The 56,733-nt window shown below is 66.9% G+C and carries 54 protein-coding genes and 2 pseudogenes (1 of these 56 only partly in view); 42 read left to right on the plus strand and 14 right to left on the minus strand.

Annotation, left to right across the window (positions count from 1 at the left end):
- The 6 genes from DIE13_RS32935 to DIE13_RS17055 all read left to right on the plus strand — a co-directional run.
- The coding region (locus tag DIE13_RS32935; RefSeq protein ID WP_185731206.1) for a DUF551 domain-containing protein at positions 1-683 on the plus strand (683 nt) is incomplete at its 5' end.
- Positions 676-1,077, plus strand: coding sequence for a hypothetical protein (locus tag DIE13_RS17035; RefSeq protein WP_124828256.1), 402 nt, complete (start codon positions 676-678; stop codon positions 1,075-1,077). The genes DIE13_RS32935 and DIE13_RS17035, both read left to right, overlap by 8 nt.
- Entirely contained in the window at positions 1,074-1,397 is a 324-nt protein-coding gene (locus tag DIE13_RS17040; RefSeq protein WP_124828257.1) for a hypothetical protein, read from the plus strand. The genes DIE13_RS17035 and DIE13_RS17040 overlap by 4 nt, the downstream gene beginning before the upstream one ends.
- Entirely contained in the window at positions 1,394-1,726 is a 333-nt protein-coding gene (locus DIE13_RS17045; protein WP_124828258.1) for a DNA-binding protein, read from the plus strand. The genes DIE13_RS17040 and DIE13_RS17045 overlap by 4 nt, the downstream gene beginning before the upstream one ends.
- A complete protein-coding gene (locus DIE13_RS17050; RefSeq protein WP_124828259.1) occupies positions 1,723-1,950 on the plus strand; it encodes an excisionase in 228 nt (75 codons plus the stop codon). The genes DIE13_RS17045 and DIE13_RS17050 overlap by 4 nt, the downstream gene beginning before the upstream one ends.
- The gene (locus DIE13_RS17055; RefSeq protein WP_124828260.1) at positions 1,922-3,049 is read left to right on the plus strand and encodes a tyrosine-type recombinase/integrase; all 1,128 of its coding nucleotides are present in this window, start codon (positions 1,922-1,924) and stop codon (positions 3,047-3,049) included. Before DIE13_RS17050 ends, DIE13_RS17055 begins: the two co-directional genes overlap by 29 nt.
- Before the next feature lie 78 nt (positions 3,050-3,127).
- On the opposite strand, the pseudogene DIE13_RS17060 reads toward DIE13_RS17055, so the two are convergent.
- Positions 3,128-3,517: pseudogene (locus tag DIE13_RS17060) on the minus strand (transporter substrate-binding domain-containing protein); the annotation flags it as partial.
- A 435-nt stretch (positions 3,518-3,952) separates the two neighbouring features.
- On the opposite strand from DIE13_RS17060, the gene DIE13_RS17065 reads away from it, so the two are divergent.
- From DIE13_RS17065 to DIE13_RS17080, 4 genes are all read left to right on the plus strand, one after another.
- On the plus strand, positions 3,953-5,605 hold the full coding sequence (locus DIE13_RS17065; RefSeq protein WP_124828261.1) for a S8 family peptidase: 1,653 nt from the start codon (positions 3,953-3,955) through the stop codon (positions 5,603-5,605).
- Positions 5,606-6,109: 504 nt separating this feature from the next.
- Entirely contained in the window at positions 6,110-6,268 is a 159-nt protein-coding gene (locus DIE13_RS32940) for a hypothetical protein (protein ID WP_175750429.1), read from the plus strand.
- A 47-nt stretch (positions 6,269-6,315) separates the two neighbouring features.
- Entirely contained in the window at positions 6,316-9,078 is a 2,763-nt protein-coding gene (gene mgtA / locus DIE13_RS17075; RefSeq protein ID WP_124828263.1) for a magnesium-translocating P-type ATPase, read from the plus strand.
- Positions 9,079-9,145: 67 nt separating this feature from the next.
- Entirely contained in the window at positions 9,146-9,889 is a 744-nt protein-coding gene (locus tag DIE13_RS17080) for a transporter (RefSeq protein WP_124828264.1), read from the plus strand.
- 77 nt (positions 9,890-9,966) lie between these two features.
- On the opposite strand, the gene DIE13_RS17085 is transcribed toward DIE13_RS17080, so the two are convergent.
- From DIE13_RS17085 to DIE13_RS32945, 3 genes are all read right to left on the minus strand, one after another.
- Positions 9,967-10,251 (minus strand): transcriptional regulator, encoded by a 285-nt coding sequence (locus DIE13_RS17085; RefSeq protein WP_124828265.1) that lies wholly within the window; start codon positions 10,249-10,251, stop codon positions 9,967-9,969.
- Between the two features lie 71 nt (positions 10,252-10,322).
- Positions 10,323-11,198, minus strand: coding sequence for a LysR family transcriptional regulator (locus DIE13_RS17090; protein WP_124828266.1), 876 nt, complete (start codon positions 11,196-11,198; stop codon positions 10,323-10,325).
- Between the two features lie 35 nt (positions 11,199-11,233).
- A complete protein-coding gene (locus tag DIE13_RS32945; protein ID WP_175750427.1) occupies positions 11,234-11,638 on the minus strand; it encodes a hypothetical protein in 405 nt (134 codons plus the stop codon).
- 96 nt (positions 11,639-11,734) lie between these two features.
- On the opposite strand from DIE13_RS32945, the gene DIE13_RS17100 reads away from it, so the two are divergent.
- From DIE13_RS17100 to DIE13_RS17120, 5 genes are all read left to right on the plus strand, one after another.
- The gene (locus tag DIE13_RS17100; protein WP_124828268.1) at positions 11,735-12,814 is read left to right on the plus strand and encodes a serine hydrolase; all 1,080 of its coding nucleotides are present in this window, start codon (positions 11,735-11,737) and stop codon (positions 12,812-12,814) included.
- An 80-nt stretch (positions 12,815-12,894) separates the two neighbouring features.
- On the plus strand, positions 12,895-13,161 hold the full coding sequence (locus DIE13_RS17105; protein WP_233410112.1) for a hypothetical protein: 267 nt from the start codon (positions 12,895-12,897) through the stop codon (positions 13,159-13,161).
- A 26-nt stretch (positions 13,162-13,187) separates the two neighbouring features.
- Positions 13,188-13,643, plus strand: a complete 456-nt coding sequence (locus tag DIE13_RS17110) for a MarR family winged helix-turn-helix transcriptional regulator (protein WP_124828269.1) — start codon at positions 13,188-13,190, stop codon at positions 13,641-13,643.
- Between the two features lie 70 nt (positions 13,644-13,713).
- Positions 13,714-14,277 carry a cysteine hydrolase family protein gene (locus DIE13_RS17115; protein ID WP_124828270.1) on the plus strand — a complete coding sequence of 188 codons (564 nt, stop codon included), beginning with the start codon at positions 13,714-13,716 and terminating at the stop codon, positions 14,275-14,277.
- Entirely contained in the window at positions 14,274-15,728 is a 1,455-nt protein-coding gene (locus DIE13_RS17120; protein ID WP_124828271.1) for a DHA2 family efflux MFS transporter permease subunit, read from the plus strand. Before DIE13_RS17115 ends, DIE13_RS17120 begins: the two co-directional genes overlap by 4 nt.
- A gap of 30 nt (positions 15,729-15,758) precedes the next feature.
- On the opposite strand, the gene DIE13_RS17125 is transcribed toward DIE13_RS17120, so the two are convergent.
- Positions 15,759-16,358, minus strand: coding sequence for a LysE family translocator (locus tag DIE13_RS17125; RefSeq protein ID WP_124828272.1), 600 nt, complete (start codon positions 16,356-16,358; stop codon positions 15,759-15,761).
- 96 nt (positions 16,359-16,454) lie between these two features.
- Between DIE13_RS17125 and DIE13_RS17130 the strand changes: the two genes are divergently transcribed.
- A complete protein-coding gene (locus DIE13_RS17130; RefSeq protein WP_124828273.1) occupies positions 16,455-17,330 on the plus strand; it encodes a LysR substrate-binding domain-containing protein in 876 nt (291 codons plus the stop codon).
- 27 nt (positions 17,331-17,357) lie between these two features.
- Here DIE13_RS17130 and DIE13_RS17135 read toward each other — a convergent pair whose 3' ends face one another.
- Entirely contained in the window at positions 17,358-19,076 is a 1,719-nt protein-coding gene (locus tag DIE13_RS17135) for a SulP family inorganic anion transporter (RefSeq protein ID WP_124828274.1), read from the minus strand.
- A 313-nt stretch (positions 19,077-19,389) separates the two neighbouring features.
- Here DIE13_RS17135 and DIE13_RS17140 point away from each other — a divergent pair, with 313 nt between their 5' ends.
- Positions 19,390-20,625 carry a mechanosensitive ion channel family protein gene (locus tag DIE13_RS17140; protein ID WP_124828275.1) on the plus strand — a complete coding sequence of 412 codons (1,236 nt, stop codon included), beginning with the start codon at positions 19,390-19,392 and terminating at the stop codon, positions 20,623-20,625.
- Positions 20,626-20,677: 52 nt separating this feature from the next.
- Here DIE13_RS17140 and DIE13_RS17145 read toward each other — a convergent pair whose 3' ends face one another.
- The gene (locus tag DIE13_RS17145; protein WP_124828276.1) at positions 20,678-22,099 is read right to left on the minus strand and encodes a PLP-dependent aminotransferase family protein; all 1,422 of its coding nucleotides are present in this window, start codon (positions 22,097-22,099) and stop codon (positions 20,678-20,680) included.
- A gap of 152 nt (positions 22,100-22,251) precedes the next feature.
- On the opposite strand from DIE13_RS17145, the gene DIE13_RS17155 reads away from it, so the two are divergent.
- Together DIE13_RS17155 and DIE13_RS17160 are read left to right on the plus strand one after the other, a co-directional pair.
- The gene (locus tag DIE13_RS17155; RefSeq protein ID WP_124828278.1) at positions 22,252-24,576 is read left to right on the plus strand and encodes an FdhF/YdeP family oxidoreductase; all 2,325 of its coding nucleotides are present in this window, start codon (positions 22,252-22,254) and stop codon (positions 24,574-24,576) included.
- Positions 24,577-24,588: 12 nt separating this feature from the next.
- Positions 24,589-25,509, plus strand: coding sequence for a bestrophin family protein (locus DIE13_RS17160; RefSeq protein ID WP_124828279.1), 921 nt, complete (start codon positions 24,589-24,591; stop codon positions 25,507-25,509).
- A gap of 14 nt (positions 25,510-25,523) precedes the next feature.
- Here the strand turns inward: DIE13_RS17160 and DIE13_RS17165 are convergent, their stop codons facing one another.
- Complete coding sequence (locus DIE13_RS17165; protein ID WP_124828280.1) at positions 25,524-27,554, minus strand: FUSC family protein; 2,031 nt, start codon at positions 27,552-27,554, stop codon at positions 25,524-25,526.
- A 147-nt stretch (positions 27,555-27,701) separates the two neighbouring features.
- Here DIE13_RS17165 and DIE13_RS17170 point away from each other — a divergent pair, with 147 nt between their 5' ends.
- The 7 genes from DIE13_RS17170 to DIE13_RS17200 all read left to right on the plus strand — a co-directional run bounded on the left by DIE13_RS17170 (position 27,702) and on the right by DIE13_RS17200 (position 35,237).
- Positions 27,702-28,604 (plus strand): LysR family transcriptional regulator, encoded by a 903-nt coding sequence (locus DIE13_RS17170; RefSeq protein WP_124828281.1) that lies wholly within the window; start codon positions 27,702-27,704, stop codon positions 28,602-28,604.
- Between the two features lie 386 nt (positions 28,605-28,990).
- On the plus strand, positions 28,991-30,550 hold the full coding sequence (locus DIE13_RS17175; protein WP_124828282.1) for a DHA2 family efflux MFS transporter permease subunit: 1,560 nt from the start codon (positions 28,991-28,993) through the stop codon (positions 30,548-30,550).
- A 160-nt stretch (positions 30,551-30,710) separates the two neighbouring features.
- Positions 30,711-31,040 carry a hypothetical protein gene (locus DIE13_RS17180; protein WP_124828283.1) on the plus strand — a complete coding sequence of 110 codons (330 nt, stop codon included), beginning with the start codon at positions 30,711-30,713 and terminating at the stop codon, positions 31,038-31,040.
- Positions 31,041-31,275: 235 nt separating this feature from the next.
- Positions 31,276-31,608, plus strand: a complete 333-nt coding sequence (locus DIE13_RS17185) for a sugar ABC transporter ATPase (protein WP_124828284.1) — start codon at positions 31,276-31,278, stop codon at positions 31,606-31,608.
- A 136-nt stretch (positions 31,609-31,744) separates the two neighbouring features.
- Positions 31,745-33,334 carry an ABC transporter substrate-binding protein gene (locus tag DIE13_RS17190; protein WP_124828285.1) on the plus strand — a complete coding sequence of 530 codons (1,590 nt, stop codon included), beginning with the start codon at positions 31,745-31,747 and terminating at the stop codon, positions 33,332-33,334.
- An 80-nt stretch (positions 33,335-33,414) separates the two neighbouring features.
- Complete coding sequence (locus DIE13_RS17195; RefSeq protein ID WP_124828286.1) at positions 33,415-33,957, plus strand: class I SAM-dependent methyltransferase; 543 nt, start codon at positions 33,415-33,417, stop codon at positions 33,955-33,957.
- Positions 33,958-33,983: 26 nt separating this feature from the next.
- Complete coding sequence (locus DIE13_RS17200) at positions 33,984-35,237, plus strand: hypothetical protein (RefSeq protein ID WP_124828287.1); 1,254 nt, start codon at positions 33,984-33,986, stop codon at positions 35,235-35,237.
- Between the two features lie 37 nt (positions 35,238-35,274).
- On the opposite strand, the pseudogene DIE13_RS17205 reads toward DIE13_RS17200, so the two are convergent.
- Positions 35,275-35,715: pseudogene (locus tag DIE13_RS17205) on the minus strand (HipA domain-containing protein); the annotation flags it as partial.
- A gap of 400 nt (positions 35,716-36,115) precedes the next feature.
- Between DIE13_RS17205 and sapR the strand changes: the two are divergent.
- The 13 genes from sapR to DIE13_RS17275 all read left to right on the plus strand — a co-directional run bounded on the left by sapR (position 36,116) and on the right by DIE13_RS17275 (position 49,718).
- Positions 36,116-36,997 carry a sap1 transcriptional regulator SapR gene (gene sapR / locus DIE13_RS17215; RefSeq protein ID WP_124828288.1) on the plus strand — a complete coding sequence of 294 codons (882 nt, stop codon included), beginning with the start codon at positions 36,116-36,118 and terminating at the stop codon, positions 36,995-36,997.
- 16 nt (positions 36,998-37,013) lie between these two features.
- Positions 37,014-37,577, plus strand: a complete 564-nt coding sequence (gene ddpX, locus DIE13_RS17220) for a D-alanyl-D-alanine dipeptidase (RefSeq protein WP_124828289.1) — start codon at positions 37,014-37,016, stop codon at positions 37,575-37,577.
- A 64-nt stretch (positions 37,578-37,641) separates the two neighbouring features.
- The gene (locus tag DIE13_RS17225) at positions 37,642-39,243 is read left to right on the plus strand and encodes an ABC transporter substrate-binding protein (protein ID WP_124828290.1); all 1,602 of its coding nucleotides are present in this window, start codon (positions 37,642-37,644) and stop codon (positions 39,241-39,243) included.
- A gap of 10 nt (positions 39,244-39,253) precedes the next feature.
- Positions 39,254-40,324, plus strand: a complete 1,071-nt coding sequence (locus DIE13_RS17230; RefSeq protein WP_124828291.1) for an ABC transporter permease — start codon at positions 39,254-39,256, stop codon at positions 40,322-40,324.
- Positions 40,325-40,390: 66 nt separating this feature from the next.
- Positions 40,391-41,305 (plus strand): nickel transporter permease, encoded by a 915-nt coding sequence (nikC, locus tag DIE13_RS17235; RefSeq protein ID WP_124828292.1) that lies wholly within the window; start codon positions 40,391-40,393, stop codon positions 41,303-41,305.
- A gap of 1 nt (position 41,306) precedes the next feature.
- The gene (locus DIE13_RS17240; protein ID WP_124828293.1) at positions 41,307-42,221 is read left to right on the plus strand and encodes an ABC transporter ATP-binding protein; all 915 of its coding nucleotides are present in this window, start codon (positions 41,307-41,309) and stop codon (positions 42,219-42,221) included.
- On the plus strand, positions 42,218-42,994 hold the full coding sequence (locus DIE13_RS17245; RefSeq protein WP_124828294.1) for an ABC transporter ATP-binding protein: 777 nt from the start codon (positions 42,218-42,220) through the stop codon (positions 42,992-42,994). Before DIE13_RS17240 ends, DIE13_RS17245 begins: the two co-directional genes overlap by 4 nt.
- Before the next feature lie 420 nt (positions 42,995-43,414).
- Positions 43,415-43,966, plus strand: a complete 552-nt coding sequence (locus tag DIE13_RS17250) for a fimbrial protein (protein ID WP_124828295.1) — start codon at positions 43,415-43,417, stop codon at positions 43,964-43,966.
- Between the two features lie 112 nt (positions 43,967-44,078).
- Positions 44,079-44,819, plus strand: coding sequence for a molecular chaperone (locus DIE13_RS17255; protein ID WP_124828296.1), 741 nt, complete (start codon positions 44,079-44,081; stop codon positions 44,817-44,819).
- A 193-nt stretch (positions 44,820-45,012) separates the two neighbouring features.
- Positions 45,013-47,610 carry a fimbria/pilus outer membrane usher protein gene (locus DIE13_RS17260; RefSeq protein ID WP_124828297.1) on the plus strand — a complete coding sequence of 866 codons (2,598 nt, stop codon included), beginning with the start codon at positions 45,013-45,015 and terminating at the stop codon, positions 47,608-47,610.
- A 387-nt stretch (positions 47,611-47,997) separates the two neighbouring features.
- Positions 47,998-48,624, plus strand: a complete 627-nt coding sequence (locus tag DIE13_RS33420) for a fimbrial protein (protein ID WP_233410016.1) — start codon at positions 47,998-48,000, stop codon at positions 48,622-48,624.
- 142 nt (positions 48,625-48,766) lie between these two features.
- Positions 48,767-49,021, plus strand: a complete 255-nt coding sequence (locus DIE13_RS17270) for a GlsB/YeaQ/YmgE family stress response membrane protein (RefSeq protein ID WP_124828299.1) — start codon at positions 48,767-48,769, stop codon at positions 49,019-49,021.
- A 361-nt stretch (positions 49,022-49,382) separates the two neighbouring features.
- On the plus strand, positions 49,383-49,718 hold the full coding sequence (locus DIE13_RS17275) for a type 1 fimbrial protein (protein ID WP_124828300.1): 336 nt from the start codon (positions 49,383-49,385) through the stop codon (positions 49,716-49,718).
- Between the two features lie 22 nt (positions 49,719-49,740).
- Here DIE13_RS17275 and DIE13_RS17280 read toward each other — a convergent pair whose 3' ends face one another.
- The 3 genes from DIE13_RS17280 to DIE13_RS17290 form a co-directional block, all read right to left on the minus strand.
- Complete coding sequence (locus DIE13_RS17280) at positions 49,741-50,613, minus strand: LysR substrate-binding domain-containing protein (RefSeq protein ID WP_124828301.1); 873 nt, start codon at positions 50,611-50,613, stop codon at positions 49,741-49,743.
- 97 nt (positions 50,614-50,710) lie between these two features.
- Entirely contained in the window at positions 50,711-51,610 is a 900-nt protein-coding gene (bla, locus tag DIE13_RS17285) for a class A beta-lactamase (RefSeq protein WP_124828302.1), read from the minus strand.
- A 217-nt stretch (positions 51,611-51,827) separates the two neighbouring features.
- The gene (locus tag DIE13_RS17290) at positions 51,828-52,667 is read right to left on the minus strand and encodes a peptidoglycan DD-metalloendopeptidase family protein (RefSeq protein WP_124828303.1); all 840 of its coding nucleotides are present in this window, start codon (positions 52,665-52,667) and stop codon (positions 51,828-51,830) included.
- A 537-nt stretch (positions 52,668-53,204) separates the two neighbouring features.
- Between DIE13_RS17290 and DIE13_RS17295 the strand changes: the two genes are divergently transcribed.
- The gene (locus DIE13_RS17295) at positions 53,205-54,101 is read left to right on the plus strand and encodes a LysR substrate-binding domain-containing protein (RefSeq protein WP_124828304.1); all 897 of its coding nucleotides are present in this window, start codon (positions 53,205-53,207) and stop codon (positions 54,099-54,101) included.
- Positions 54,102-54,149: 48 nt separating this feature from the next.
- Entirely contained in the window at positions 54,150-54,536 is a 387-nt protein-coding gene (locus DIE13_RS17300; protein ID WP_124828305.1) for an ester cyclase, read from the plus strand.
- A 21-nt stretch (positions 54,537-54,557) separates the two neighbouring features.
- Here DIE13_RS17300 and DIE13_RS17305 read toward each other — a convergent pair whose 3' ends face one another.
- Entirely contained in the window at positions 54,558-55,298 is a 741-nt protein-coding gene (locus tag DIE13_RS17305; protein ID WP_175750415.1) for a sulfite exporter TauE/SafE family protein, read from the minus strand.
- 128 nt (positions 55,299-55,426) lie between these two features.
- A complete protein-coding gene (locus DIE13_RS17310; protein WP_124828307.1) occupies positions 55,427-56,443 on the minus strand; it encodes an aldo/keto reductase in 1,017 nt (338 codons plus the stop codon).
- A gap of 140 nt (positions 56,444-56,583) precedes the next feature.
- Here DIE13_RS17310 and DIE13_RS17315 point away from each other — a divergent pair, with 140 nt between their 5' ends.
- On the plus strand, positions 56,584-56,733 hold the 5' end (the start) of the coding sequence (locus DIE13_RS17315) for a LysR family transcriptional regulator (RefSeq protein ID WP_124828308.1). It continues 762 nt past the right edge of the window; only the first 150 of its 912 coding nucleotides appear in the window; the start codon lies at positions 56,584-56,586; its stop codon lies off the right edge, out of view.

Below are 56,733 nucleotides of genomic sequence, written 5' to 3' on the forward strand. Positions count from 1 at the left end.
GAGAATGCGCATGGGAAGGGTTCCAGCGTGGCTGCACCTATGCCCGCGCCCCTCGCACTGAGGTGGCGGGAGCGGTGGAAGATGCGGCCGCATGGGTGAACGCCAACATTGATGTCCCGGGCGACGAGCGAGAAGTCCTCGTATTTCTCAATGGGGACTGCGCCTTGTGTGATTGGGACGGCCGCAAGGGCGGAGGCTGGGGCATACGCCTCGCCTACTTCGACCACGATAAAAACTACTGGCGCGTACACGGGAGCCGAGAGAATTTCGTCACGCACTGGCAGGATCTTCCTGACGCCCCCGTCATCACATCGGACACCGAGTCTCCCTCCGCAGATGCAGCGGCAGCGCCGGCAGACGAGCGGCCCAAACCGGGCCTTATCGCCAGTACCAAGACAATCAACGCGGTTTCCGCTGCGCTCGATGCAGTCCGAGAGTATGCGAACGGTCGCGTCGCAGACCAGATGAATAGCGCGGTCAACATGTTGCTCGACGAGCTTGGGCAAGCCCACGCGGCAGCATCGCAGCCAGCGCTGAGTGATGCGGCGATTACTGCGTGCGCCTTGATGATCAAAGGCATCTGCATAACTCAACCGAACGAGGAATGGGTGAGCAAGATCGAAGCGCGCATCCGTTTCATGCTCGACCAAGCGCAAACCGAAAAGGGAAATCACGATGAATGATCGACTGAAGAAAAACATCGACATAGCGCCCGAAATGCGCGCGGCGTTTGAGGGGCGCTATGAAATGCACTGGGAGGACGCGGCCATTCACACCCAGATGTTGTGGCGTGATGCGTGGCAGGACGCGCGGGAGGCAGCGGGGCAAGAGGCGGCGATCGTGCGCGACAACCCGGATGACATCGGCACGATCATCGAGGCAACGCGCCCGCTCGAAATCGGCACGAAGCTCTACACCGCCCCGCCCGCGCAGGTCGCCACTCGGCAGGGGCTGACGGAGGCACTTCGCCAGGCGCGCGAGGAGTTGTCCAACGTCGAGTGGGAAAACGACCCGCCGGCGCGCGTCACCGACCTGTTCTCGAAGATCGATGCCCTTCTCGAAGGAGCCAAGCGATGAAGGTCACGATCGACGACAACGTGACAGTGCTGCCGGTCAAGCCGCGCCCGAACCTCGGCGACGAGCGCGTGTTCACGACCGTTCCGACGCATACCTGCTGGCACAAGCGCTACATCATCGACGACGAACTCGCCGAGGTGACGTGCGCGGACTGCAAGGAAAAGCTCAACCCGATGTGGGTGCTCAAACAGCTGAGCCACGCTGAGCACCGCTACCACGAACTGCATGCGCGATACCACGACGAGCTAAAGCGCCTGGCCGAACGCTCGCGAACAAAGTGCCAGCATTGCGGCGAAATGACGAGGATTAGCAAATCATGACCAGCCGCCGCATCAACAGCACAGCCGTGGTCGGCGTTCTCGCAAGCGGCACGCACACCGCTCGGCAGATCGCAGCCGAACTCCAGACGTCGACAGCGTTCGTGCAGAGCTTCCTCGACACGCTGTTCTACGCCGGCCGCATCCGGATCGATCGGCGCGTCACGACGGATACCGCGTACCAGCTGACGACAGCCGCTGCACCGCGCGCTCCGCTCGACACGCCGTGCGCCGGGCCGCGTCTCGCACCCAACCTGCAATCCACGCTCGCCGGCTACGATCGCGAGATCAGCCGCCGCGTCGAGCTCGCTATGGCTACGAGGGGAAGATGAGACCAGAACTCATACCGGTACGTGAATGGGCGCAGCAGATCTTCGGAAGTCACGCCCCCCATCCCAATACACTTCTCAACTGGATTCATGCGGGAAAGATACTGCCGCGCCCAATGAAAGTCGGCAGAGGATATTTTTGCCGACCGGATGCCGAGTACGTGGATGAAACCGCAGAACGAATCAACAGGATGATCCATGGCCGCCAGACCTCGAAACGTGCGTAACCGCTCGCTGCCTCCCAATCTGTACCAGAAGAATAACGGTTATTACTGGTTCCGAAACCCGATCACGAAAGAGACATTCGGCCTCGGTCACAACAAAGAGGCGGCCATATCACAGGCCAAGACTGCTAACGCAGATATTGAGCGTCGCCGCGGAGATACTTCCTTGCTCGCTCGGATGGACGGTGGCGTGAACCTCCTTGCCAACTGGTGCGACACCTACGAAGGAGGGCTGTCAGGTCTTAAGCCCAATTCCATGAAGTCGATCCGCTCGCAGCTAGCAGCGATACGAGGAGATGAGATAGGAAAGATAGCCCTCCTCCATATCTCACCTCGAGATGTGGTCGAGTTCATCATGCGTTGCGAGCATGAGCGGGGCGCACCGATGGCTGCCAAGATACGATCGCGCCTACGCGATGTGCTTAGATTTGCCATGGAACGCGGGGCTATAGAGGTAGGTAAGAATCCAGTGGAAGTGACATACAAGCCGAAGGCGGCCGTGAAGCGAAGCCGTCTTACGCTTGATTCCTACCGCGCAATTCTTGCCGAGGCCCGAAGCCATAAGCAGCGGCAATGGATCGCGAATGCAATTGAGCTCGCCTTGGTGACGGGACAACGTTTGGAGGATGTCTGCAGAATGACGTTCGATAACGTACACGACGGCTTCCTGTGGGTGGAGCAAACGAAGGGGCGCGGGCCGAATAGGCCCAAGCTGTGCATTCCGCTTTCTCTATCCTTGCCTGCTGCTGGGCTCGTGTTGGATGACGTCGTGAAACGGTGCCGCGACCGAGTGGTTTCGAAGCATCTGATCCACTTTTCGCACGCTATCTCTAAGGGGAAGCCGGGTTCCGCTGTCGCCTCAGGAACATTGAGCCAGGCATTCAAGGCTGCAAGAAATGCAGCCAATATTGTGGGCGACAAAGATCGGACGCCGCCGACGTTCCATGAACTCCGGTCGCTTGCTGCGCGCCTTTACTCAGAGCAGTACGGCAAGGACTTCGCACAGTCACTGTTAGGGCACAAATCTGCCGCCATGACGGCCGTCTACCGAGATTCCAGGGGACAGGATTGGACCGAAATCAAGACCTCGAACGGAGTTTAGTTTTGGACGAGTTTTTGACTAATTTTGGACGATCGCCTGAGATGCCCGTCATATAAGGGAATCTCTAGAATGCCATGTTCCGTACAGAAAGATGCTGTCCGAGAACGCGGCCTGCTTCTGTCGCTCGAGCGTGTTGGTCGTCGACCCGCACTCGAAATCGATCGTGCCGTTCTGCACCAGCGGAATCCGGTTCTGCGACGTGATCGGGATTTCCTTCACCGTGAGGTTCGGCAGTTTCAGATCCGTCCTGATCTGGTCGATAATGCGCGCCGCGATGTCCCGCGAATAGCCGATGTTCTTCTGCTGGTTGTCCGAATACGAGAACGGCACCGACGATTCGCGGATACCCAGCGACACGATGCCCGTGTCCTTGATCTTCTTCAGCGTGCCGGTGAGTGCCTGCGCATGCGCGGTGCCTGCCAGCGCGCAGGTCAATGCGACGGCCAGCCAACGGAAGCGACGATCCATGCTTTTCTCCTGACGAAACGTTGATCGAGCCGCGATCGTACGCCCGACAAAATTCGCGTCGCATCAGGGAAAGCGTAAGGAACCTTCCATCGCAAACGCGCGCCGGCGGCCCTTTTTCCGTGCCGCGCAAACGCATGTCCGTTGCGCACGCGCCGCGCGTCGCGCCCGGCCGGCCGTGCTCGCTCGCGCCCCGCCGTCCCGGCAGCCGATGCCGGGTACCGCATGCATGCTGCATCGCGACAACGTAATCGTTTGCGCCCGCACTTTTTTTTCTGCTGAAACCCACTCAAGAAGCCGCCGTGGCAGCCGTTACCCATTGCATGGCGCGTCGCAGCAACCTGCTCCGATCGTCAGACAAAAACCACAAGGTCCGGCATTCACCGGATCGAGCGTTACCGCCGGCACGACGGTTATCTACGAGGATCAAGTTTCACCATGAGAGCCAAACGTTTCAATTCCGCGCTGGTCCGCTCCACTCATACGCGCGTACTCGCGGGTATGCTGTCCGCCGCCGTGCTCGTTCCCCTCGCCAGTTGCGGCGGCGGTGGCGGCGACGGCAGCAATCCGTCGTCTTCCAATGCCGCACCGGCGCCCGCGCCGAGCCCCAGCCCCAGCCCGACAACGCCGCCTGCCACCAGCGGCAGCAACGCGTGCGCGACGCAGCAGGCCGCCGTGCAGATGGCTGCCCAGACCGCCGCACCAGCCGAGCCGCCGGTCGATCACCTGATCGTCAAACTGAAGACGCTGACGGCCGCCCGCGCGATGGCGGCCGTCGACACCGGCACGCGGCTCGACGCCGTGATCCAGCGTTCGATGACGCGCTGGAACGCGCCGACCGCGAGCGGCGCCGCACGCGCCTATGCCGCCGCGACGACGTCGCAGGCGCCGCTTGACGTCCAGGTCGAGCGGACCCTGTCGAACGGCGCGGCCGTGCTGTCGATCGGCCAGCGCATCGCGGCCGACGATGCCGCGGCGCTCGCACAGGCGTTCGCGGCCGATAGCGACGTCGACTACGCGGAACCGGATCACCCGATGCGAATCCGCGACACGCCGAGCGATCCCGACTACAGCCAGCAGTGGAACCTGTTCGATCCGACCGCCGGCATCGACGTGCCGCCCGCATGGACGCGCACCAAGGGGTCGCCGACCGTCGTCACGGCCGTGCTCGACACCGGCTACCGGCCGCACCCCGACCTCGTCGGCAACCTGCTTCCCGGCTACAACTTCATCTCGAACATCAACACCAGCAACAACGGCCAGACCCGCAGCGGCGACGCAACCGACCCGGGCGACTGGGTCACCCAGCAGGAACTCGACGACGTAAGCGGCCCGTACTATCACTGCGCGAGCGAGCCGAGCACCAGCAGCTGGCACGGCACGCGCGTGATGGGCGTGATCGGCGCAACGGCCAACAACGGCATCGGCATCGCCGGCGTGTCGTGGCTCGGCCGGATCCTGCCGGTGCGCGTGCTCGGCAAGTGCGGCGGCGTGACGAGCGACATCGCCGACGCGATGCGCTGGGCGGCCGGCATTCCGGTCAACGGCGTCCCGACGAACCCGACGCCCGCGAAGATCATCAACCTGAGCCTCGGCGGCGTCGGCGCATGCAGCGCGACGTTCCAGCAGGCGATCGACGACGTGAACGCGAAGGGCGTGACCGTCGTGGTCGCCGCCGGCAACGACGGCCTGTCGACCGGGCTCGACCAGCCCGCGAACTGCCGAGGCGTGATCAGCGTCGGTGCGACCGATGCAACCGGCCGGCGTGCATCGTTCAGCAACTTCGGCACCGACGTCGCGCTGAGCGCACCGGGCGTCAACATCCTGTCGACGGCCAACGGCGGCACGACGACGCCGGGCGCGGACACGTACGGCACCGCGAGCGGCACGAGCTTCGCGACGCCGCAGGTGGCTGGCGCCGCCGCGCTGATGCTGTCGGTGAACGGCAACCTCACGCCCGCGCAGATCCAGCAGAAGCTGCAAGGCGGCGCGCGTGCCGCGATACTGCCGACGAGCACGTCGTGCACGGCACTGCCGGCCGGCTCCGGCATTCTCGACGCAGGCGCAGCCATCACGGCATCGTCGCAGTAACGCGTCGCTGCCTCGCCCCGACCGCGCGCATGCGTGCCTCGCACGCGCGCGGTTTGCCATTCGGAGCGCCGGCATCGTCGCGCCGACGTTCTGCAAAAAATGCCGGAAAAAAGGGCATAAAAAGGGTTGACGCTTCGCACGACGACCCCTTACCATCGCCCCGTCTAATTACATGGAGTGTTCTGTGAACACCGATGCGAGTTGTAGTTGGTCCTCGACCAACTTGACTGCTGCCTGAGGAAACCGCGCAGAGCCTCGTCTTTTGCCGCATCCCGGGAAGCAGGATGCGGTGCCCTTCCGGCCTGACCGGCCAGAATCCCCGCCCAGATTTTTTCGATATTGCCGAATGCCCGCGCTGCGCAACCGTGCGTTACGCGTGCGTTCGTGCTGCGCGCAGCGCGAGCTGCGTGCGTCTTCCGTTCGCGTGCCGTCCGGCCGCGCACCCTCGTGCGTGCGCAGCCGTCGATCGCCCGTGCCGACTATCCGCAACCGACAGGAGTGCAGATGAACTCAGACGAAAGTAGTCGATTACCGCTCGCCGGTGCGACGCTGCGCATCGTCCATCCGATCGCATTCCGTGCGCCGGCGAGCGTTCCTCCCTTCACCGATCCACAGCCGATCGCGCCTGACGCGACGCGGCGGGGAGCGCTCGTGCGTCGATAACGTCACGGTCGCTCCCCGCCCGCCGCCTCGTGCGCAAGGAGCGACTCATGACACAACGCAATACATCGCAAAAGAAACAGCGCGGCTTCATCAACGCAGGCGCCAGCCAGCAAAACGCACCGCACATCATCCGCGCCGCGCAGGAAGCGGCCCGCCCGCTCGAGGAAACCTTCAAGTCGCTGCGCACCAGCTCGCGCGGCCTCACCTACGACCAGGCCGCCGACCGGCTGCAGCACGACGGCCCGAACGAAATCGCGCACGACAAACCGCCGCACTGGACACGCCAGTTGCTGCACGCGTTCCACAATCCGTTCGTCTACGTGCTGCTGGTGCTGGCCGCGATCAGCTTCTTCACCGACGTCTACTTCGCGGCGCCCGACGATCGCGACTACGTCGGCATGACGATCCTGCTGTCGATGGTCACGATCAGCGCGCTGCTGCGCTTCGTGCAGGAATTCCGTTCGCTGCGCGCGGCCGAGAAGCTCAAGGCGATGGTCCGCACCACCGCCACCGTGCAGCGCGCCGTGACCGACACGTCCGAGCCCGCTCGCCGCGAAGTACCGATGCGCGAAGTGGTGACCGGCGACATCGTGCACCTGTCGGCCGGCGACATGATCCCCGCGGACGTGCGCCTGCTCGCGTCGCGCGACCTGTTCATCAGCCAGGCGGTGCTGACCGGCGAAGCGCTGCCGGTCGAGAAGTACGACACGCTCGGCGCGGTCGCCGGCAAGTCCGCGAACACGGGCACAGGCGGCGCGGCCAGCGATGCGTCGACGTCGCTGCTCGATCTCGAGAACGTGTGCTTCATGGGCACCAACGTCGTCAGCGGCACTGCGACGGCCGTCGTCGTCGCGACCGGCGAGGACACCTACTTCGGTTCGCTCGCCCGCAACGTCGTGAGCCACAAGCGCATCGAGACGAGCTTCGATCGCGGCGTCGCGAGCGTGAGCTGGCTGCTGATCAAGTTCATGTTCGTGATGGTGCCGATCGTGTTCATGATCAACGGCCTGACCAAGGGCGACTGGCTGAGCGCGCTCACATTCGCGCTCGCGGTGGCCGTCGGCCTCACGCCCGAAATGCTGCCGATGATCGTCAGCGCGAACCTCGCGCGCGGCGCGATCGCGATGGCGCGCCGCAAGGTCGTCGTGAAGCGGCTGAACTCGGTGCAGAACTTCGGTGCGATGGACGTACTGTGCACCGACAAGACCGGCACGCTCACGCAGGACAAGATCATCCTCGAACACCATCTCGACCTGTCCGGCCACAAGAACGAGGCCATCCTGCGGCTCGGCTGGCTGAACAGCTTCCACCAGAGCGGCCAGAAGAACCTGATCGACATCGCGGTCGTCGCACGCGCCGACGAAATCGGCGAGCGCGTGAAGCCGCAGGGCTACCGGAAGATCGACGAGCTGCCGTTCGATTTCGTGCGCCGGCGCCTGTCGGTCGTCGTCGAGGATGCTCACGGCACACACATGCTGATCTGCAAGGGCGCGGTCGAGGAAATGCTCGCGGTGTCGACCCACGTGCAGGATGAGGACGGCATGCGCCCGCTCGATTACGTGGCGCGCAAGCGGCTGCTCGAACAGGCCACTGCCTACAACGAGGACGGCTTCCGCGTGCTGGTGCTCGCGACGCGCATGATCCCGCGCGGCGACGAACGCGAACAGTACCGCACCGCCGACGAACGCGACCTCGTCGTGCGCGGCTTCCTGACCTTCCTCGATCCGCCGAAGGAATCGGCCGCGCCGGCGCTCGCCGCGCTGCGCGAGAACGGCGTCGCCGTGAAGGTGCTGACGGGCGACAACCCGACTGTCACGATCAAGGTCTGCCGGCAAGTCGGCCTCGAGCCGGGCAAGCCGGTGCTCGGCGCAGAAATCGACGCGCTCGACGATACGACGCTCGCACAGGTCGTCGAACGCACGACCGTGTTCGCGAAGCTCACGCCGCTGCAGAAGGCGCGCATCGTCAAGGCGCTGCAGGCGAACGGCCACACCGTCGGCTTCCTCGGCGACGGCATCAACGACGCGCCCGCGCTGCGCGACGCCGACGTCGGCATCTCAGTCGACAGCGGCGCCGACATCGCAAAGGAAACCGCCGACATCATCCTGCTCGAAAAGAGCCTGATGGTGCTGGAAGAAGGCGTGATCAAGGGCCGCGAGACGTTCGGCAACATCCTGAAGTACCTGAACATGACCGCCAGCTCGAACTTCGGCAATGTGTTCTCGGTGCTCGTCGCCAGCGCGTTCCTGCCGTGGGAGCCGATGCTCGCGACCCAGTTGCTCGTGCTGAACCTGATCTACGACACGTCGCAGATGCTGCTGCCGTGGGACAGGATGGATCCCGAGTTCCTGAAGAAGCCGCGCAAGTGGGAAGCCGGCAATATCAGCCGCTTCATGCTGTGGGTCGGGCCGACCTCGTCGGTGTTCGACATCACGACGTACGTGCTGATGTGGACGGTGTTCGGCGCGGGCGCGATGTATCACCTGCACGGCGGCTCGGGCGGCCAGGTCGTGATGAACTCGGGCTGGTTCATCGAAAGCCTCGTGTCGCAGACGCTCGTCGTGCACCTGCTGCGCACGCAGAAGATCCCGTTCCTGCAGAGCACGGCCGCGCTGCCGGTGCTGCTGTCGACGCTCACCGCGATCGCGATCGGCTGCTGGCTGCCGTTCTCGCCGTTCGCGGATTCGCTCGGCTTCATGCACCTGCCCGGCACCTACTGGATGTGGCTCGCGGCAACGATGGTGGGCTACATCCTGCTCGCGCAGATCGTGAAGACGATCTACGTGCGCCGCTACCAACAGTGGTTCTGATTCCACTCCGACAATGGCGCGCCGGCCCGCCCGGGCCGGCCGCTCACGACGCACGACAGGTGACGTGATGAAAAGAATGCTCCCGCTCGCGGCCGCGAGCGCCCTGCTCGCACCGCTGGGCGCCTACGCGGCCCATCCGCTCGTCAGCGACGACACGGGCACGCAAGGCAATGCGAACTGGCAGCTCGAGCTCAATGCCGAGGAAACCTCGAAACAGGACGAGAACGGCCGCCATCGATACTGGAACGCGACGCTCACGCGCGGATTCGGCGAACGCGTCGATCTCTACGTGAACGCGCCTTATACGCAACTGCAGACGCGCACCGACGACAACGGCACCGGGATCGGCGATGTCGAGATCGGCATGAAATGGCGCTTCGTCGAGCGCGGGCCGCTGTCGCTCGCGCTGAAACCGCAGTTGACGATGCCCACCGGCGACGACGGTCGCGGCCTCGGCACGGGCCGCGTCGGCACCGGTGCGACGCTGCTCGCGCAGGCCGACGTCGGGCGTGTGTCGCTGCTCGCGAATGCGGGCCTGGCTTACCAGCCGAATCGCCAGGGCGACCTGCGCTCGGCCTGGGCCGTGTCGGCCGCCGCGCTCTTCAAGGCGACCGACACGCTGCAGTTCGTGGCCGACATCGGCATGTCGCGCAATACGGAAAGCACGGCCGCCGCGAACCCGGCGTTCGTGATCGCCGGGGCGATCTACTCGCCGAAGAGTTGGCTCGATCTCGACGTCGGCTACCGGCGCGGACTGAATGACCAGACCTATCGTCACTCGATCATGGGCGGGGTGACGGCGCGGTGGTGATGCGCGTCGCTGCGTGATGACGCGCCGGCGCTGCATGCCCAACCGCAATACGCAAGGCCGCTTTCGAGCGGCGTTTCCTATTTCGCGTCGTTCGCGCCGAACAGTTGCGCGCACACCGCGCGCCCTTCGTCGGTCAACGCGGCACTGCCGGTGCCGTCTTCGTTCAGCGTCGTCGCGCTGAGGCCCGCGGCATCGAGCTGCGTCAGCACGCGGCGCAGCGTGCTCATCGGCAACTGCGTGCGCTTCGCGATCTTCGGCAGCGACCACGTTTTGCCGGCCGGATCGGCCGCGGCCTCGTTCAATGTCGCGAGCGTCGCGACGAGTGCGGGATCGAGCGGGGAGTCGTCGGATTCTGAAGTCATCGGTTCGGGTTCGTGAGCCGGCGCGAGGCCGGCGTTCTGAAAAGACACCATCGCGAGCACTATACGCGCGCTTAAGCGCACTTGATCGCGCTGCGCATGAACGAGACGAAACGCGTGGTGACGGGATCGTCTCGGCCGGACAACCATGCAAGCCCGACGCGCCACTTCGCGTCCCGGCCGTCGAGCGGCAACACGGTCGCGTCGCGCAGCAGGTGCTGCGCACGCGATGGAACGAACGCGACGCCGACGCCGGCCGCGACCGACGTCAGCACCGATTGCACGTCCTCCGCCTGCTGCGTCACATGCGGCACGAAGCGCCGCTCGACGCACCATCTGTCGATCTGTGCGGCAAGCCCGGGGCCGCGCGCACGCTGCAGCGCGATGAAGCCGATCTCGTTGAGCACGTCGAGCCCGGCCGGCACGCGCTTGAAACCGAGATGCGGCGGCACCGCGAGCGCGAGCCCCTCGTCGATCACCTTGAACGACGACAGCCCTTCATCGGACGGCAGGCGCAGGAAACCGGCATCGAGCTTGCCAGCGCGCAGCCGGCGCGTCTGCTCGGACGACGACAGGTCGCTCAGCGTGACGGCAATGCCCGGATTGCGGCCACGGAATTCCGCAACCAGCGTCGGCACGAGCGTCAGCACCGACAGGCAGATGCCGAGCCGCAAATGCCCGCGCTGCCCGCTGGCCGCCTCCCTCGCCCGCGCGAGGATCTCGTCGGCATCGCGCACGAGTGCCTGCGCGTCGGGCAGGAAACGTTCGCCGAACGGCGTCAGCTCCGCGCCATGCCGCCCGCGCTCGAACAGCTTGCCGCCAAGGCTTGCTTCGAGTGCGCCGATCTGCTTGCTCAGTGCCGGCTGGCTCATGTGCAGCGTATCGGCCGCGCGGCTGAAATGACTGAGCTCGGTGACCGTCAGGAACGTGCGCAGCAGTTTCAGTTCCATTCTTCAAAGGAATCTTAACGATCGAAACATTCATTTTACTGATCGAACGGCGTGGCGTTCAATACGGACATCCCCTCCTGGAATTCACTGCCATGTGCGTCGATCACGCGTCCGAGTGCCTGTCCGACATGTCGTGCGACACGGTCGCCGCCAACGAATGCGTTGACGTGCCCGAAACACCGACGCCCGCGCACCGTGCCGCGCGCGCCGACGGACGCAGCCGCCGTCCGCGTTTCGGCGCTGCGCTGGACGACGCGCTGAACGACACACCGCCGCGACCGGCGACGGGATCGATCGCGATCAGTTTCGCGGTCGTATCGCGACGAAACTGGCCGCGCTGAGTGGCAGCGCAGCACGCCTTGCGCCGACCGGGTGCGTCCGGTCCTCCGCGAAAACCGCAGGAATCCGGCCATATCACGCACGATTTCATCCGCATCCATCGTCATCGCCGCGCGATCGACTTTATAATTTCCCGCACCCGCTGACCGCCCACGCATTTCGCGCCGCCGCAACGCGCGTGAAAAGGAGACTTTCGCTTGACCGGCCTCATCGCGCGCCTGCCCCGCACCCGGACTTCCCTCATCGTCGCCCTCTCGTTCCTGACACTCGCGTTCGCGACGAGCGCGTCCGCGCAGCGCGCGCAACCACATCGCACCGCGTCGCCCCACGCGCATGCGCAAGTCGTCAAGAAGAAACCCGCCCACCGCAAGCACAAGACCGTCAAGCACCGCAGCCCGCGCGCGAAGCATCATGCGGTCAAGCATCACGCCGCACCCGCGCCGCAACACCGGCGCGCGAGACGCACGAGCGCGGTTCGTGCGCGCCCGGCCGCAACACCGCACCTGCTCGCGAGTTGCGGCTACAGTCCGCGCGCGGTGCGCTCGCTGTATTCACGCGCAGCCTACGTGCTCGACGTCGACTCCGGCACACCGCTGCTGGCGCACAACGCACGCACCGTGCGGCCGATCGCATCGATCTCGAAGCTGATGACCGCCGTCGTCGCGCGCGACGCGGATCGTCCGTTGAACGGCGTGCTGCGCGTCACCGCGCGCGACCGCGACACGATCAAGTTCACGGGTTCCCGGTTGCCGATCGGCGCCGAACTGTCGCGCCGCGAGATGTTCCATATCGCGCTGATGTCGTCGGAAAACCGCGCGGCGGCTGCGCTGAGCCGCGACTATCCGGGCGGACGCGCCGCGTTCGTGAAGGCGATGAACCGCGAAGCTCGCCGGCTCGGAATGCGCCATACGCACTTCCGCGAGCCGACCGGCCTGTCGCCGCACAACGTGTCGACGGCCGAGGATCTCGCGCGGCTCGTGGGCGCCGCCGCACAGGATCCGCTGATCCGCTATTTCTCGACGGACACGTCGACGACCGTGCAGCCCGGGGACGGCGAACTGCTGTACGTGAATTCCGATCCGCTCGTCCGCTACGGCCGCCTGCCGATCCGGCTGCAGAAAACCGGCTTCATCAACGAATCGGGGCACGGCGTCGTGATGCGCATGCACGTGAAGGGCCGCCGCGAAACCATCGTGCTGCTCGGCGCGCCGACGCGCGCCGGCGTGTCGAGCGATGCGCTGAAGATTCATCGCTGGCTGACCTGCTCGATCCGGTAAAGCCGCGCACGCAGCCGGCACATTCGTCACGAAGGAGCGCGACGAGGCAGCACGAGTACCGTTTCAACGCGTTCGGACGCCTGCTCGCCGTCGTGCGTGAGAACGACCGCCGGGCCGTGTTCGATCTCGGCGCCGAGGGCAAGCGGCGGCCGGCCCACCTGCAAATTCCGTCCGCAATCGCCGCAGACGAACTCGCGCAATATCTCGGCGATCTGCTGCACGAGAACGCCTCGCCGCGCTACAACGACGTCGTGCCGATCGAACCGCCGCGATGCGCGGTTCGTCCCGCCCGGTCGCCGACGCACCGCGCACCGCGCACCGCGACCACCTTTCAATTCGACAGTTAAACTTGCAAGTTTAACTGTCGTGTTCTATGATCCGCCGCATGAACCCTCCCCGCATGCCCGGCGTTTCCGCCGAAGCCGTCGCCGCAGATCTGACCCTCGCGGTCGGTCAGCTTATTCGCCGGCTGCGCTCCGAGATCGAGTCCGAAGGGCTCGGCATGTCGCAGACGAGCGCGCTCGCGCGACTCGAGCGACAGGGCCCGATGACGACCGCCGATCTCGCCCGCGCTGAAGCAATGAAGCCGCAGTCGATGAAGGCGATTCTCGCGAGCCTCGAGGAAGACGGTCTCGTCGAACGTGAACCGCATCCCACCGACGGCCGCCAGATCCTGTTCCTGCTGACCGCGGCCGGCGTCGAAGCGCGGCGCAAGCGCGATACCGCAAAGCACAAGTGGCTCGGCGCCGCGATCGGGAAGCTCGACCCCGAAGACATCCGTACGCTCGCCGCCGCGATCCCGCTGATCCGACGCATCGGCGAGCCGTAATCCCCGCCCGCGTGCGGCGCGGCATCCGCGTGCATGCTTTCCTTCGCCCCACTCACGGAGCATCCGTCTCATGAGCACCACCCGCCTCGACACGAACACGGCGCTCGTCGTCATCGACCTGCAAAAAGGCATCGTTGCGCTGCCGACTGCCCATCCGGTCGCCCCGGTGATCGAACACACGCGCACGTTGCTCGACGCATTCCGCCGCCGCGGCCTGCCGGTCGTACTCGTCAACGTCGCCGGCGGCGCACCGGGCCGCACGCAGCAACCGCCGCGCAAGGATCCGTTCCCGGCCGACTGGGCCGACCTGATCCCCGAACTGGACCGCCAGCCCGGCGACCACGTCGTCACGAAGAAAACCTGGGGCGCGTTTACCGGCACCGGTCTCGACGCGCACCTGAAGGCGGCCGGCGTCACGCAGATCGTGCTGACCGGGATCGCGACCAGCATCGGCGTCGAATCGACCGCACGCCAGGCGCACGAACTCGGCTACAACGTGACGCTCGCTGTCGACGCGATGACCGACCTGAACGCGGATGCGCACACGAACAGCGTCGAACGCCTGTTCCCGCGCCTCGGCGAAACGGGCTCGACGCAAGACATCCTCGCGCTGCTCGACCGGCGCGGCGCGTGAGCGCCCCGCGCGCGCAGCCGTCAACGGGCCGCGCGACCGGCCGGCTCGCTCCGTCGATCTGGAAGGTCAGCGCGGTCGCGACGCTCGGCTCGCTGCTGTCGCAACTCGACGCAACGATCGTCAACGTGTCGCTGTCGAGCCTCGCGACCGACCTGCAGGCGAGCCTGTCGACGATCCAGTGGGTCACGAGCGGCTACCTGCTCGCACTCACGCTAGTGCTGCCGCTGAACGGCTGGCTGGTCGATCGTATCGGCGCGAAAGCGTTGTACCTGTGGTGTTTCTCCGCGTTCACGCTGACGTCGGCGCTGTGCGGGCTCGCGTGGTCGGCGCCGTCGCTGATCGGGTTTCGCGTGCTGCAAGGTGTCAGCGGCGGGCTGCTCGCGCCGATGGCGCAGATGATGATCGCGCGCGTCGCCGGCCAGCAGATGGCGCGCGTGATCGGCTATGCGGCGGTGCCCGTCCTGATCGCGCCTATCCTGGGCCCCGTCGTCGCCGGCGCGATTCTGCAGCACGCGTCGTGGCGCTGGCTCTTTCTCGTGAATCTGCCGGTCGGCGCGCTGGCGCTCGCACTGGCCGTATGGTTCCTGCCCGGCGACCGCGAGCAAACGCAACGGCGAGAGCTCGACTGGGTCGGCCTTGCGCTGCTGTCGCCGGCGCTCGTGCTGTTCCTGTACGGCGCCGAGCGGATCGACGCCGCACCCGGCATCGCGGCGATCGCATGCTCGGCGCTGCTGCTCGCGACGTTCCTGCGCGTCGAACGACGCAAGGGCGAGCACGCGCTGATCGACCTCGCGCTGTTTCGCTCGCGCGTGTTCGGTGCGGCGGCCGGCACGCAGTTTCTGTCGAACGGCACGATCTACGCGGGCCAGATGCTGATTCCGGTGTTCCTGATCGAGGCATGCGGCCGCTCGCCCGGCGAGATGGGGTGGCTGCTCGCGCCGCTCGGGCTCGGGATGCTCGTCACCTATCCGTCGATGGGCGCGCTCACGAGCCGGTTCGGCGTGCGCCGGCTCGCCGCCGCCGGCGCGATGCTTGCACTCTTCGCGACGCTGCCGTTCGTGTATCTCGCGCTGACCGGCTACGATCCTTACGTGCTCGTGCCCGCGCTGTTTCTGCGCGGGATGGGCCAGAGCGCGATCGGCGCGCCGTCGATTTCCGCCGCGTATGCGTCGGTAGACCGGCGCAACCTGCCGATGGCGACGACGTCGCTCAATATCGTCCAGCGGCTCGGCGGCCCGACGTTTACGACGATGTGCACGCTGTTTCTCGCGTGGCGGCTGCACGTGGAATCGATGTCGACCGGCGGCACGCATGGCGCCGCGTACGCGTGGGCGTTCGGGCTGCTTTGCGCGCTGCATGCGGCGAGCTTCGTCACGACGCTTCGATTGCCGCTATGGTCGAGCGGCGCGGGCGGAACGCACACGCGCAACGTGCGAGCCGGTTCGCGCTGAGCGCCGGGATTGCTCGTCGCGCGCACCCCGCTACGGCAGCCACATCGGCACGATCGACGCCGCCAGCAACAGCCCCAGCCCGGCATTCACGCAACGCCACTGCCACTCGGTGTGCAGCACGCGTGCGAACAGCAACCCGGCGCAACACCAGAGCGACAGCGACGCCATCGCGGCCACGCCGAACGCGACCCCGAGCAATGCGCCTAGCCTCACCGGGCCGGACGCGAGCGCGGCGAACGACGCGGCCGCGCCGAGCGTCATCACCCAGCCTTTCGGGTTGTGCCACAGCATCCACACGCCGCTGACGAACCGCTGCGGCCGCTGCACGGCGGTGTCGAGGCCGGGCTTGCCGCCGCGCCCGATGCGCACGGCCAGCCACAGCAGATACAACGAGCCGAGCACCTTCATCGCGAGCTGCAGCGCGGGCAGCGCCAGCAATACGCAGCCGAGCCCGGCCGCCGCCGCGGCCGCCATCGACGCAAGGCCGGCCGCGATGCCCGCCATCATCGGCAACGAACGCCGGTAGCCGAAATGCGCGCCCGACGCGGTCGCAAGCGTCGTCGCGCCGCCGGGCGTCCCAGTGGATACGATCACGAAAAGCATCAGCGGCAGGTAGTCGCGAAGCAGCACGAGGGCTCCCGGTCATCGTCGTCGAAACCCCGTTTTTACCCGCGCCCGAAGCATTACAACAGCGAAAGATTTTTATATCTGTGATTAGCATTCATAATGCGACACATGGTACGCAACCTCGACATCGCCCTGCTTCGCGCCTTCGTCACCGTCGCCGATCACGGCAGCATGACGGCGGCGAGCCACGCGTTGCACCTGACGCAAGGCGCGGTCAGTCAGCAGGTCGCGCGACTCGAAACACTGTGCAGCCCGCTGTTCGTGCGCGAGCATCGCAACCTGCGGCTCACGGCGGATGGCGAGCGGCTGCTCGGGCAGGCGCGCCGGCTGCTCGCCGCGCATGACGCGCTGCTGGCCGACATGACGGCCGGTGCAATGGACGGAACGGTGCGCGTCGGCGCACCGCAGGATCTCGTCGGCAGCTGCCTCGCGCCGATCCTGAAAGGCTATGCGCAAGCGCATCCGCAAGTCGCGCTGTCGCTCGTGTGCGCGGCGTCGCCGGAACTGCGCCGCGCACTCAGGCAAGGCGAGATCGATGTCGCGCTGATCGAGACGCCGGTCGGGCAACCGGGCGGCGAATGTATCGCCGTCGATCGTCTGGTGTGGGTCGGAGCGAAAGGCGGCGCCGCGTATCGGCGCACGCCGCTGCCGGTGTCGATGGTCGCGCCAACCTGCGCGTTCCGCCCGACCGTGCTCGACGCGCTGCGGGAATGCGATCGCGAATGGCGCACGCTGTTCGAGAACGGCAGCCTCGACGCGACGGCCGCGACCGTGCGCGCCGATCTCGCGGTGACCGCCTGGCTCGCATCCACCGTGCCGGCCGATCTCGACATCCTGCCGGCCGGCAGCGGCCTGCCCGCGCTGCCGAACTTCGCGATCAACCTCCATCTGCCGCGCGGCCAGCACACGCCGGCCGCCGCCGAGCTGGCCCGTCACCTGCGCAACGGCTTCTCGCGTCTGCGCGCAGCCGCCTAGCAAGCTGTTGGCGCTTCGCACTGCGTGCTACACCACGCCCGGCTCCTGCGGCGTCGCCGCCACGCCCGCGGCCTCCAACGCCTGGTGCAGCGTCGGGAAGATGCACGACGCCCCGACGATCTCCGTGATCCGGTGACGCGCCATATCGGCGTGCAGATAGCGGTTCACGCGCCCGAACAGCACGCCGATGCGGCGATCGTGCAGCGCCTTGACGAGATCGGTCACCGTGCGCGCGGCCGAGTAGTCGAGATCGGTGATGGCCCCCGCATCGACGATGAACCAGCGCAGCGGCGCGGGCGCCGCGTCGACGAGCGCGGTCACTTCGGCGGCGAACAGATGGTCGTTCGCGAAGAACAGGTCGGAGCCGAACCGGTAGACGATCAGCCCGGGCGCCGTCATCGCGCCTGGCCGCGACGGCACCGGCTGCCAGCGCCCGTTGCCTTGCGCGGCTTCGAGCACCATCGTATGCGGCTGGTAGCTGTGCCGTACGTGCCTCATCAGCGACAACGCGACGGCCAGCAGGATGCCGTGCTCGACGCCGACCGTCACGACGGCCACGGCGGTGACGAGCGCGAGCGTGAATTCACCGGGGCTTTCCTTGCGGATCGCCGCGAGGCTGCGCACGTTGATCAGCCCGAGCGCGATCGTGAACACGATGCCGGCCAGCACCGCATGCGGCAGGTACTGCAAATACGCGCTCAGGAACAGCAGGACCACCGCGACGACCGCCGCGAACGTCAGGTGCCCGATCTGGCTGCGCACGCCCGCGCCGTCGGCCATCGCGGTCTGCGTCGGACTGCCGTTGACGACGAACGCGCCCCCAACCGCCGCCGCCGCGTTCGCGGCCGCGAGCCCGAGGATGTCGGCGTTGGTGTCGACGTCCTCGCCGTACTGCTGCGCGAACACGCGCGCCGCCGCCGCGCTCTGCGCGATGATCATCACGAAGCACGACGCGGCGACCGGCACGAGATCGAGGAACTGCTGCCATGTGACGGACGGCCAGCGCAGCGGCGGCAACCCGCCCGCGACCGGCCCGAGCACCTCGATGCCGTGTGCGGAAAAGCCGAATGCATAGCTCGCGGCGATGCTGCCCGCGACCGCGATCATTGGCATCGGCACGCGCGGCAGGAACCGCTTGCACGCGAGAATCGCGACGACGACGAGCACGGCCAGCGCGAGCGTCGGCCGATGCGCATGGGCCGCATGCGTGATCACGTAGTCGAGCTGGGCGACGCTGCGCGACGCCGGATACGGCACGGCCAGGCCGAGCATGTCACCGAGCATCGCGATCGACACCTGCACGCCGACGCCCGCGAGAAAGCCGACCAGCACCGTGCGCGACAGAAAATCGGCGAGAAAGCCGAGCTTGAAGATGCGCGCGAGCAGCAGCATCGCGGCAGTCAGCAGTGCGACCATGCCGGCCAGCGCCACATATTCGGCGCTGCCGGCGGGCGCCATCGACGACAGGCGGCTCGCGAAGATCGTCGCGGTCGCGGAATCGGCGGCAACCACCAGATGGCGCGATGCGCCGAAGCACGCGAACGCGATGAGCGGCAGGAACACCGTATAGAGACCCGTCACAGCCGGCATGCCGGCAATGCGCGCATAGCCCAGCACCTGCGGAATATCCATCGACGCAAGCGACATGCCCGCGAAGACGTCGCGGATCGCCGTCGCGCGGTGGACCGGAAGAATGCCCTTCAGCAGCCGCAGCCCGGGCGGCCGGCTTTCGTTGGAATCTTGCATGCGTGAAATGCGTAGATTGCGTTGGTTGCATTGGTTGTGCGAGCGCCGTGAACGACGTGAAAACGCGGTTCGCGAAGTCGTTCGCGCATCGTGCCCCGAGCTGGCATCCCGTGGCAAGTACACAGTATGTTGCGCGGCGCGCGTCCGAAGGATGCCCGCGCCACGGTGAGGATCTTCGGGAGCCGTGCGGCGCATTCGCGGCACATGTCCGGAACCCGATGGCACAATCACGGTCCCTTTCATGTGCCCTTCACCGGGCACGCGCCGCGTCGCGGCGCCGATTCAATGCACGAGAAGGATCCAAGCTGCCCCTATGACCCTGAACGAATCCTGGTTTGCGCCGCTCGTCGGCACCCTCATCCTCATCGCCGCCGCCGGCGCGATCACCGCCGCCGTTCATTTCCTGCTGTTTCGCGTGGTCGCGCGCATCGCAGGGCTGTCGGCCACCCGCATCGACGACGCGCTGTTCCAGTTCGGCGCGTTCAAGTGGCTGAACCGCATCGTCCCGTTCGTCGTGATCAAGCTCGGGCTCGGCGCGGTGCCCGGCATCCCGGCCACGGCCGCGCAGGCTGCCGACAAGGTGCTGTTCGCGCTGATCGTGTTCCTCGTGTCGATGACGATCAGCGCGACGCTGTCCGCGCTCGAACACGCGCATCGCACAAGCCAGCGCGACCAGCCGCGGCTGTCGCTGAAAGGCGCGATGCAGCTCGTCAAGCTCGTGATGTTCATCACGGCCGCGCTCGTCGTGATCGGCGACGCGACCGGCAAGCAGATCGGCCTGCTGCTGTCGGGCATCGGCGCGATGTCGGCCGTGCTGATGCTGATCTTCAAGGACACGCTGCTCGGCCTCGTCGCGGGCGTGCAGCTGTCGTCGAACGACATGCTGCGGATCGGCGACTGGATCACGATGCCGTCGGCCGGCGCGGACGGCACCGTCATCGACATCACGCTGAACACCGTCAAGGTCGCGAACTTCGATCACACGATCATCACGGTGCCGACGTGGAAGCTGATCACCGAGAGCTACCAGAACTGGCGCGGGATGACCGAAGCCGGCGGACGCCGCATCAAGCGCGCGCTGTTCGTCGACGCGACGAGCGTGCGCTTTCTCGACAACGACGAGATCGAGCGGCTCGAACGCCTGACGCTGCTGAGGGACTACCTGGAAGACAAGGTCGACGCGATCTCGCAATGGAACGGCACGCTCGGCGCGGCCGGCGAATGCCCGGCGAATCGACGTCAACTGACGAATCTCGGCACGTTCCGCGCGTATGTCGCGAACTACCTGAAGGGGCATCCGCGGATCCGTCGCGACATGACGTGCATGGCGCGGCAACTGCCGCCGACGGCGGAAGGCATTCCGCTCGAGCTGTACTGCTTCACCGACACGACGACGTGGGTCGACTACGAGGCGATCCAGTCCGACCTGTTCGATCACCTGATCGCGGTGCTGCCGGAATTCGGGCTGCGCGTGTACCAGCACCCGTCGGGCTTCGACATGCGCAGCATGGCCGGCGCCGCGCAGCGCGAACTGCAGCGCGCAGCGTGATGCGTGCCGGCGGCGGCCTGCAGCGGGCCGCCGCCGGCCACCGTCGCGCCGCTCACCGTCCCGCGCACTCCGACGCGAGCCGCCCGAGCACCTTCAACGCGTCCTCGATCTGCCGCGACCACGGATAGCTGTAGTTGAGGCGGATGAAATGCCGGTAATCGTTCGTCGCCGAGAACATGTGACCGGGCCCGACCGTGATCCGCTGCGCAAGTGCGAGCGCGTACAGCTTCATCGCGTCGACCTGCGGCGGCAGCTCGACCCACAGCACGTAGCCGCCCTGCGGCTGCGACAGCCGCGTGCCTTCCGGGAAGAAACGCCGCACCATCGCGCTCATCAGGCTCGCCTGCTGCGCATACTGCTTGCGCATCCGGCGCAGGTGGAAATCGTAACCGTCGTACTTCAGGTATTCGGCGATCGCGAGCTGCTCGATCGCCGGTGTCGCAAGCGTGTTCAGGAATTTCAGCTTCTCGACCTGGTCGCGGTAACGGCCGGGCATCGCCCAGCCGATCCGGTAGCGCGGCGACAGGCTCTTCGTAAACGACGCGCAATGCAGCACGAGCCCGTCGCGGTCGTACGACTTCAGCGCACTCGGCGTCGTATCGCCGAAATGCAGCTCGTGATAGACGTCGCTCTCGATCGCGGGCACGCCGTGCTTCGCGAGCAACTCGACGAGCGCGCGCTTGCGTTCGTCGGGCATCTGGAAGCCGAGCGGATTCTGGAAATTGGGCATCACCATGCACGCGGCGATGCGCTCGCGCTCGAGAATCCGTTCGAGCGCGTCGAGATCGATGCCGTCGCCCGGGTGCGTCGCCACCTCGAGCGCGCGCATGCCCATCCGCTCGATCGCGTGCAGCATCGCGTAGAACGTCGGCGACTCGACGGCGATCGTGTCGCCCGGCCGCGCGACGGCCTGCAGGCACAGGTTGATCGCTTCGGTCGCGCCGATCGTCATCACGATCTCGCCCGGCTCGATCGCGATCCCGCGCTCCGCGTAGCGCCGCGCGATCTGGCGGATCAGTTCCTGGTTTCCCGGCGGCAGGTCGTCGATCACGCCCCAGCGCGTGCGGCGGCGCCCGATCGCCTGCGCGTAACGCGCGAGACGCTGCACCGGAAACTGCGACGCGTCGGGATACGGCGAGCCGAGCGGCACCGCGTCGTCGCGCGCGATCGAGCGCAGCGTCGACAGCACGAGCCGGCTCACGTCCACCGCCGACGGCTCCGCGGCCGGCGCGGACGTGTGCAGCTCGGCCTCGGCCGGCGCCGCGGCGCGCGCCCGCACGAAATAGCCCGACTGCGGCCGGCTCTCGATCAGCCCGCGGCTCTCCAGCACGAGGTACGCGCGCAGCACGGTCGTGACGCTGAGCTGCTGCTGCCGGCCCGCCTGCCGCACCGACGGAATCCGCTCGCCGGGCCGGTACACGCCGCGGTCGATCTGCGCCTGCAGCTCGTCGGCCAGTTGTTCGTAACGCTTCACGCGCCTCCCTTTCAACTTCCCGTCAACAACACAGTTGCGCTCCGCACTGCCTGAATCGTCGCAACTGTACTCTTTTTTGAAGTGAAGAGGTGTACACACAGCGGCCGCAGCGCCGCGCGTACTCTCCGTGCATCGACCCTGACACACGCATCATGAAAAAGAAATCCGCCGCCGCGCGCATCGAACCGTATCACCGCCCGGCTGCCGGCTGGGGCGCGCTGAAAGCCGTCGCGATCAACCTGATCAAGGAAAAGGTCACCGGCGGCAACTACCGCACGCTGCTGCGCCAGAACCAGCCCGACGGCTTCGACTGCCCGGGCTGCGCATGGCCCGACCGCCAGCACGCGTCGACGTTCGAATTCTGCGAGAACGGCGTGAAGGCCGTGGCCGCCGAAGCGACGAGCAAGCGCGTGACACCCGAATTCTTTGCCGCGCACACGGTCACCGAACTGCTCGAACAGACGGATTTCGAGCTCGAGCAGCACGGCCGCCTGACCGACCCGATGGTGTACGACGCACAGACCGACCGCTATGTGCCGATCGCGTGGGACGACGCGTTCGAGCTGATCGCGCGCCACCTGCGCGCGCTGCCGGACCCGAACCAGGCCGCGTTCTACACGTCCGGCCGCGCGAGCAACGAGGCCGCGTTCCTGTACCAGTTGCTGGTGCGCCTGTATGGCACGAACAACTTCCCCGACTGCTCGAACATGTGCCACGAGGCGACGAGCCGCGGGCTGCCGGCATCGGTCGGCGTCGGCAAGGGCACCGTCACGCTCGACGATTTCGAACACGCGGACACGCTGCTGATCTTCGGCCAGAACCCGGCGACCAACCATCCGCGGATGATGGGCGAACTGCGCGAATGCGCGAAACGCGGCGCGACGATCGTGTCGATCAACCCGCTGAAGGAACGCGGGCTGGAGCGCTTCGCCGATCCGCAAAGCCCGCTCGAAATGCTGACGATGTCCGGCACGCAGATCGCGTCGAGGTTCATCCAGCCGACGATCGGCGGCGATTTCGCGCTGATCAAGGGGATGGCCAAGCGCGTGCTCGAACTCGACGATGCCGCGCGCGCCGCCGGTGCGCCGCGCGTGCTCGACACCGCGTTCATCGGCGAGCACACGGCCGGTTTCGACGCGTTCGCCGACGATCTGCGCAACGAAAGCTGGTCGGCGCTGACCGCCGAAAGCGGCGTGCCGTACGAGCAGATCGACGGCCTCGCGCAGCTCTATGCGCGCAGCGAGCGCGTGATCGCGACGTGGGGGATGGGCATCACGCAGCACAAGCATTCGGTTGCGACCGTGCAGATGCTGACCAACCTGATGCTGATGCGCGGCAACATCGGCCGCCCGGGCGCGGGCCTGTGCCCGGTGCGCGGCCACTCGAACGTGCAGGGCAACCGCACGGTCGGCATCGAGGAAAAGCCGTCGCAGGCGTTCCTCGACCGGCTCGGCCAGGTGTTCGAGTTCGAACCGCCCCGCCACCACGGCTACGACGTCGTCGAGACGATCGAAGGAATGCTCGCCGGCCACGTGAAGGTGCTGATCGGCCTCGGCGGCAACTTCGCGATGGCGACGCCGGACACGCCGCGCACGTGGGAAGGCATGCGCCGCTGCGATCTCTCGGTGCACATCACGACGAAGCTGAACCGCAGCCACCTGATCCACGGCCACGACGCGCTGATCCTGCCGACGCTCGGCCGCACCGAGATCGACCTGCAGGACAACGTGCCGCAAGGCGTGACGGTCGAGGACTCGATGAGCATGGTCCACGTGTCGTACGGGATGAACAAGCCCGCTTCCGCAAACCTGATGTCGGAACCGGCGATCGTCGCGCACATGGGCCATGCGCTGTTCGGCAGCGGCAAGATCGACTGGCTTGCGTACAAGGACGACTACGCGAAGATCCGCGACGCGATCGAGGCGACCATCGACGGTTTCTACGACTACAACACGCGCATCGCGCGGCCCGGCGGCTTCCACCTGCGCGTCGCCTCGCGCGACCGCGAATGGCTGACGCCGACGGGCAAGGCGAACTTCATCGCGCATGCGCTGCCGACCGACACGCCGATCCAGCGCGCCCGCGCGCTGCACGGCGAGCGCCTGATGACGCTGATGACGACGCGCTCGCACGACCAGTACAACACGACCGTCTACGGGCTCGATGACCGCTATCGCGGCGTGTACGGCCAGCGCCGGGTGGTGTTCGTCAACCGCGACGACCTCGCGATGCTCGGCCTGAAGGCCGGCGAATGGGTCGACATGGAAACCGTGTGGCACGACGGCATCGAACGGCGCGCGGACGGCTTCCTGCTCGTCGAATACGACATCCCGCGCGGCTGCATCGGCGCGTACTACCCGGAAACCAATCCGCTGGTGCCGCTCGACAGCGTCGGCGACGTGTGCAACACGCCGACGTCGAAGTCGGTGCCCGTGCTGCTGCATCGCGCGGCCGCACCGGTGTCGATCGCTGCGTGACGGAGCGCCGCGATGATCGTTCGGCCTCGCGAGCACTGGCTGCGCATGCTGCTCGTCTGGAACGGTTCGGTGCTGCCGACCATCCTGCCGCAGCTCGTGCTGACGCTCGCGATCAGTCTCGTCGCGGTCTGGGGCGGCGGCCGCGTGCTCGGCGAGAAGGTGCCGCTGAACCCGACGCCGTTCACGCTGATCGGCCTCACGCTCGCGATCTTCGCGGGGTTTCGCAACAACGCGAGCTACGAACGCTACCGCGAGGGGCGGCAACTGTGGGGCGGCGTGCTGACCGCCTCGCGCACGCTGGTGTCGCAGGCGCTCTGCTACGGCGCGGTCGATGACGACGACGCGTCGCGGCAGGCGTTCGTGCGCAAGGTCGTCGCGTTCGTCTATGCGCTGAAGCACCAGTTGCGCGGCACCGATCCGCTCGACGACCTGCGCGCGCTGCTCGACGACGATACCTGTGCACGCATCGCCGCCGCGCGGTTCGCGCCGGTCGCGATCGTGCATGAACTGCGCGAGGCGTTCGCTGCGCGCGCCGACGCGGGCCAGCTTGCCGATACGCGGCTGTGGATGCTCGACGCGCGCCTCGAAGACCTCGTGTCGATGGTGAGCGGCTGCGAGCGCATCGCGTCGACGCCGATCCCGTTCTCGTACGACGTGCTGCTGCATCGGACGATCTATGCATACTGCGTGCTGCTGCCGTTCGGTCTCGTCGATTCGATCGGTGCGGCCACGCCGTTCGTCGCCGTGTTCGTTGCGTATACGCTGATCGCGCTCGATGCCATTGCGCATGCGATCGCCGAGCCGTTCGGCGACGGGCCCAACCATCTCGCCCTCGACGCAATGACGCGGATGATCGAGCGCACGCTGCTCGAACTGAACCGCGAGCCGCTGCCGGCGGAAATGACGCCGGGCCCGGCGTATCGGCTCACCTGACCGGGCCGGCGCGTTCAGTCGTCATGTCCACGCAGGAAATGGCCGTGCGCGGCGGTGGCATCCGCGATCCGTCGCAGCAGCACGATGCCGCGCAGCAATGCGCGGCCGCCGTCGCTGTCGATATCGGCCACGCGTCGCTGCAGTACACGCGCCGCGGCGTCGCAAGTCCGTTCGAGCCGCGCGAAATCCGCCCGCGCGACACGGCCGCGCACCGCGGCCGCCGCACGGCGCACCGCCGGCTCCCGCGCCGCCAGTTCCGCGAGCGACAACAGGCTGTCGCCGATTCCCCAGATCGCGAGTAGCTCGCGCATGTCACGCTCGATCCGCGTCTGCGGCACGCTGCCCGCGAACCCGAGCTCGCGTCCGAGCCGGTCGGCGGTGCGGCTCAGCCACGCGCTAGCCGACCAGCCGCGCGGGTTGCGGGCGATATCGGCCAGATCGCGGCGCACCGCGCGATGCAGACGCCGCCGGCTCGTGCCCGGATCGCCGGGAAACACCAGTGCGAACACCAGCACGCCGAACGCGATGCCGAGCAGCGTCGACAGTGCGCCGTTCAGGAATGCCGCATCGCCGATGCGGGCGGTATTGTCCGGCGACGTGAAATTCCAGAAGAAGATCGAGAACGCGCTGCCGAGCGCGGCGGTGCGCGGATGGCGCAGCGCGAGGCCCGTGCCGATCATGAACACGCCGATGATGTACGCGAGCATCTCGAAGCCCGACACCGCGGGCAGCAGGACGAAGTTGCAGACCACGCCCGCCACCGCCGCGCAGGCCGCACCTTTCAGAAAGCCCAGGGCGGCCCGGGCCGAATTCGGGCGGGTCGAGAACAGTGCGCCGACCACGGCCGTGATCGCGACGAAGCCGGCGCCCGACGGCCACGCGGTGACGATCCAGATCGCCGAGGCGACCAGCACTGCGATGAATGCGCGCATGCCGTTGTGAACCGCGAGCACCACGTCGCGATGAAACGCGTAGCGGACCCGTGACGGCGGCGGAACCGGCAGGTCGATCTGCGCCTTGTTCGCGAACGCACGGTCGAACCCCGCGAGCAGTGCATCGAGCCGGTCGAGCGTAAGCAGGCGCGATGTGTCCGAGCCGGCCGGCTCGGCGGCCTCGGCGCGCAGTGCGCCGTCCACGCGTGCGCGCAGCGCCGCCATGTCGGGCCCCGCTTCACCGGACGCGGCCACACCGTCGAGCACGCGCGCGGCATCGGCGACGAGCGGATCGGGTACGGTGCCGCTGCGCGCCGCGTGCGCGTCGAGCGCCTGCCCCGCTGCATGGGCCGACAGCACGCCCAGCACCGCCGCGCGCAAGTGGCCGATCGCGTTGCGCACCGGCGGCGCGCCGGCGGCGGCGTATTCGGCCGCGGTGTCGAGGTCGAGCGCCTCGGCGAAGAGCCGGTGAACGGCCGCGCCGCTCGGCTCGCGGCGCAGCGCTTCCGCGCCAACGGCCACCGCACGCGCGAGATAGCGGGCGAGCCGCGCGCGAACATCGCGCAGCGGCGACCCCGGCGCGAACACCGTTTCGAACGCCGCGCCGCACAGGATGCCGACCGCCACGTACAGGAACCGCGCGGTCGCGATATCGAATGCGTGCTGCGGCGCGGACGCCGCATCCATCGAGATGATCGCGGCCGTGTAGCCGGCAAGCACCGCCGCGTACGCACGGAAATTCCGCAGAAACGTCGCGACGCCCGCGCACAGGCCGATCCATGCGGCAAGCGCCAGCAGGAACAGCTCGGGGGACTGCGCGAACGCGCCCGTCAGCGCGAGCGCGACGGCCGCGCCGATCGCGGTGCCGAGAATCCGGTACTGGCTCTTCGACAGCCCCATTCCGCGACTGCCCTGCGCGACGATCCATACGGTCGACGCAGCCCATTTCGGGTCGTCGAGATTCATCCGGAACGCGATATACAGCGCGAGCAGCGACGCGGCCGTGTTGCGCAGCGCGAAGCCGAGCGCACCGGGCGGCAAGGCAGGCCATGCGTCGCGCAACGCGGTGCGCACCGCCGCGAACGGCGGCAGGCCGGGGAGAGCGAATTTCATCCGGCGAGCATACGGTCGCGCGGCGGCTGCCACTATGGCCTGCGCGGGATGCGTTATTACAGCGGGCGGGATAATCGCGCGGTCGACATGAAACGATTCGGCCAGCGACGGTAAGATGCGCGCAAGCCGAACACGGAAACAACCTGTATGGACTTCGAGAGCATCCGGATATTCTTGCGTGTGGTGGAACGCGGCAGCTTTACCGCCGCGTCGGTGCAACTCGACCTGGCGCTCAGCCGCGTCAGCCGCAAGGTCAAGCAACTGGAGGACGATCTCGGCGTGCAACTGCTGTACCGGACCACGCGCCGCGTGGCCGTCACCGAAGCCGGCCGCGACTATTACGAGCGCTGCCTGCGCGCCGAGGAGATCCTGCTCGACGCGGACCGCCAGGCGCGCGCGCTGCGCACCGATCCCGAAGGGACGCTGCGCGTGCTGGTGCCCTACTCGATCGGTCTGTTCGAGCTGGAGCCGGCGCTCGCCGAGTTTCACCGGCGCTATTCCCGCGTCCAGCTCGTACTGATCTACGACAACAGCCCGCTCGACCTCGTCGAGCACGGTTTCGACGTTGCGCTGCGCGCGGGCACGCTGACCGATTCCGGCTACGTTGCGCGCTCGCTCGGCTGGTCGCACGCGAAGCTCGCCGCGAGCCCGGCCTATCTCGACCGTGCCGGGCGGCCGCAAACGCCGCAGGAACTCGCGCAGCACGACATCCTGTACGTCGGCCGCGATGCACCGGGCCTGACGCTGCGGCTCACCAACGCGGCCGGCGACGTCGCCGACGTGCCGGTGCGGCCCGTGCTGATCTCGAACGAATCGGTCACCGTGCTGCGCCAGGCCGCGAGCGGCGGCGGCATCGCGCTGATCTCCACACACTACACGGCGCGCCGGCTCGAAAAGAACGAACTCGAAATCGTGCTGCCCGACTGGCACCGCACCGACGACATCGAGCTGCATGCGCTCTATCCGCGCCGCGCGACGCTCGACAGCAAGGTGCGCGCGTTCGTCGAATTCCTGACGGACGTCTTCACCGGCTGGCGAAGCGCGCCGTAACGCGCATCGCACGTCCTGCATTCGGCCCGCGCCGGCCGGATTGTTGCGGCCGACGAAAGGAATTAATGAGCGGGCAAGCGTTGATCGCCGTTCGCCGCATCGTTAGCCTGTGGCCATGAAAAACGACACCACACGCTACGGCAGCCACGAGCCCGCTGCCCGCCGACGCGTCACGCGCGTCGCGCCTTCCTGACCGACGCTGGCCCGCCAGCCGGAGCCCGTCACGGCGTCGCACCGCCGATTCGACACTTGAACCGAACCGCACGTTGCCGCAAGACGGCGCCGCCTGAGCGCGCCGCCCGCCGGCAGCGTGCGTCCGTCCGCTTCGCGGTTCGCCCGCGCAGGCGCCGCATCGCGCGGACCACCTTCCATCACGCAGGAACGCCATGTCCTCTCCGTCCAATCCCGGCCCGCTGACGGGCGGCCGGCTCGCGATCGGCACGATCGCGGTATCGCTCGCGATGTTCATGAACGTGCTCGACTCGTCGATCGCGAACGTCGCCATTCCGACGATTTCGGGCGACCTCGGCGTGTCGGTCGACGAAGGCACGTGGGTAATCACGATTTTCGCGGCCGCGAACGCGGTGTCGATTCCGTTGACGGGCTGGCTCACGCAGCGCTTCGGCCAGGTGCGCCTGTTCGTCACGTCGATCCTGCTGTTCGTGTTCGCATCGTGGCTGTGCGGGATCGCGCCGAACCTGCCGACGCTGCTCGCCGCCCGGATCCTGCAGGGCCCGGTCGCCGGGCCGCTCGCACCGCTGTCGCAGGCGCTGCTGCTCGGCGCATGGCCACGACCGAAGTCGGCGACGGCCCTCGCGCTGTGGTCGATGACGGCGCTCGTCGGCCCGATCGCGGGACCGTCGCTCGGCGGCTGGATCACGTATGACTACAACTGGTCGTGGATCTTCTACATCAACATTCCGGTCGGCTTCTTCGCGGCGGCGGTCACGTGGATCGTGTTCCGCGATCGCGAATCGGCCACGCGCCGCATGCCGATCGACACGGTCGGCCTCGTGCTGCTCGTGCTGTGGGTCGCGTCGCTTCAGATCATGCTCGACAAGGGCAAGGATCTCGACTGGTTCAACTCGCCCGTCGTCGTCGCGCTCGGCATCGTCGCGCTGGTCGGCTTCGCGTTCTTCCTCGTGTGGGAGCTCACCGCAGCCAATCCGATCGTCGACCTGCGGCTCTTCACACAGCGCAATTTCGCGGGCGGCACGATCGCGATTTCGGTTGCATACGGGATGTTCTTCGGCACGCTCGTGCTGCTGCCGCAGTGGATGCAGGGCTATCTCGGCTATCGCGCGATCGACTCGGGGCTCGCCACCGCGCCGCTCGGGATCTTCGCGATCGTGCTGACGCCGGTGATGGGACGCGTCCTGCCGCGCACCGATCCGCGCTACCTCGCGACGCTCGCGTTCATCGGCTTCGCCGTCGTGTTCATGATGCGCACGATGTTCTATTCCGACGTGTCGCACTGGGACCTCGTGCTGCCGACGCTGCTGCAGGGCATTCCGATGGCGATGTTCTTCGTGCCGCTCACCGCGATCATCCTGTCGGGGCTGCCGCCGGAAAAGATCCCGGCCGCCGCCGGCCTGTCGAACTTCGGCCGCACGTTCTGCGGCGCGGTCGGCACGTCGCTGATCAGCAACGCGTGGAACGACCGGACGATCCTGCATCACGTCCGGCTCACCGAACAGGCGAGCCCCGGCAACCCGGTCTTCGCCCAGCAGATCGACGCGGCCCGCTCGCTGCTGCATCTGAGCCCCGATTCGGCGCTCGCGTTCTTCAACGCGTCGGTCGATTCGCAGGCGGCAGTGATGGGGTTGAACGACATCTTCTACGTGTCGGCGATCATCTTCGTCGCGATCATTCCGCTGATCTGGATCACGAAGCCGTCGCGCGCGGGCAGTGGCGATACGGATGCAGCGGCAGCAGGCGCGCATTGAGCGCGCGCCGCAATCGCACTTGCGAATTGCGAATTGCCATTGGCAGACGTAATAAAGACTTGCAATCGATACAGCAGGAAACGTCAACAGCCGCGGCCCGCCCGGCGTTTTTTCGACAAGCGCGCACGTTCCGTGACGCGCAACGACAGGAGAAAACGTCATGCGAGCCTTCACCCGCCATCTTGCGATTGCCGCCACCCTGATGTCGGTGCTGACCGGCACCGCGTTCGCCGACACGCCGTGGCAACAGGCGCATCCGCGCCGCGAAGAGGTCAATCATCGCCTCGCCAACCAGAATCGCCGGATCCATCACGAAGTGAAGGAAGGCGAGATGTCGCACGCACAGGCCGCGCGCCTGCACCGTGACGACCGCCAGATCCGCCAGGAAGAGCGGGACATGGCCGCGCAGGATCGCAGCCACATCACCCAGAGCGAAAAGCACGCGCTGAACCAGCAGGAAAATGCGGTCAGCCACAAGATCGGCCCGTAACGCCGGCACGCGTCGATTCGCCACCGCTTGAAACGCCCGCTGCCGCCGCGCGACAGCGGGCGCTTCTGTATCGAATCGTTTCAGCAACGCGCTCGCGTCCGGTGCCGCGGGTATACTCCGACGTCAGCCGCCTCCCGCATCGACCGTCAAAAACGGCACGATTCCGGCGGTTTCGTCGCGAAGCTCCGCGTTTCGCGTACCCCGCCTCGACACGAGACACACGACGATTCCGATCATGAAACGACTCCTGCTGCTCCTGCCCGCCGCACTGCTCGCCGCCTGCGGTTCCGCGCCCTCTTCCGACTCGGCCGCATCCGGTTCGGCGCCGATGATCTACGTGTCGTCGGCCCGTCCGGCCTACGCGATCGCCAACTGCCTCGACAGCCGCCTGTCGGGCACCGAGCAGTCGCAGCACAACGGTGTCACCGACATTGCCGTCGGCTCGCGCTCGTATTTCGTCACGCTTACGCCGTCGGCCAACGGCTCGGTCGTCAAGGTCGTGCGCGGCTCCGGCAGCGAGCCGGCCGAGGAAGCGATGCGCTTCGCGATCGCGCGCTGCGTGATCTGAGCGCCGCCGGCGCCGGGCGCTCGCCCGGCCTGCCCGCGCCCCTTTGCGCGCCGTCGTGCGCGCGTTGTCGAATATTTTCATCCGGGCGGCCGTCGATGAGAGAATCGCACCACGATTCCTTTTCGATGGAGCCCGCATGAAGCATCTGCTGTCCCGGCTGTTCGTCAGCGCCGCGCTCGTCGCGCTTGTCCCGGCGCTGCCGGCGCAGGCCGCGACGCCGCCCGGCATTTTCGTCGTCGCCACCCAGCTCGGCGAATTCACGACCCTCGATCCGAGCGAAATCTACGAGCTCGTGCCGTCCGAGTACGTCGCGAACACCTACGAACGCCTCGTGCGGGTCGACCTGAAGGATCCGACGCGCTTCAACGGACAGATCGCGCAATCGTGGACCGTCGGCGCCGACGGTGTCACCTACACGTTCAAGCTGCGCCCCGGCGTCACGTTCCACTCCGGCAACCCGGTAACCGCCGACGACGTGGCATGGTCGCTGCAGCGCACCATCCTGCTCGACAAGGGCCCCGCCGGCGTGCTCGCCGATCTCGGCCTCACGAAGGTGAACGTGATGCAGAAGGTCCGCGCAGTCGATCCGCAGACCTTCGTGCTCGAAACCGACCGCAAATACGCGCCGAGCTTCGTGCTGAACGTGCTGAGCGCGTGCCCGGCGTCGGTCCTCGACAAGAAGCTGCTGCTGTCGCACCAGCAAGGCAACGATTTCGGCAGCGGCTGGCTGAAGACCAACGATGCGGGCTCGGGCCCGTACCAGCTCGTCAAGTGGATGCCGAACGAGAGCATCGTGCTCCAGCGTTTCGACAAGTACCGCACGCCGTACCCGATGAAGCGCGTCGTGCTGCGTCACGTGCCCGAAGCGTCCGCGCAGCGGCTGCTGCTGGAGAACGGCGACGTGGACGCCGCGCGCAACCTGAGCCCGGACAGCCTCGCCGCGCTGACGAAGGCCGGCAAGATCAAGGTCGCGTCGTGGCCGGTCTCCGCGCTGCTGTACCTGAGCCTGAACACGAAGAACCCGAACCTCGCGAAGCCCGACGTGCAGCAGGCGATGAAGTGGCTCGTCGACTACGACGGCATCCAGCGCAACATCGTCGGCACGACCTACAAGGTGCACGAAACCTTCCTGCCCGAAGGCTTCCTCGGCACGCTGAATTCGAACCCGTACAAGCTCAACGTCGCGAAGGCGAAGGCACTGCTCGCGAAGGCCGGCTTGCCGAACGGTTTCGACGTGACGATGGACATGCCGAACGACTATCCGTACATCGAGATCGCACAGGCGCTGCAGGCCAACTTCGCGCAGGGCGGCATCCGCGTGAAGCTGATCCCGGGCGACGCGAAGCAGGCGATCGGCAAGTACCGCGCGCGCCAGCACGACATCTTCATCGGCGAATGGTCGCCCGACTACATGGACCCGAACAGCAATGCACGCGGCTTCGCATGGAATCCGGACAATTCCGACCAGTCGACCACCAAGATGCTCGCGTGGCGCAACAGTTGGGACATCCCGCAACTGACGAAGGACACCGAGGCCGCGCTCGTCGAGCCGTCGCCCGCGAAGCGCGCGCAGCGCTATGAAGCGCTGCAGAAGTCCGTGCTCGCGAACTCGCCGTTCATCATCATGTTCGAGAAGGTCGTGCAGGTCGCGACGCGCCCCGGCGCGACGGGGCCGGAGATCGGACCGATCAACGACCTCGTGTCGTACCGGACGCTGGCCAAGTAACGCCCGCTGCCCGCGCTGCCGGCCATACCGGCGCGCGGGCGCATCACACTTCCAATACGCTTCGCTCGGGGTACCACACAATGCGCTCGCTACAGGAACTGCGGCTGGAGTTTCTCCAGTACAAGATCGAACCGATCGGCTGGCTCGGCGACAGCCCGTCGCGCTTCGACTTCTATACCGACACGGCCGCCGGATGCGACAGCATCCTCGAGCTGGGCGTCTTCACCGGGCTCACCACGACCGCCTTCATGCTCGCGCAGCCGAAGCGGCTCGTGTCGGTCGACATCACCGACCAGTATTTCCACATCCAGGACGAGCTGAAGCACGCGGCGAAGAACCTGTCGATCGACTTCGAATTCAGGATCGCCGACGATCTCGCGATGGAGCCGCTGGCATCCGACCTGCTGTTCATCGACACCACGCATACGTACGAGCAGACGCTCGCCGAGCTGAACCGGTTCGGTCCGCTCGCGCGCAAGAAGATCGTGCTGCACGACATGAACACGTCCGGCGTGTACCAGGCCGTGTTCCAGTGGCTGTGGGACAACAAGCAGTTTCACATCACGTATCACGACAGCCGCGGTTGCGGCGCGGTCGTCTGCGAACGCCACGTCGGCTACTGAGCCGGCGCGCACCACGGGGAGGCACCATGCATTCGAACGGGCACGCGGTCTGCGTGGCGATCAACGACAACAACCGCGCGTGGTACGAAATGCTCGTGCCGTTCCTGCTGTCGCTGCGGCAAACCGGCTACGACGGGACGGTGGCGGTCATCGGCTACGGGCTGTCGGAACACAAGCGGCGCATCCTCGAAAGCCAGTCGGTCGACGTGATCGAAGCATCGAGCACGCATGCGCTGCCGGTCGGCCGTTTCATCGAGGCCGCCGACTATTGCGCGCGCAATCCGCGGATCACCAGGCTCGCGCTGTACGACGCGGACATCTGGTTCTGCGCGCCGTCGTTCGACCTGTTCTCGCAGATCGGAGACGACCGCCTGTACGCGTGCCCCGATCCGCTCTTCTGCACGTTCGTCGTCACGCCGCTGATCGGCGAGCGGCGCGACCATCACTGGCGTCTCGTCGTCGACGAAGTCACGGCGCGCCACGGCGGTGCGCTGCAGGCCGGGCTCGTGGCCGGCACGGCGGCGGCATGGACGCGCTACGCGGCGCACCTGCGCGACTGCGTCGCGCGCATCGGCACCGACTTCCAGGAATGCTTCGGGATCGATACGACGTTCCTGCACCTGTGGGGCGCACGCGGCGAAACCGCGCTGCTCGACCCGGTGCAGAACTTCGTCAGCAAGAACGGCATTCACGAATCGTTCGACGCGCACGACGGCATCACGACGCTGCGGTATCAGGGTGAACCGATCCGTGCGCTGCACATGACCGGCGACATTCGCTTCTTCGACCGCTGGCGCTACTACGCGAACCATGTCGACTCGGCGCTGCGCGACGGCATGCCGTTCGCGCTGTCGGACGGTACGCCGTCGCCGTCCGATACGATCGGTGCCCGCATCGCGGCGACCGAGTACGTGCGCGCGGCCGGGCTGACCGTCACCGCCGTCGCGCTCGAGGCAAGCCCGGGCGCGTACCTGCAGGCGATCGACGAACCGGGCGGCACGATGCTCGTCGGCAGCGGCAATCACGAGATCGTGTTCACCGCGACCCGCGACATCGAGCGGCTGAACGTGTACATCACGCACCCGTCCGGATCGCCGTCGCCGCTGCGATGCGAAGTGCTGATCGACGGACACGCGCAGCGCAAAGGCACCGAACTGATGGCGCATTTCTGGTATCGGATCGTGGCCGGCGCCGTCATCACGCTGCGCTCGACGAGCCTCGGCGGCCAGCAGTGCAATGCGATCTGGCGGCTGCGCGAAGCGCCGGACATGCAGCAGTGAAAGACGGGCGTGGTGCCGGGCGCTCACGCGCCAGGCATCACGTGTGCGGCATGTCGTCGAGACGCTGCGCGGCAAAGCGCAATCCGCCCTGAATACGGTCGGCGATCCGCGCCGGAAACCCGGCGGGCAACGCCGCGCCGCCCGACTCGATCACCTGCGGCGTCGCGATATCGCCGAGCAGGCATTGTTCAGCCATCTCGGTAAAGTGCCGACGCGTGATGTCGCGCATCACCTAGTGCTTGCGCCTGCCGTGCACGGCCATCGCGAGCTACGCGTTGTGCCACGATCATTGATCCGCACCGTCGCCTTCGACCGGCCGGATCGACATCACGGCGTAGGGCTGCGTGAGGCGGAAACGTCCGCCCGGCAGCAAGCGCAGGCTGAAGCTCTTCGCATGCCCGTCCAGCCCGGCAAGCATCCAGAACACAACGAGCGCGCTGAACAATGTATCGAGATCCGGTTGCGCGGCCTCTGATTTCGAGGCCGTACTGCGCGGTGAATTCGAGCAGTTGGCGAAGCGACAGGCTTTCGGTGCGCATGCTCTCGAGCGACGCCAGACGCGACTACCCGACGCCGATGCGCGTCGCCGCCTCGGCTTGCCTCAGCCCCTTGGCCTGACGCGTGGACGACAGGATTTCACCCAGTTGCCCAGGGGTATTGACGATGAGATTCACGGTGTGGGTCCAGTAGACAATAAATGCGGGATATCTCTGACAGGAATAATTTTCGCTGTTGCACCTCGCGATCCTGCCGTTGGACACGCCTCTCGGCCCTATCGCCCTCTGTTAAGCCATAGTTTTTATCTGCTGGCGCAGATGATTTTGGCTTTGTTAGATGGATGACACCGAATCATCCGATGACAACGATCTAACATTCCGATGACCTGCGCGTTCGCCCATACCGTCGAATCCCGCTTTGCCGAGCTGACGCCGACCGCGAAGCGCATCGCGAGCTACATGCTCGCGAACCTCGACCGGCTCGGGCTCGAAACGGCCGACCAGATCGCGCAGCAGACCGGCACCAGCGGCATCTCGGTCGGGCGCTTCCTGCGCAGCGTCGGCTACCGGAACCTCGACGATCTGAAACGCGAACTGCGCGGCAGCAGCGACCGTCCGTGGATGATCACCGATCGTCTCGACGAATACCGGCGAACGACCGGCACGCTCGCGCGCGCCTCCGACGACACCCGCAGCGACGGCACGCTCGCGTCGTCGCTCGAGCGCGAACTCGATGCGATCCGTCACGTGTACCGGCTCGCCGAAGAACCAGTGTTCGCGCACGTCGCGGACCGGATCGCGCATGCCGACGCCGTGTTCATCCTCGGCATCCAGTCGACTCGCGGTATCAGCAATGCGTTCAGCAGTTATCTCGAATACCTGCGCCCGCGCGTGTTCTATTCCGACGGCCAGTCGGGCTCGTACGTCGATTCGCTGAATTCCGAGTTCGAGCAGCCGTACTGCATCGTCACCGATACGCGCGCGTATTCACGCAGCGCGCGCCGCTATTGCCAGGCGGCCGCGGAGCGCGGCCAGCCGTTCGCCCTGGTCACCGATCTGTACTGCCCGTGGGCACGCGAGTGGCCGGCCGACCTGTTGCAGGTGAAGACCGACGTCGGCCAGTTCTGGGACTCGCTCGCGCCGCTCACCTGCCTGTTCAACCTGCTGATCACGGCCGTGGTCGACCGCCTCGGCCCCGCGATCGACCGACGTGTCGCGCGCAACCGCGAACTGCAGCACACGTTCGACCAATTCGAATCCTGAGCGCCCCGGACCGCCGATGACCCATCACCGCCTCGTCGAAATCACGCCCGCCACGCATCGCGTCGAGATCGATCTCGTCTACGCGACCGAGCGCAACCTGACCGGCAAGCCGATCTACCGCCGCGCCCACTGTCTGCTGCTCGAACCGGCCGAAGCCGCGCTGCGTCGCGCGGTCGACGTCGCCGCACAGGCCGGCTTCACGTTGCGCATCTACGACGCATACCGGCCGCCGCAGGCACAGCAGGTGCTGTGGGACTTCCTGCCCGATCCGAACTTCGTCGCCGATCTCGGCCGCGGCTCGAATCACAGCCGCGGCACCGCGCTCGACCTGACGCTGGTAAGCACCGACGGCGAGCCGCTCGACATGGGCACCGGCTTCGACGAGATGGTGGCCGCGTCGGGCCATTTCCACCCGGGGCTGCCCGAAGCCGTGCAACGCAACCGCCTGCTGCTGCTCGGCGTGATGCACGCGGCCGGCTTCGCGCATATCGACAGCGAGTGGTGGCACTACGAATTGCCCGGCTCGCGCGCGCTACCGCAGATCGACAACACGGCGAGCGGCCCGTGGCGCCTGATGTAACGACGATGCACACCCCCTTCACCGTTCACGTACAACGACTTCAACGACCACTGGAGAAGCGCACATGAAACCCCTGACATCCCGGCTCGTCGCGGCGCTGGCTGCCGCGTCCGTTCTTGCCGCCGCCCCGCTGTCCGCCGCGCACGCGGAAACGCCGAAGGACATGTTCGTGATGGCCACGCTGCTCGACGAGTTCACGACGCTCGATCCGGGCGAGATCTACGAGCTGGTGCCGGAGGAATACGTCGCGAACACGTACGACCGGCTCGTGCGCGTCGACCTGCGCGATCCGTCGAAATTCAACGGCGACGTCGCGCAGTCGTGGACGGTGAGCCCCGACGGGCTGACGTACACGTTCAAGCTGCGCCCGAACCTGAAGTTCCACTCGGGCAATCCGCTGACGGCCGACGACGTCGCCTGGTCGATCCAGCGCGCGGTGCTGCTCGACAAAGGGCCGGCCGCCGTGCTGACCGGCATCGGCCTCACGAAGGCGAACGTCGCCGCGAACGTGAAGAAGATCGACGACCTGACGGTGTCGGTCACGACCGACCGCAAATACGCGCCGACCTTCGTGCTGAACGTGCTCGGCTCGTGGCCCGCGTCGGTGGTCGACAAGAAGCTGCTGCTGTCGCACCAGCAGGGCAACGACTTCGGCAACGCATGGCTGAAGACCAACGAGGCCGGCTCCGGCGCGTACAAGCTCGTCAAGTGGACCGCCGGCGACAGCATCGTGCTGCAGCGCTTCGACGGCTACCGGCTGCCGCTCGCGATGAAGCGCATCGTGCTGCGTCACGTGCCCGAAGCGGCCAGCCAGCGCCTGCTGCTGGAGAACGGCGACGTCGACGCCGCGCGCGACCTGAGCCCCGACGATCTCGCATCGGTCGTGAAATCCGGCAAGGCGAAGGTCACGGCATCGCCGCAGGCGACGCTGCTGTACCTCGGGCTGAACACGAAGAACCCGACGCTCGCGAAGCCCGACGTGCAGGAAGCGCTGAAGTGGCTGGTCGACTATTCGGGCATCCAGGCCAACGTCGTGAAGACGACCTACAAGGTGCACCAGACTTTCCTGCCCGAAGGCTTCCTCGGCACGCTGAATGCGAATCCGTACAGGCTCGACGTGGCGAAGGCGAAGGCGCTGCTCGCGAAGGCCGGCGTGCCCAACGGCTTCTCGGTGACGATGGACGTGCGCAACGACTATCCGTACACGGAGATCGCGCAGGCCGTGCAGGCGAACTTCGCGCAAGCAGGCGTCAAGGTGCAGCTGATTCCGGGCGACAACAAGCAGACGCTCGCGAAATACCGCGCACGCCAGCACGACATCTATATCGGCGAATGGTCGGCCGACTATATCGATCCGCACAGCAACGCGCAGGGTTTTGCATGGAACCCCGACAACTCCGACAAGTCGAGCTATAAAATGCTGGCCTGGCGCAACAGCTGGGACATCCCGCAACTGACGAAGGAAACCGACGCCGCGCTCGCCGAACCGACGGCCGCGAAACGCGCACAGCTGTATCAGGCGATGCAGAAGGAAATGCTCGCGCGCTCGCCGTTCGTGATCATGTTCGAGAAAGTCGCGCAGGTCGCGACGCGGCCTGGCGTGAGCGGGCTCGAAGTCGGACCGATCAACGATCTCGTGTCGTACCGCAACCTGAAGAAGCAATAAGATTCGCCGCATGTCGACCCCCGCCTCCTCCTTCGAAGCGCTGCGCACGCTGCCCGCGCGGCGCCCGGCCGTGCGCTGGGCGCTGCGCGTGCTGCGCTGGGCGCTCACGCTCGCCGTCACGTTCGCGGGCCTGCTCGCGCTGACCTTCGTGATCGGCCGCAAGGTGCCGATCGATCCCGTGCTCGCGATCCTCGGCGACCGTGCGTCGGCCGAGGCATACGCGGCCGAACGCATCGCGCTCGGCCTCGACAAGCCGCTCGTCACGCAATTCCTGATCTACGCGCGCGACGTGCTGCACGGCAACCTCGGCATGTCGCTGCTGACGTCGAACCCCGTGCTCGACGACATCAGGCGCGTGTTCCCGGCCACGCTCGAACTCGCATCGATCGCGACTCTGATCGGCATCGCGATCGGCGTGCCGCTCGGCGTCGTGGCCGCGGTCAGGCACAACCGGCCGATCGACCACGTCGCACGCTTCGTCGGGCTGATCGGCAATTCCGTGCCGGTGTTCTGGCTCGGGCTGATGGGGCTGCTGCTGTTCTACGCGCGGCTGCACTGGGTCGCCGGCCCCGGCCGGCTCGACCCCGCGTACGACGGGATGGTCGACACGCACACCGGCAGCCTGCTGATCGACTCGGCGCTCGCCGGCGAATGGGACGTGTTCCGCAACGCGGTGTCGCACATCGCGCTGCCGGCCGCGATCCTCGGCTACTACTCGGTGGCCTACCTGAGCCGGATGACACGCTCGTTCATGCTCGACCAGCTGAGCCAGGAATACATCGTCACCGCGCGCGCGAAAGGCATGTCCGAGCGCCGCGTGATCTGGCGGCACGCGTTCGGCAACATCGCGGTGCCGCTGCTGACCGTGATCGCGCTCACATACAGCAACCTGCTCGAAGGGTCCGTGCTGACCGAGATCGTGTTCGCATGGCCGGGGATCGGCTCGTACCTGACGGGTGCGCTGCTGAACGCCGACATGAACGCGGTGCTCGGCGCGACGCTCGTGATCGGCGCGATGTTCATCACCGTCAACCTGCTGACCGATGCGCTGTACCGCGTCTTCGATCCGCGCGCACGCTGAGGGCCGCTTCGACATGACCGTTTCCACCGTTTTTCTTTCATCGTCCATGCCGAAGGCCGTCCGATCATGAATGCCGAGCGTCTCACGCTGCGTGCGTGGCTTCTCTCCGATGCGCCCGCGTCGCGCTCGCAGGCCGCGTTCGGCCTCGCGTATCGCCGCTGGCGCCGTTTCGCGGTCAATCCGCTCAACCTGTTCGGGCTCGCGATCCTGGTCGCGCTGATCGCCGTCGCCGTCGTCGGCCCGCTGATCATGCCGCACGATCCGCTGCAGCAGGTGCTGCCCGACCGCCTGCTGCCGCCCGGCTCGCCGTCGCACTGGCTCGGCACCGACCAACTCGGCCGCGACATCCTCTCGCGGATGATCGCCGGCTCGCGGCTCACGCTCGGCATCGCATTGCTCGTCGTCGTGATCGTCGTGCCGATCGGCCTGCTGATCGGCACGACGGCCGGCTATTGCGGCGGCTTCGTCGACAGCGTGCTGATGCGCTTCACCGACATCGCGCTCGCGTTCCCGAAGATCGTGCTCGCGCTCGCGTTCGCCGCCGCGCTCGGGCCGGGCGTGATCAACGCGGTCGTCGCGATCTCGATCACCGCATGGCCCGCGTATGCGCGGCTCTCACGCGCGGAGACGATCCGCATCGCGCAGGCCGACTACATCCACGCGGCGCGGCTGCAAGGCGCGTCGGGCCCGCGCATCCTGCTGCGCTACATCATGCCGCTCTGCATGTCGTCGGTGATCGTACGCGCGACGCTCGACATGGCCGGCATCATCCTGACCGTCGCGGGCCTCGGTTTCCTCGGCCTCGGCGCGCAGCCGCCGAGCCCCGAATGGGGTTTCATGGTCGCATCGGGCCGCAATGTGCTGCTCGACGCGTGGTGGGTCGCGACGCTGCCCGGCGTGGCGATCCTGCTCGTCAGCCTCGCGTTCAACCTGCTCGGCGACGGGCTGCGCGACGTCTTCGATCCTCGTCATGGAGCGTGACATGCCCGTGAATTCCGTCCACGCATCCACGCCGCTTTGCGAGATCGACGACCTGAAGATCGGCTTTCGCGGACACGACGGCGTCGTCACCGACGCGGTACGCGACCTGTCGCTGACGCTCGCGCCCGGCGAACGGCTCGGCATCGTCGGCGAATCCGGCTCCGGCAAATCGCTGACGGGCCGCGCGCTGCTCGGGCTGCTGCCTGAAGCCGCCCGCTGCTCGGCGCGCACGATGCGCTTCGCGGGCCACGATCTGCTCGCGATGTCGCCGCGCGAGCGCCGGCGCCTGTGCGGCAGCCAGATGGGCATGATCCTGCAGGACCCGAAGTATTCGCTGAACCCGGTGATGAGCGTCGAGAAGCAGATGGGCGAAGCGTTCCGTCTGCACGAGCCGGGGCTGCGCGGCCGCGCGCTGCGCGAACGGATCGTCGATGCGCTCGCGGCCGTGCAGATCCGCGATCCGGCGCGCGTCGCCGATGCGTATCCGCACGAACTGTCCGGCGGCATGGGCCAGCGCGTGATGATCGCGATGATGGTATCGACCGGCCCGCGCCTCTTGATCGCGGACGAACCGACGTCCGCGCTCGACGTCGCGGTATCGATGCAGGTGCTCGCGGTGCTCGACGCAATGATCGCGCGGCACGGCACGGGCCTGATGTTCATCAGCCACGACCTGCCGCTCGTGATGTCGTTCTGCGATCGCGTCGCGGTGATGTATGCGGGCCGCGTGGTCGAGACCTGCGCCGCGCGCGACCTGCGCAACGCGACGCATCCCTATACGCGCGGGCTACTCGCGGCGAATCCGCCGCTCGCGAACCCGCCCGACGAATTGCCGGTGCTGTGGCGCGATCCGGCGTGGCTCGACGCCGCGTCGCCCGCATCCGCGCCGGCCGAACCGCAGGAGGCCGCACGATGATCGATGTCGATCACGTCTCGATCCGTTTTCCGACCCGCACGGGTCATGTCGACGCCGTGCGCGATGCAAGCTTCGCGGTGCGTGACGGTGAAGTGTTCGGGCTGGTCGGCGAATCGGGCTCGGGCAAGTCGACGCTGCTGCGCGCGCTGACGGGCCTCGTGCCGCTCGCGGGCGGCAGCCTGTCGATCGACGGCCGGCCGGTCGGCGGCACGCTCGAGCGCGCATTCCGCCGCCACGTGCAGATGGTGTTCCAGGATCCGTACGCGTCGCTGCATCCACGCTTCACGGTCGACCAGACGCTGCGCGAGCCGTTGTCGATCCACCGGATCAACGACGCCGACGCGCGGATCGCCCGTGCGCTGTCCGAAGTCGGGCTCGGCCCGTCGTTCCGCTTCCGCTACCCGCACCAGTTGTCGGGCGGCCAGCGCCAGCGTGTCGCGATCGCGCGCGCGCTGATCGTCGAGCCGCGCGTGCTGCTGCTCGACGAGCCGACCTCCGCGCTCGACGTGTCGGTGCAGGCCGAGATCCTGAACCTGCTGCGCCGCCTGCATCGCGAACGCAACCTGACGATGATCCTCGTCAGCCACAACCTCGCGGTGATCGGCTTCCTGTGCCAGCGCGTCGCGGTGATGCAGCATGGCGAGATCGTCGAGCAACTGCGGATCGAGGACGTGCGCGCCGGACAGGTCGCACGCGACTACACCCGCACGCTGCTGCGCGCGACCGAAGGCTACCGCCGTCTCGATCCGGCGATCGACGCGCCCGCGACCTGACGCGCAGCGCTCGGCGAAATCGCGAACGCTCGCACGCGCGCGCGGACGTCGCATGACGAGCCCCGCCCGCAACGCGACAGGCCGGCCGCCACACTCGGTCGGCCGGTCATTTCCCCTCCAATCCGCTTCGAATAGCGAATAGCGCGACCGCCGGAATCGGCGCCCCGTCCGATTTCGGCATCGGGACAATCCGCTCGCCCATCCGGGCCGCTCCTGCCTGCTCCCCCGGCCCCTCCGCCTGAATGCCAATCCTGGCAACACACAACTTAGTACTTGTACTAAGAGAAAAACGTATTGATTCGTACCAGTCACATTACAAAATCATTACGAGATTGGCACAATTCAATCCGAAACGCGCCTTTCCGAGATTTAAATTCACTGCGTGCTTTCGAAATTCGAACTTTCTTTGGAGTTTTACCTATGAGAACCATCAAGCGCAGCGCCATCCCGTTCCTGCTGGTCGCCGCCGGTGCCGCCTTTTCGTCCGCGGCCCACGCGGCGGACGGCACCGTCAACTTCCACGGCAAAGTCATCGCGTCGACGTGCAGCGTCGAGGGCGGATCGGATCTCACCGTCCCGCTGCCGCCGGTCAGCACCACCGCGCTCGTCGACGTCGGCTCCGTCGCCGGTCGCAGCGCGTTCTCGCTGGCGCTCAAGGGCTGCACGGTCGGCGACGACAATCCGGTAAAGGTCGGCGTCGTGTTCGAGAACGGCACGAACGTCGATCAGTCGAGCGGCCGCTTGACGATCGACCAGGGCGACAAGGCCGCCGAAGGCGTCCAGATCAACGTGCTGGATGCTCAACAGAAGCAGATCCCCATCGGCGCCCAAACCGGTGCCAGCACGCAACTCGTCGATATCGATGCCGACGGCAACGCGAAGCTGAACTACTTCGCCGAGTACTACGCCTCCGGCGCCGTGAAGGCCGGCGACGTCACCTCGCGTGTCGAGTACTCGCTGATCTACCAGTAAGGACGAGCGCGTGGAGGTCGCCGCCGCGGCGATCTCCGCCGCATCGCGCCGCCCGGTGCGCAAACCGCCGTCTGCGCCCGCTTCCCGCCCAACGATCCGATTCTCCACGCCCATGAAACTGTTGAAGCTCTTCCGTACGCTGACCCTCGCCGTCACCGCATTCGCGTCGCAGGCCGACGCGAGCGTCGTGATCGCCGGCACGCGCGTGATCTTCCCGTCCAGCGAGCGCGAGGTCACGATCCAGCTCACGAACGACAGCAAGCGTCCCGCGCTGGTACAGGCGTGGCTCGACGACGGAAACAGCGGCGCGTTGCCCGAGAACATCGACGTGCCGTTCACGCTGACGCCGTCGATCTTCCGGATGGAATCCGGCAATGGCCAGACGCTGCGTCTCGTGCACACCGGCGAACCGCTTCCAGCCGACAGGGAGTCGCTGTTCTGGCTGAACGTGCTCGAAGTGCCGCCGAAGGCGTCCGCAGCAGACAGCCGGAACCGTATCCAGCTCGCGTTCCGCTCCCGCATCAAGATCATGTACCGGCCCGATGGACTGGCCGGCAACGCCGACGATGCGCCCAGGCAGCTCGACTGGCGCGTGGTTCGCGTCGATGACGGCTACGCGATCGAGGCGAGCAATCCGACGCCGTTCGTCGTCAATTTCGGCAACGTGCTGCTGAAATCCGCCGGGCGCAAGCATGATGCCGGCATGGGCTACGTGCTGCCTCGAAGCACGCAACGATTCCCGATCAAGAATCTCGCCGACGCGCCCGCCGCAGGTGCAACGGTCGAATTCGGCAGCATCAACGACTGGGGCCGGGCAACCGACATCGAACAACCGGTCAGCGTCACCCCGTAGCGCGACCGAGGCCGGCGACGCGCACCGCTGACGCGCCGCCCGCATCCCCTTTTCGTTCACCGTCATATCCGCCGTCCCGACCGGACGGCACGGAATCCCCCGGATTCGACATTCGCCGCGCAGCGACGCGCGCACCCGCGCCTGCGCCGGTTAAACGCGCCCGCCCGATCCAAAACATTATGGAGTACTGCGCATGATCACGACTCGACCGTCGCGCCACGATGCGGCCGACATGCCACGCATCAAACCGGTCCATCTGCTGGTAGCGGCCTGCGTCGGCGCGTGGTCAAGCGACGGGCGCGCGACGACGTCATCGGCCGCCGACGCCGCGCTCGCGCAAGTCGAGTTCGACGGTGCATTCATGCAGCATCGCCTGGGCAAGCATTTCGACGTCTCGCGCTTCGCACGGCGCAACGTGACGGCCCCAGGCGTGTATACCGCCGACATCCATGTCGGCTCCGACTGGATCGGCCGCTACGACGTGCGCTTCGTGGCCGCACCGGACTCGGGCGACGCCAGGCCGTGCTTCGACCGCACACTGCTCGAACGCGTCGGCATCGATTTCGGCAAGCTCGCGCCGGAGGTCGTCGCGGAACTCGACGGCGAGCACGCATGCCTGCGGCTCGAGCAAGCCGTGCCGGGGGCCGGCGCGGCGTTCGACTTCACGCGACAGACACTGCGGCTCTCGATCCCGCAGGCGTTGCTCGCGCGCAAGGCGCGCGGCTACGTGAGCCCCGACCAATGGACCGCCGGCGAAACCGTCGGGCTGCTCGGCTACAACTTCAACCTCTACACGTCGAAGGCCAACGGCCACACCGCCCAGACGCAGGGCTATCTCGGCCTGAACGGCGGCGTGAATCTCGGCACCTGGCGCTTCCGTCACGAAGGCTCCTATTCATGGTCGTCGCGCGGTCAGAGCCGGTACCAGGGCATCGCGACCTATGTCCAGCGCGACCTGCCTTCGCTGTCCTCGCAGCTCGTCATCGGCGAAAGCTACACGTCGGGGGAACTGTTCGACTCGACGCAGTTCCGCGGCGTGCGCCTGTCGACGGACGACCGGATGCTGCCCGACTCGCTGCGCGGTTATGCGCCGGTGGTGCGCGGCATCGCGAACAGCAATGCGAAGGTGACGATCCGTCAGAACGACGTGACGATCTACGAGACGACGGTCGCGCCCGGCAATTTCGAAATCGACGACCTGTATCCGACCGGGTACGGCGGCGACCTGCAGGTCTCGGTCGAGGAAGCCGACGGCGCCGTGCACACGTTCTCGGTACCCTACGCCGCCGTGCCGATGTCGCTGCGTCCGGGCATCGGCCGCTACAGCTTCGTCGCCGGCACGTTGCGCAATCCCCACGGCTCGAGCCAGCCGCTGTTCACGCAGGCCACCTACCAGCGCGGCCTGACCAACCTGCTGACGGCCTATGGCGGCGTCACGCTTGCTACCGGCTACGCGTCCGCGATGCTGGGTGGCGCCTTCAATACGTCGTTCGGCGCGTTCGGGGCGGATCTGACGCATGCCATGACCTCGCTTCCCGGCGCGAAGCGCTACAACGGCTCAAGCATCCGTGTCAGCTATGCGAAGTCCGTCGAGGCGACCGGCACCGACGTCGCCCTGGCCGCATATCGCTACTCGACGGATGGCTATTTCGGCCTGAACGATGCGATGCAGGCGCGTGATGCGGTGCGGGACGGCCAGTCGATCGACTCGGTCTGGCGCCAGCGCCATCGCGCATCGCTGGCGCTCACGCAGCGCCTCGGCGCGACAGGCGGGCGCATCAACGCCACGGCGTCGGCCGTGAACTACTGGAACCGCGCCGGCTCGGACGTCAATTATTCGATTGGTTATACGAACCGGTTCCGCAACGTGTCATATAGCCTGACGGCCACGCGGCAGCGCAACGCCGGCGGCGACATGGGCACGCTCTATTACGCCAGCGTCACAATCCCGTTCGGCCGCGAGCACCCGATGACCGCCACCGGCAACGTGTCCCGCGATGCACTCGGCCGCGCCCGGCTGCAGTCGACGCTGTCCGGATCGCTCGGCGACGACCATGCGCTGTCGTACAGCGTCAGCGCGAACCACGCGTCCGGGCCGGACGCGGTCACGGACGGCAGTGCCAGCGTCACCTACCGCACGCGCATGGCCGAAGTCAATGCCAGCGCGGGCGCGGGCACGGACTTCCAGCAGGGTTCGCTCGGCGTGCGCGGCGCACTGGTCGCTCACCGCGGCGGCATCACGTTTTCGCAGCCCGTGTCCGAGACCTTCGCGATCGTCGAGGCGCCGGGCGCGGCCGGCGCTCGCATCACGAACGCGGCAGGCGTCAAGGTCGACGGCAACGGTTATGCGGTCGTGCCATATCTGACGCCATACAGCCTCAATACGGTCGCGCTCGATCCGAAAGGGATCTCGATGGACGTGGAACTGAAGGAAACCAGCCGGCAGATCGCACCGCGCGCCGGTGCGGTGCCGCTCATCCGGTTTGCAACCAACACAGGTCGCGCAGCGCTCGTCCGGGCGCCACAGGTCGATGGCACGCCGCTGCCCTTCGGCGCCGTCGTGCGCGACGAGACCGGCAAGGAAGTCGGCGTGGTCGCCCAGGCGAGCAAGGTCTTCGCGCGCGGACTCAGCGAGCGCGGCTCGCTGACGGTTCAATGGGGCGACGACGGCCGCTCGGTCTGCCGCATCGCATACGAGCTTCCCGTTGCGAAACGTCACCGGCGCTCGCCGGGCATACAGACCGTCACGAGCGTCTGCCAGGCCGATTCGATCACCGCCGACACCCAATAAGGAATCCAGATGACTGACCTTCGCCCATCGTCCGCATCGACCCGGGCTACGCGCCGGGCACGCACGTCGTGCATGCACGACGCACGTGGCGGCGTTGCCCGACGCATGTCCCGCCTGATCGCGGCCGCATCGACCTTTCTGCTCTCATGCGTCGCATCGACGACCGACGCGGCTGCAGCCTCGCTCTATGCATTCGGGCAGGCAACGGTTTCGAGCCCGGCAGGCGCGACGCCCGGAACCGTCGTCGCCCGTCATTACTTCACGCCGCAGGACGTTTGCGGCGCGAGCACCTGCCAGATCACGAGCATCAAGATGTATCCCAAAGGCGGCGTGTGGATATCCGACGGCCCCGATCTGGAAACCAATGTGTCTGGCCTGTCCACGCGCATGATCGTCGACGGCAACGTGGCCGTTTCGTCGACGAAGACGACTCTGCGCAACACGCTGGAAGTCACGCTGTTTCGCGACAGCCGACAGACTCAGGATGGGTCGCTCAATTCCGGCATGCTCAGCGCCTATTACACGATCAATTACAAATCGGGCATCCTGGGTGCGTCGTCGCAGGTCTTCCTCGCCGCGAAGGTCGCCTTCATCAACGGAACGTGCTCGATTCCCGACCAGACCGTCACGCTGCCGCCCGTGCAGCAGCGCGTGTTCAACGGCGTGGGCTCAACCGCCGGCGCGACCGATTTCCAGGTGCAGTTGAACAACTGCCCTGCCGGCTACAACCGAATCGGATACCAACTGTCCCCGCTGGACGACGTCGTCGTCGGCATGCCCGGCGCAATGCAGTTGCGTCCGGATGCCACGGCCAGCGGCATCGGCATCCATATCGCCGATGCCGCGACCGGCCAGTCGTTGACGCTGCAAAAATCGCACGCGGTGACGAGCTACAACCCGGCCACCGGCGGATCGCCGTCGATTCGGCTCCGGGCGTCCTATCTGCAGACGGGCGCGAAGATCGGCGGCGGTTCCGTTCATGCCGCGGCGCAGGTCCTGCTCGACTATCAATGAACGGCACGCGAGACATGCGCACGACACGGCACCATGCGATACTCGCGCCGCCGCGCGCGTGTTTGCCGCCACGGGGAACCTCGGTGCGACGTGCCGGTCCACTTCCTTTCGTCAACGGCTCAACAGCCATAGGGAGGCATTCATGCTGCAATTCATCGAAACCCTGGTGGTCGGGCTCATCGTCGGCCTCCTCGCCCGCGCGCTCAAACCCGGCGACGACAAGATGGGCATCCTGATGACCATCGTGCTCGGCATCGTCGGCTCGCTCGTCGCGGGCTACGTCGGCCGCGCCGCCGGCTGGTACGCACCGGGCCAGGGCGCAGGCTGGATCGCGTCGATCGTCGGCGCGATCGTGCTGCTCGTGATCGTCGGCGCGGTGCGCAAGCGCGCGGGCTGACCGCCGCATCGCCCGCTGCAATGCCGGACGGCCGCTCAATTCGAGCGGCCGTTTCCTTTTGGACCGTCGCGATCTGCCGGACCGCGGACTCGTTGAGTTCTCAACGATTTACCCACAAGCGCCGCATCCATCGACGCCCGTCCCGCCGGCTTGCGTCACCGGCAATACCCTGACTTGCGGGCGCGCAAATTTGAGATAAATTGATTGGAGGAATACGGCGTCATTGACTGATCGCCGTTGTTCCGGTTTTTTTCATTCAAGAGGTCCGATGAAGTTGCCGTTTACGCATACAGCATCGCGGCGTTGACGGACTGCCATTCGAGCGGCCCTGCTGCGACGCGCTTCCTCTCTGGAGCCTGTCATGAAGCATCGCCTGTTTGCCGCCTCGTTTGCCCTGGCTGCCGCGCTTCTGGCCTCGTCCCCTTCGTTTGCCGCCGGCACGTCCGGCATCATCCACTTCACCGGCATGATCGTCGAGCCGCCGTGCTCGTTCGCGCTCGATACGGCCGACGCCGCGCATGCGCGCGTGCATCCCGACTGTCCGCGCCCGGCGAGCGGGCAAGTTGCGTTCGTCGACGCGGCCAGCCTGCGCACGATCAAGACCACGACCTTTACACAGGCCTCGCGCGCAATCGCTTTACCTGACCGCCCGGGCAACGATCATGCACCGATGATCGCCGTCGTGACCTACCAGTGAAGCCCGCCGCCGATGTCGCACGTCAGTCGCGATGGGCGGCTATCCAGTCGCTGAACGCGCGGATCTTCTGCTGGCTGGCGATGTTCTCGGGATAGACGAAGAAGTAGCGTGCACCCGTTTCGAGCACGATGTCGAACGGCCGCTCGAGCCGGCGCGCGGCGACGTCGTCGTCGACCAGCGTCACGTCGCCGATCGCCACGCCGAAACCCTGCATCGCCGCGTTGGTCGCGAGATCGAGCGTGTCGAAGGTCGGCCCGCGCTCCGCATCGACCGCGCGCTCGCCCGCGTGCTCGAGCCACGCGCGCCAGTCGCGATGGTCGCGCGTCGGATGCAGCAACGTATGGCGCGCGAGATCGCCGACCGCGTCGAGCGGCGACGCTTGCCGCAGCTCGGGCGCGCATACCGGCGTCAGCCGTTCGTCGAACAGCGGCAGCGCGAATACGCCCGCGCCCGGCGACATGCCGTAGACGATCGCCGCATCGAACGGTTCGGTCGAGAAATCGACGACGTGCTGCCACGCGGTCGTGATCTGCACGTGGAGATCGGGATGTTCTCCCTGGAAGCGCATGATGCGCGGCAGCATCCAGCGCATCACGCAGGTCGGCACCTTCAACGCCAGATCGGTACGCTGCCGCGTGAGCTTCATCGAGATGTCCTCGATCCGCGCGAAGCTCTCGTCGACCACCGGCAGCAATTGCTCGCCCTCCGCCGTCAGCGTGAGGCCCTTCGCATGGCGCTTGAACAGCGGAAAACCGTAATGCGCTTCGAGCGTCTGGATCTGCCGGCTCACCGCGCCCTGCGTGAGGCACAGTTGCTCGGCCGCGCGCGTAAAGCTGCGGTGGCGGGCCACCGTCGAGAATATCTGCAACGCGTGCAGGGGTGGAAGTCGGCGCATGACGAAGCGGGTAAACGGAAAATCGCGCGCCGGCACCGGCGCGCGCTGTCCGACACGATAAGCCAAACGCCGGCTTTGCGCGAGGTTTGCCGCGCGCTCAGGCCGTCGGGACGAGCGCGCGCGATGCGATGCGCGCGGCCGACGCGACGACGTCGGCACGCGCGGCCGCATCGGCACGCGGCTGCGTGAACGAGATGGCCATCACGATCGGTGCGCGCGACGGCGGCCAGACCACCGCCACGTCGGTCGTCGTGCCGTAGCCGCCGCTGCCGGTCTTGTCCGCGATGCGCCAGCCGGGCGGCACGCCGGCCGCGATCCCGGTCGCTCCGCGCGTGCCGCCGGCCAGCCACTCCGTCAACTGCGCGCGCTGCGGCTCGCCCAGCGTGTCGCCGAGCAGCAGGCGCTTCATCATGTCGACCATCGCGACCGGCGTCGACGTATCGCGCACGTCGTGAGGCGCGGCCTCGTTCAGCTCGGGTTCCCAGCGGTCGAGGCGGAACGTGGTGTCGCCGCTCTCGTGTGCGAACGCGGTCACGGCCTGCGGGCCGCCGAGCACGTTCATCAGCAGGTTGCCCGCGCCCTTGTCGCCCGACTGCAGCAGCGCGACGCACAGCTGCGCGATCGTCATCCCCGTGTCGACGTGGCTTTCCGTGACCGGCGAGCCGGCCACGACGTCGTAGCGGCGATACAGGATGCGGCGCGGCAGCAGCGATGCGTCGAGCGCGCCGCGCGCGAGTATCGCGGCGGCGGCGGAAACCGCATAGGTACCGCACAGCGGGAAGCGCTCGCGTGCGTGATACGCGATGCGCGTGCCGTTCGACGTATCGAGCACGGCGACGCCGAGCCGGCCGTTCGATGCTTTTTCGAGCGTGGCGAGATCGGCTTGCGCGGCGTGGGCGCGCCCCTGGTCGGCCACGGGCGCCGACGAGCACGCCGCGACGAACGGTGCGGCGACGGCGGCGAGCAACAGCGAGCGGCGTGTCGGAGAGTGTTCCATGGATATCTGGTGTTCTGTCGGAAACGGTGGCACGAAGCAACGCAGGTGCGCAACGCGACAACTCAACGATGCGCGCCGGTTCACGCCGACGGCCGGCTCGCGGCGGCCATTGGCCGCGCATCCCCGAAAGACGTCCGTCTGCCCCGATGAACGGGGTCGCATGAACAGGTTCTAGCGTAGCAGCGAGTGCGCCCGCGTTCCAGCAGCGCGACGCACGTCAGCCTTGCGACGACGGCAGGTAAGGCATCGGATTGACCGGCTTGCCGTCGCGCCGCACCTCGAATAGCAGCGCGACGCGCGAGTTGTCGAGATCGCCCATCTCGGCGATCTCGTCGCCCCGGTGCACGATGTCGCCGGTTTTCACCAGCAGCTTGCGGTTATGCGCATACGCCGTCAGAAAATCCGCGTTGTGCTGGACGATGATCAGACTGCCGTAATCGTTCAGGCCCGTACCCGCATACATCACGCGTCCGTCGGCCGCCGCACGGACCGGGTCGCCGGACCGCCCGGCGATCTGGATGCCGCGGTTCTGCCCGGGCCGGAACGCGTCGACGATCCGCCCTTGCGCAGGCCACGTGAGCGTGACCGCTCCCGCGTGCCGCTTCGTTTCCTTCACGACCTGCCGGTCGCTCGAGGCCGATGCACCGGTCGCCGCATCGCTCGCGGCAGCGGCCTGCTGTGTGCTGCCGGTCGAACCCGGCGCCTGCAACGGCTGCTGCCGGACGATACGCAGCACCTGCCCCGTACGCAGCGTGCTGCGCGCGTCGAGCCTGTTCCAGGTGCGCAACTCCGCCACGCTGCAGTCGTTCGACGACGCGATGCCCGACAGCGTGTCGCCGCGCTTCACGACGTACTTCTGCGCGACGAGGATCGGCGCCTGCGCTGGCGCGGCCGGCGCGGCAGCCGACGGCGCCGCGGCAGACTGACCCGGCGGCGCTGAACCCGCCATCGTGTCGCTTGGCGCAACGGACTGCGTGCTTGCACAACCGGCCATGACGAGCACGGCGGCCAGGCCCGACAACCACGCCGCCTTGCGGTAAATCTCGTGCTGTTTCATGGACGATCGGTTCCGGTTTGACAATCTTTCAAGCATCTCAAAAACGGAACGACCGACGTGTAACCGGATGCAAACAATGATGACAAACGATCACGAACCCGGCACCAAAGCGGCTTTATTGCCAAAAATACGATCAAATTCGGAATAATTTGACAGCCCTCTACTCATCAGGCGAAGGAAATTTCGCGATACGCCGTTATTTCGAATAGCTTTCGATAAACTGGCAGGCGCGCCGGACAGCGAAACCCGCCCGCACCGCCCGCTCGGCTCAGCGCAACCAGTCCACCAGTTCGGCGCACGCCCACGCGACGCCGATGCACAAGAACAGCAGGTGCAGCGCGATCTTGAACGACACCACCCACGACGAATCGACTCGCATGACAGTCTCCCCTGATTGATATGCGGTCATGATCCGGGATCGATCGTGCCCCGAAAATGCGGAACCGGCGAACGGGGCCTCAAGCGCAGCCTGAGACCGCGGCTGCAGTTCCTGCTAACTTATCGGCCATTCCAATCCTTACGCGCCCCCGCCCGACCATGCGCTTCGACCTGACCGACCTGCGGCTTTTCCTGAACATCTGCGAGGCCGGCACGATCACCAGCGGCGCCGAGCGCACTCACATCACGCTGCAGGCCGCGAGCGAGCGCATTCGCGGGATGGAGGACGAGCTCGGCGTGCCGCTGCTGCACCGGACCAAGTCGGGCGCGCAGCCGACCGACGCCGGCCTTGCGCTCGAACACCACGCGCGCACCGTGCTGCAGCAGATCGACCACATGCGCGGCGAACTGCAGCAATACGGCCAGGGGCTGCGCGGGCACATCCGGCTGCTGTGCAATACGGCATCGCTGAGCGAGTACCTGCCCGATGCGCTCGCCGCGTATCTGCCGCACCATCCGAAACTGTCGATCAGCGTCGAGGAACGCTCGAGCCAGGAGATCGTGCATGCGATCCGCAACAAGACGGCCGAGGTCGGGATCGTCGCGGATTCGGTCGGGCTCGGCGGGCTGGAACAGAAGCCGTTCCGCGAGGACTGGCTGATCGCCGTCGTGCCGGCCGCGCACGCGCTCGCAGCGCGCGACAAGGTCGGGTTCGACGAAATCGTCGACGCGGATTTCATCGGGCTGACCGACGGCAGCGCGCTGCAGGTCCATCTCGCGGATCAGGCACGCGCGCTCGGCAAGCGGATCCGTTACCGTGTGCAGTTGAAGAGTTTCGACGCGATCTGCCGCATGATCGAAAGCGACGTCGGAATCGGCATCGTGTCGCGCCATGCGGCCGAGCGGGCGACGCAGACGATGGACGTGCGGCTCGTCGAGCTGTCCGACGCGTGGAGCCACCGCAAGCTGACGCTCTGTGCGCGATCGTTCGATGCCCTGCCGAAATACACGCAGGCGTTCGTCGCGTTCCTCTCGGGCGAGACCGCGTCGCGGTAGCGCGCGCCGGATCCGGCGCCCCCCATCGATACCTACGGAGGCATGGCCATGGCAGAAACCGATCTCGCTACCCGCTACCGCGCGTATATCGACTGCCTGAACCGGCAGGACTGGGCGGCGCTCGGCGAGCACGTCGCCGACAACGTGATTCACAACGACCGGCCGCTCGGGCTATCCGGTTATCGCGCGCTGCTGGAGCAGGACTTCCGCGACATTCCGGATCTGCACTTCGACATCCGGCTGCTGGTGTGCGAACCGCCGCGCGTCGCGTGCCGGCTTCGCTTCGCGTGTGCGCCGAAAGGGACGTTCATGGGACTCGCCGTCGACGGCACGCGTGTCACGTTCGCCGAGAACGTGATCTACGAATTTCACGACGGCAAGATCCGGCAGGTGTGGTCGGTGATCGACAAGGCGGCGATCGAAGCGCAACTGTGAAGACGCCGGCCGCCGCGACGTTCATCGCAGCCCCGACGCGGCCATGTATGCGCCGAGCGCGATCATCCCGGCGAAGAAGCAGCGCTTGAATGCCTTCTCGCTCATCACGCGGCGCGCATACTGGCCGCCGACCATCCCCGCGAGCGCCGGCACGAGCGCCAGCGCCGATACGCCGAGATCGACCGTCTGCAGTGCGCCCGTCACGCGCAGCTGCAGGCCGAGCGCGATCGTCGACGCGGTAAACGACAACCCGAGCGCCTGGATCAGATCGTCCTTCGACAGGCGCAGCGCCTGCAGGTACGGCACGGCCGGCACGACGAACACGCCGGTCGCAGCTGTCACGACGCCGGTCAGGTAGCCGACCACAGCCGACAACCCCTTTTCGTGACGCCCCGGCGCGGGCAGCCGCGCAGCGGCGAGCCCCCAGCAGCCGTACGCGATCAGCGCGACGCCAAGCGCCGCGTGCGTCCACGCGTTGCCGGCCGCTAGCGCGGGCAGGCCGCCCGTCAGCGTGCCGATCGTCAACCCGACGAGCAGCGGCCACAGACGACGCAGCAGCGGCCCGAACGACGGCCCCAGCCACAGCTGCCACACGTTGGTGACGAACGACGGCACGAGCAGCAGGCTCGCGGCCGCCGACGGCGGCATCGCCAGCGTGAGCAGCCCCATCGCGATCGTCGGCAACCCCAGGCCGATCATCCCCTTGACCGCACCCGCCAGCAGAAAGACCAGCACGATGATCGTCAGCGTATGAATATGCATGAATGGCATTCCGTCCGGTTGAATACGGCGCCGATGGTGAATCACCTTCGCGCCGCCGGCCATCTGGCTTTGCCTGAGGCTGGCTCGGGCCCGTCCGACGTGCCTCGTCATCCGGCCAGCCGCGTCGTTCATGCACCGTGCGCCGGCCCCCGGCCCTGCTCGCTGTCGAGGTGCGCCATCTGCGCGGCCGGATAACGCTCGCCGGCAGCCGCCCCGGCGGGAACCGCCGCTTCGATGCGCGCGAGATCATTGACCGTTAGTTGCAATTTAGACGCCTGCAACGCGTCCTGCAGTTGGGTGCGCTTGCGTGCGCCGATCAGCGGCACGATGTCGTCGCCGCGCGACAGCGCCCATGCGATCGCGATCTGCGCGGGATTGCTGCCCTTCTCGCCGGCAATCGCGCGCAGCGCGTCGACCAGCGCAAGGTTGTGCGCGAGGTTCTCGCCCTGGAAGCGCGGGCTGGCCGCGCGGAAATCGCGCTCGCCCTGCCGCGCCGCGCTCCAGCCGCCGCCGAGCAGCCCGCGCGACAGCACACCATACGCGGTCACGCCGATCCCCAGTTCGCGACAGGTCGGCAGGATGTCTGCCTCGATCCCGCGCGACAGCAACGAGTACTCGATCTGCAGGTCGGCGATCGGCGCGACGGCCGCCGCGCGGCGGATCGTGTCGGCGCCGAGTTCCGACAGACCGATATGGCGCACGTAGCCAGCCTTCACGAGATCGGCGATCGCACCGACCGTCTCCTCGATCGGCACGGCCGGATCGACGCGAGCGGGCCGGTAGATGTCGATATGGTCGGTGCCGAGCCGCTTCAGCGAATACGCGACGAAGTTCCGGATCGCCTCGGGCCGCGCGTCGTAACCGGCGAACGCACCGGCCGGATCGCGCAGCGCGCCGAACTTCACGCTGATCAGCACCTGGCCGCGGGTCCGGCCGCGCAGCGCATCGCGAATCAGCATTTCGTTGTCGCCCATCCCGTAGAAGTCGCCCGTATCGAGCAATGTGACCCCGTTGTCGAGCGCCGTGTGCAGCGTCGCGATGCTCTCATCGCGATCCGCCGGCCCGTAGAAATCCGACATCCCCATGCAGCCGAGTGCAATCGCCGAAACCTGCGGGCCCGTGCGGCCCAGTTGACGCTTGTCCATGTCCGTTTCCTTGCAGTGGTGAGTGAATGAGCCGGATTCTGGACGCATTGCCGCGCGCGATAAACGCGAAACACCCAACCAAATCATTCGACGCTGATTAACAATGGAGCCTCTGCCCATTCCCCAACGCCCCGCCCCGCATGGATCATCTGCAAGCAATGCGCATCTTTGCGCGCGTCGCCCACCTCGGCAGCTTCACGAAGGCGGCCGAGCAACTGCAATTGCCGCGCCCGACGGTGAGCAATGCCGTCCAGTATCTGGAAAAACACCTGAGGGTGCGCCTGCTGCAG

Source organism: Burkholderia sp. Bp9016, assembly GCF_003857765.1.
Taxonomy (GTDB): Bacteria; Pseudomonadota; Gammaproteobacteria; order Burkholderiales; family Burkholderiaceae; genus Burkholderia.

Bases quoted from the DNA above. Each gene is read 5' to 3' on its own strand.
- DIE13_RS17300 (WP_124828305.1), top strand. From the start codon at position 54,150: ATGGCAGAAACCGATCTCGCTACCCGCTACCGCGCGTATATCGACTGC.
- DIE13_RS17050 (WP_124828259.1), top strand. From the start codon at position 1,723: ATGAGACCAGAACTCATACCGGTACGTGAATGGGCGCAGCAGATCTTC.
- DIE13_RS17280 (WP_124828301.1), bottom strand. From the start codon at position 50,613: ATGCGCCGACTTCCACCCCTGCACGCGTTGCAGATATTCTCGACGGTG.
- DIE13_RS17260 (WP_124828297.1), top strand. From the start codon at position 45,013: ATGATCACGACTCGACCGTCGCGCCACGATGCGGCCGACATGCCACGC.
- DIE13_RS17115 (WP_124828270.1), top strand. From the start codon at position 13,714: ATGAGCACCACCCGCCTCGACACGAACACGGCGCTCGTCGTCATCGAC.
- bla (WP_124828302.1), bottom strand. From the start codon at position 51,610: ATGGAACACTCTCCGACACGCCGCTCGCTGTTGCTCGCCGCCGTCGCC.
- DIE13_RS33420 (WP_233410016.1), top strand. From the start codon at position 47,998: ATGATCGTCGACGGCAACGTGGCCGTTTCGTCGACGAAGACGACTCTG.
- DIE13_RS17295 (WP_124828304.1), top strand. From the start codon at position 53,205: ATGCGCTTCGACCTGACCGACCTGCGGCTTTTCCTGAACATCTGCGAG.
- DIE13_RS17185 (WP_124828284.1), top strand. From the start codon at position 31,276: ATGAAACGACTCCTGCTGCTCCTGCCCGCCGCACTGCTCGCCGCCTGC.
- DIE13_RS17130 (WP_124828273.1), top strand. From the start codon at position 16,455: ATGCGACACATGGTACGCAACCTCGACATCGCCCTGCTTCGCGCCTTC.
- DIE13_RS17140 (WP_124828275.1), top strand. From the start codon at position 19,390: ATGACCCTGAACGAATCCTGGTTTGCGCCGCTCGTCGGCACCCTCATC.
- DIE13_RS17245 (WP_124828294.1), top strand. From the start codon at position 42,218: ATGATCGATGTCGATCACGTCTCGATCCGTTTTCCGACCCGCACGGGT.
- DIE13_RS17190 (WP_124828285.1), top strand. From the start codon at position 31,745: ATGAAGCATCTGCTGTCCCGGCTGTTCGTCAGCGCCGCGCTCGTCGCG.
- DIE13_RS17155 (WP_124828278.1), top strand. From the start codon at position 22,252: ATGAAAAAGAAATCCGCCGCCGCGCGCATCGAACCGTATCACCGCCCG.
- DIE13_RS17170 (WP_124828281.1), top strand. From the start codon at position 27,702: ATGGACTTCGAGAGCATCCGGATATTCTTGCGTGTGGTGGAACGCGGC.
- DIE13_RS17305 (WP_175750415.1), bottom strand. From the start codon at position 55,298: ATGCATATTCATACGCTGACGATCATCGTGCTGGTCTTTCTGCTGGCG.
- DIE13_RS17135 (WP_124828274.1), bottom strand. From the start codon at position 19,076: ATGCAAGATTCCAACGAAAGCCGGCCGCCCGGGCTGCGGCTGCTGAAG.
- ddpX (WP_124828289.1), top strand. From the start codon at position 37,014: ATGACCCATCACCGCCTCGTCGAAATCACGCCCGCCACGCATCGCGTC.
- DIE13_RS17080 (WP_124828264.1), top strand. From the start codon at position 9,146: ATGAAAAGAATGCTCCCGCTCGCGGCCGCGAGCGCCCTGCTCGCACCG.
- DIE13_RS17165 (WP_124828280.1), bottom strand. From the start codon at position 27,554: ATGAAATTCGCTCTCCCCGGCCTGCCGCCGTTCGCGGCGGTGCGCACC.
- DIE13_RS17310 (WP_124828307.1), bottom strand. From the start codon at position 56,443: ATGGACAAGCGTCAACTGGGCCGCACGGGCCCGCAGGTTTCGGCGATT.
- DIE13_RS17055 (WP_124828260.1), top strand. From the start codon at position 1,922: ATGGCCGCCAGACCTCGAAACGTGCGTAACCGCTCGCTGCCTCCCAAT.
- DIE13_RS32940 (WP_175750429.1), top strand. From the start codon at position 6,110: ATGAACTCAGACGAAAGTAGTCGATTACCGCTCGCCGGTGCGACGCTG.
- DIE13_RS17255 (WP_124828296.1), top strand. From the start codon at position 44,079: ATGAAACTGTTGAAGCTCTTCCGTACGCTGACCCTCGCCGTCACCGCA.
- DIE13_RS17240 (WP_124828293.1), top strand. From the start codon at position 41,307: ATGCCCGTGAATTCCGTCCACGCATCCACGCCGCTTTGCGAGATCGAC.
- DIE13_RS17290 (WP_124828303.1), bottom strand. From the start codon at position 52,667: ATGAAACAGCACGAGATTTACCGCAAGGCGGCGTGGTTGTCGGGCCTG.
- DIE13_RS17225 (WP_124828290.1), top strand. From the start codon at position 37,642: ATGAAACCCCTGACATCCCGGCTCGTCGCGGCGCTGGCTGCCGCGTCC.
- DIE13_RS17200 (WP_124828287.1), top strand. From the start codon at position 33,984: ATGCATTCGAACGGGCACGCGGTCTGCGTGGCGATCAACGACAACAAC.
- DIE13_RS17180 (WP_124828283.1), top strand. From the start codon at position 30,711: ATGCGAGCCTTCACCCGCCATCTTGCGATTGCCGCCACCCTGATGTCG.
- DIE13_RS17270 (WP_124828299.1), top strand. From the start codon at position 48,767: ATGCTGCAATTCATCGAAACCCTGGTGGTCGGGCTCATCGTCGGCCTC.
- DIE13_RS32945 (WP_175750427.1), bottom strand. From the start codon at position 11,638: ATGGATGCGGATGAAATCGTGCGTGATATGGCCGGATTCCTGCGGTTT.
- sapR (WP_124828288.1), top strand. From the start codon at position 36,116: ATGACCTGCGCGTTCGCCCATACCGTCGAATCCCGCTTTGCCGAGCTG.
- DIE13_RS17065 (WP_124828261.1), top strand. From the start codon at position 3,953: ATGAGAGCCAAACGTTTCAATTCCGCGCTGGTCCGCTCCACTCATACG.
- DIE13_RS17275 (WP_124828300.1), top strand. From the start codon at position 49,383: ATGAAGCATCGCCTGTTTGCCGCCTCGTTTGCCCTGGCTGCCGCGCTT.
- DIE13_RS17090 (WP_124828266.1), bottom strand. From the start codon at position 11,198: ATGGAACTGAAACTGCTGCGCACGTTCCTGACGGTCACCGAGCTCAGT.
- DIE13_RS17230 (WP_124828291.1), top strand. From the start codon at position 39,254: ATGTCGACCCCCGCCTCCTCCTTCGAAGCGCTGCGCACGCTGCCCGCG.
- DIE13_RS17035 (WP_124828256.1), top strand. From the start codon at position 676: ATGAATGATCGACTGAAGAAAAACATCGACATAGCGCCCGAAATGCGC.
- DIE13_RS17040 (WP_124828257.1), top strand. From the start codon at position 1,074: ATGAAGGTCACGATCGACGACAACGTGACAGTGCTGCCGGTCAAGCCG.
- DIE13_RS17085 (WP_124828265.1), bottom strand. From the start codon at position 10,251: ATGACTTCAGAATCCGACGACTCCCCGCTCGATCCCGCACTCGTCGCG.
- DIE13_RS17175 (WP_124828282.1), top strand. From the start codon at position 28,991: ATGTCCTCTCCGTCCAATCCCGGCCCGCTGACGGGCGGCCGGCTCGCG.
- DIE13_RS17110 (WP_124828269.1), top strand. From the start codon at position 13,188: ATGATCCGCCGCATGAACCCTCCCCGCATGCCCGGCGTTTCCGCCGAA.
- DIE13_RS17250 (WP_124828295.1), top strand. From the start codon at position 43,415: ATGAGAACCATCAAGCGCAGCGCCATCCCGTTCCTGCTGGTCGCCGCC.
- DIE13_RS17045 (WP_124828258.1), top strand. From the start codon at position 1,394: ATGACCAGCCGCCGCATCAACAGCACAGCCGTGGTCGGCGTTCTCGCA.
- DIE13_RS17195 (WP_124828286.1), top strand. From the start codon at position 33,415: ATGCGCTCGCTACAGGAACTGCGGCTGGAGTTTCTCCAGTACAAGATC.
- mgtA (WP_124828263.1), top strand. From the start codon at position 6,316: ATGACACAACGCAATACATCGCAAAAGAAACAGCGCGGCTTCATCAAC.
- DIE13_RS17160 (WP_124828279.1), top strand. From the start codon at position 24,589: ATGATCGTTCGGCCTCGCGAGCACTGGCTGCGCATGCTGCTCGTCTGG.
- nikC (WP_124828292.1), top strand. From the start codon at position 40,391: ATGAATGCCGAGCGTCTCACGCTGCGTGCGTGGCTTCTCTCCGATGCG.